The 56,913-nt window shown below is 60.7% G+C and carries 52 protein-coding genes and 2 pseudogenes (1 of these 54 only partly in view); 32 read left to right on the top strand and 22 right to left on the bottom strand.

All coding sequences use genetic code 11. The features are described 5' to 3' along the window. Positions 1-1,099 carry the 5' portion of an NAD(P)/FAD-dependent oxidoreductase gene (locus JQ609_RS18920; RefSeq protein WP_212274516.1) on the bottom strand. 320 nt of this gene lie to the left of the window's left edge, so only the first 1,099 of its 1,419 coding nucleotides appear in the window; its start codon is at positions 1,097-1,099; its stop codon lies off the left edge, out of view. Between the two features lie 185 nt (positions 1,100-1,284). Between JQ609_RS18920 and JQ609_RS18915 the strand changes: the two genes are divergently transcribed. After that, on the top strand, positions 1,285-2,298 hold the full coding sequence (locus JQ609_RS18915; RefSeq protein WP_212274515.1) for a YiiX/YebB-like N1pC/P60 family cysteine hydrolase: 1,014 nt from the start codon (positions 1,285-1,287) through the stop codon (positions 2,296-2,298). A gap of 2 nt (positions 2,299-2,300) precedes the next feature. On the opposite strand, the gene JQ609_RS18910 is transcribed toward JQ609_RS18915, so the two are convergent. Next, entirely contained in the window at positions 2,301-4,445 is a 2,145-nt protein-coding gene (locus JQ609_RS18910) for a TonB-dependent receptor (protein WP_212207619.1), read from the bottom strand. A gap of 187 nt (positions 4,446-4,632) precedes the next feature. Here JQ609_RS18910 and nikR point away from each other — a divergent pair, with 187 nt between their 5' ends. Next, positions 4,633-5,079: a nickel-responsive transcriptional regulator NikR gene (gene nikR / locus JQ609_RS18905; protein ID WP_212274514.1), complete on the top strand. Its 447-nt coding sequence runs from the start codon at positions 4,633-4,635 to the stop codon at positions 5,077-5,079. A 154-nt stretch (positions 5,080-5,233) separates the two neighbouring features. On the opposite strand, the gene JQ609_RS18900 is transcribed toward nikR, so the two are convergent. Further along, on the bottom strand, positions 5,234-6,178 hold the full coding sequence (locus JQ609_RS18900) for a hydroxymethylglutaryl-CoA lyase (RefSeq protein WP_212274513.1): 945 nt from the start codon (positions 6,176-6,178) through the stop codon (positions 5,234-5,236). A 7-nt stretch (positions 6,179-6,185) separates the two neighbouring features. After that, positions 6,186-7,349 (bottom strand): CaiB/BaiF CoA-transferase family protein, encoded by a 1,164-nt coding sequence (locus tag JQ609_RS18895; protein WP_212274512.1) that lies wholly within the window; start codon positions 7,347-7,349, stop codon positions 6,186-6,188. A gap of 230 nt (positions 7,350-7,579) precedes the next feature. Here JQ609_RS18895 and JQ609_RS18890 point away from each other — a divergent pair, with 230 nt between their 5' ends. Next, positions 7,580-8,332: a sulfate transporter family protein gene (locus tag JQ609_RS18890; RefSeq protein ID WP_212274511.1), complete on the top strand. Its 753-nt coding sequence runs from the start codon at positions 7,580-7,582 to the stop codon at positions 8,330-8,332. A gap of 94 nt (positions 8,333-8,426) precedes the next feature. Here JQ609_RS18890 and nth read toward each other — a convergent pair whose 3' ends face one another. Further along, the gene (gene nth, locus JQ609_RS18885) at positions 8,427-9,227 is read right to left on the bottom strand and encodes an endonuclease III (RefSeq protein WP_212274510.1); all 801 of its coding nucleotides are present in this window, start codon (positions 9,225-9,227) and stop codon (positions 8,427-8,429) included. Between the two features lie 22 nt (positions 9,228-9,249). On the opposite strand from nth, the gene JQ609_RS18880 reads away from it, so the two are divergent. From JQ609_RS18880 to gpmI, 4 genes and pseudogenes are all read left to right on the top strand, one after another. Continuing rightward, positions 9,250-9,771: a DUF2244 domain-containing protein gene (locus JQ609_RS18880; protein ID WP_212207551.1), complete on the top strand. Its 522-nt coding sequence runs from the start codon at positions 9,250-9,252 to the stop codon at positions 9,769-9,771. Between the two features lie 55 nt (positions 9,772-9,826). After that, a pseudogene (locus tag JQ609_RS18875) lies at positions 9,827-10,724 on the top strand (methylated-DNA--[protein]-cysteine S-methyltransferase). Between the two features lie 282 nt (positions 10,725-11,006). After that, positions 11,007-11,423, top strand: a complete 417-nt coding sequence (locus tag JQ609_RS18870; RefSeq protein WP_312014689.1) for an anthrone oxygenase family protein — start codon at positions 11,007-11,009, stop codon at positions 11,421-11,423. A gap of 73 nt (positions 11,424-11,496) precedes the next feature. Beyond that, on the top strand, positions 11,497-13,029 hold the full coding sequence (gpmI, locus tag JQ609_RS18865; protein ID WP_212274509.1) for a 2,3-bisphosphoglycerate-independent phosphoglycerate mutase: 1,533 nt from the start codon (positions 11,497-11,499) through the stop codon (positions 13,027-13,029). 238 nt (positions 13,030-13,267) lie between these two features. On the opposite strand, the gene dapB is transcribed toward gpmI, so the two are convergent. From dapB to dnaK, 7 genes are all read right to left on the bottom strand, one after another. Then, positions 13,268-14,083: a 4-hydroxy-tetrahydrodipicolinate reductase gene (dapB, locus tag JQ609_RS18860; protein ID WP_212274508.1), complete on the bottom strand. Its 816-nt coding sequence runs from the start codon at positions 14,081-14,083 to the stop codon at positions 13,268-13,270. 180 nt (positions 14,084-14,263) lie between these two features. After that, positions 14,264-14,566: a DUF1330 domain-containing protein gene (locus JQ609_RS18855; RefSeq protein ID WP_212274507.1), complete on the bottom strand. Its 303-nt coding sequence runs from the start codon at positions 14,564-14,566 to the stop codon at positions 14,264-14,266. 33 nt (positions 14,567-14,599) lie between these two features. Continuing rightward, positions 14,600-15,310: an orotidine-5'-phosphate decarboxylase gene (gene pyrF, locus JQ609_RS18850; RefSeq protein WP_212274506.1), complete on the bottom strand. Its 711-nt coding sequence runs from the start codon at positions 15,308-15,310 to the stop codon at positions 14,600-14,602. 6 nt (positions 15,311-15,316) lie between these two features. Continuing rightward, positions 15,317-15,895 carry an NADPH-dependent FMN reductase gene (locus JQ609_RS18845; protein WP_212274505.1) on the bottom strand — a complete coding sequence of 193 codons (579 nt, stop codon included), beginning with the start codon at positions 15,893-15,895 and terminating at the stop codon, positions 15,317-15,319. 137 nt (positions 15,896-16,032) lie between these two features. Next, complete coding sequence (locus tag JQ609_RS18840) at positions 16,033-16,635, bottom strand: class I SAM-dependent methyltransferase (RefSeq protein ID WP_192736168.1); 603 nt, start codon at positions 16,633-16,635, stop codon at positions 16,033-16,035. A gap of 93 nt (positions 16,636-16,728) precedes the next feature. Then, positions 16,729-17,868 (bottom strand): molecular chaperone DnaJ, encoded by a 1,140-nt coding sequence (gene dnaJ / locus JQ609_RS18835; protein WP_212207558.1) that lies wholly within the window; start codon positions 17,866-17,868, stop codon positions 16,729-16,731. A 142-nt stretch (positions 17,869-18,010) separates the two neighbouring features. Next, positions 18,011-19,912, bottom strand: coding sequence for a molecular chaperone DnaK (gene dnaK / locus JQ609_RS18830; protein ID WP_212207559.1), 1,902 nt, complete (start codon positions 19,910-19,912; stop codon positions 18,011-18,013). A gap of 568 nt (positions 19,913-20,480) precedes the next feature. Between dnaK and JQ609_RS18825 the strand changes: the two genes are divergently transcribed. The 4 genes from JQ609_RS18825 (at position 20,481) to JQ609_RS18810 (ending at position 23,769) form a co-directional block, all read left to right on the top strand. Continuing rightward, positions 20,481-21,416 (top strand): hypothetical protein, encoded by a 936-nt coding sequence (locus JQ609_RS18825; protein WP_212274504.1) that lies wholly within the window; start codon positions 20,481-20,483, stop codon positions 21,414-21,416. 177 nt (positions 21,417-21,593) lie between these two features. After that, entirely contained in the window at positions 21,594-22,319 is a 726-nt protein-coding gene (pncA, locus tag JQ609_RS18820) for a bifunctional nicotinamidase/pyrazinamidase (RefSeq protein ID WP_212274503.1), read from the top strand. Positions 22,320-22,407: 88 nt separating this feature from the next. Continuing rightward, positions 22,408-23,262 (top strand): AraC family transcriptional regulator, encoded by an 855-nt coding sequence (locus tag JQ609_RS18815; RefSeq protein WP_212274502.1) that lies wholly within the window; start codon positions 22,408-22,410, stop codon positions 23,260-23,262. A 72-nt stretch (positions 23,263-23,334) separates the two neighbouring features. Continuing rightward, positions 23,335-23,769 carry a VOC family protein gene (locus tag JQ609_RS18810; protein WP_212274501.1) on the top strand — a complete coding sequence of 145 codons (435 nt, stop codon included), beginning with the start codon at positions 23,335-23,337 and terminating at the stop codon, positions 23,767-23,769. A 27-nt stretch (positions 23,770-23,796) separates the two neighbouring features. Here the strand turns inward: JQ609_RS18810 and grpE are convergent, their stop codons facing one another. The 3 genes from grpE to JQ609_RS18795 form a co-directional block, all read right to left on the bottom strand. Continuing rightward, positions 23,797-24,396, bottom strand: coding sequence for a nucleotide exchange factor GrpE (grpE, locus tag JQ609_RS18805; RefSeq protein WP_212274500.1), 600 nt, complete (start codon positions 24,394-24,396; stop codon positions 23,797-23,799). A gap of 193 nt (positions 24,397-24,589) precedes the next feature. After that, complete coding sequence (hrcA, locus tag JQ609_RS18800; RefSeq protein ID WP_192736160.1) at positions 24,590-25,678, bottom strand: heat-inducible transcriptional repressor HrcA; 1,089 nt, start codon at positions 25,676-25,678, stop codon at positions 24,590-24,592. A 153-nt stretch (positions 25,679-25,831) separates the two neighbouring features. Further along, entirely contained in the window at positions 25,832-28,150 is a 2,319-nt protein-coding gene (locus JQ609_RS18795; protein WP_312014870.1) for an AI-2E family transporter, read from the bottom strand. 317 nt (positions 28,151-28,467) lie between these two features. Between JQ609_RS18795 and rph the strand changes: the two genes are divergently transcribed. From rph to JQ609_RS18770, 5 genes are all read left to right on the top strand, one after another. Further along, positions 28,468-29,181 carry a ribonuclease PH gene (gene rph, locus JQ609_RS18790; RefSeq protein ID WP_212274498.1) on the top strand — a complete coding sequence of 238 codons (714 nt, stop codon included), beginning with the start codon at positions 28,468-28,470 and terminating at the stop codon, positions 29,179-29,181. Between the two features lie 11 nt (positions 29,182-29,192). Continuing rightward, positions 29,193-29,822: an RdgB/HAM1 family non-canonical purine NTP pyrophosphatase gene (rdgB, locus tag JQ609_RS18785; RefSeq protein ID WP_212274497.1), complete on the top strand. Its 630-nt coding sequence runs from the start codon at positions 29,193-29,195 to the stop codon at positions 29,820-29,822. Beyond that, positions 29,815-30,996, top strand: coding sequence for a radical SAM family heme chaperone HemW (gene hemW / locus JQ609_RS18780; RefSeq protein WP_249128170.1), 1,182 nt, complete (start codon positions 29,815-29,817; stop codon positions 30,994-30,996). The genes rdgB and hemW overlap by 8 nt, the downstream gene beginning before the upstream one ends. 91 nt (positions 30,997-31,087) lie before the next feature. Continuing rightward, complete coding sequence (locus tag JQ609_RS18775; RefSeq protein ID WP_212274496.1) at positions 31,088-32,203, top strand: aminotransferase class I/II-fold pyridoxal phosphate-dependent enzyme; 1,116 nt, start codon at positions 31,088-31,090, stop codon at positions 32,201-32,203. After that, entirely contained in the window at positions 32,200-33,042 is an 843-nt protein-coding gene (locus JQ609_RS18770) for a hypothetical protein (protein ID WP_212274495.1), read from the top strand. Before JQ609_RS18775 ends, JQ609_RS18770 begins: the two co-directional genes overlap by 4 nt. 3 nt (positions 33,043-33,045) lie before the next feature. Here the strand turns inward: JQ609_RS18770 and JQ609_RS18765 are convergent, their stop codons facing one another. Beyond that, entirely contained in the window at positions 33,046-34,260 is a 1,215-nt protein-coding gene (locus JQ609_RS18765; RefSeq protein WP_212274494.1) for a penicillin-binding protein activator, read from the bottom strand. Between the two features lie 367 nt (positions 34,261-34,627). Here JQ609_RS18765 and rsmI point away from each other — a divergent pair, with 367 nt between their 5' ends. From rsmI to JQ609_RS18740, 5 genes are all read left to right on the top strand, one after another. Then, positions 34,628-35,587, top strand: coding sequence for a 16S rRNA (cytidine(1402)-2'-O)-methyltransferase (gene rsmI, locus JQ609_RS18760; RefSeq protein ID WP_212274493.1), 960 nt, complete (start codon positions 34,628-34,630; stop codon positions 35,585-35,587). Beyond that, positions 35,574-35,987 (top strand): YraN family protein, encoded by a 414-nt coding sequence (locus tag JQ609_RS18755; protein WP_212274492.1) that lies wholly within the window; start codon positions 35,574-35,576, stop codon positions 35,985-35,987. Before rsmI ends, JQ609_RS18755 begins: the two co-directional genes overlap by 14 nt. Positions 35,988-36,018: 31 nt before the next feature. Beyond that, entirely contained in the window at positions 36,019-36,966 is a 948-nt protein-coding gene (gene gshB / locus JQ609_RS18750; protein WP_212274491.1) for a glutathione synthase, read from the top strand. A gap of 158 nt (positions 36,967-37,124) precedes the next feature. Beyond that, positions 37,125-38,096, top strand: a complete 972-nt coding sequence (locus JQ609_RS18745) for an MBL fold metallo-hydrolase (RefSeq protein ID WP_212274490.1) — start codon at positions 37,125-37,127, stop codon at positions 38,094-38,096. Between the two features lie 131 nt (positions 38,097-38,227). Beyond that, the gene (locus JQ609_RS18740) at positions 38,228-38,539 is read left to right on the top strand and encodes a hypothetical protein (RefSeq protein ID WP_212274489.1); all 312 of its coding nucleotides are present in this window, start codon (positions 38,228-38,230) and stop codon (positions 38,537-38,539) included. Between the two features lie 57 nt (positions 38,540-38,596). Here JQ609_RS18740 and JQ609_RS18735 read toward each other — a convergent pair whose 3' ends face one another. Beyond that, complete coding sequence (locus tag JQ609_RS18735; protein ID WP_212207576.1) at positions 38,597-38,989, bottom strand: type II toxin-antitoxin system HicB family antitoxin; 393 nt, start codon at positions 38,987-38,989, stop codon at positions 38,597-38,599. A 76-nt stretch (positions 38,990-39,065) separates the two neighbouring features. Further along, positions 39,066-39,254: a type II toxin-antitoxin system HicA family toxin gene (locus JQ609_RS18730; RefSeq protein ID WP_212274488.1), complete on the bottom strand. Its 189-nt coding sequence runs from the start codon at positions 39,252-39,254 to the stop codon at positions 39,066-39,068. A 175-nt stretch (positions 39,255-39,429) separates the two neighbouring features. Between JQ609_RS18730 and JQ609_RS35920 the strand changes: the two are divergent. The 3 genes and pseudogenes from JQ609_RS35920 to JQ609_RS35915 form a co-directional block, all read left to right on the top strand. Next, a pseudogene (locus tag JQ609_RS35920) lies at positions 39,430-39,531 on the top strand (ATP-binding protein); the annotation flags it as partial. A gap of 64 nt (positions 39,532-39,595) precedes the next feature. After that, positions 39,596-41,359 (top strand): recombinase family protein, encoded by a 1,764-nt coding sequence (locus tag JQ609_RS18725; protein ID WP_212274487.1) that lies wholly within the window; start codon positions 39,596-39,598, stop codon positions 41,357-41,359. A gap of 185 nt (positions 41,360-41,544) precedes the next feature. Beyond that, positions 41,545-42,216 carry a topoisomerase DNA-binding C4 zinc finger domain-containing protein gene (locus tag JQ609_RS35915; protein WP_409411188.1) on the top strand — a complete coding sequence of 224 codons (672 nt, stop codon included), beginning with the start codon at positions 41,545-41,547 and terminating at the stop codon, positions 42,214-42,216. 87 nt (positions 42,217-42,303) lie between these two features. Here the strand turns inward: JQ609_RS35915 and JQ609_RS35795 are convergent, their stop codons facing one another. After that, positions 42,304-42,954, bottom strand: a complete 651-nt coding sequence (locus tag JQ609_RS35795; RefSeq protein WP_212274485.1) for a recombinase family protein — start codon at positions 42,952-42,954, stop codon at positions 42,304-42,306. A gap of 166 nt (positions 42,955-43,120) precedes the next feature. Between JQ609_RS35795 and JQ609_RS18710 the strand changes: the two genes are divergently transcribed. The 3 genes from JQ609_RS18710 to JQ609_RS18700 are packed head-to-tail and all read left to right on the top strand — an operon-like array spanning position 43,121 to position 48,265. Then, a complete protein-coding gene (locus tag JQ609_RS18710; protein ID WP_212274484.1) occupies positions 43,121-46,567 on the top strand; it encodes a hypothetical protein in 3,447 nt (1,148 codons plus the stop codon). Further along, positions 46,564-47,034 (top strand): hypothetical protein, encoded by a 471-nt coding sequence (locus JQ609_RS18705; protein ID WP_212274483.1) that lies wholly within the window; start codon positions 46,564-46,566, stop codon positions 47,032-47,034. Before JQ609_RS18710 ends, JQ609_RS18705 begins: the two co-directional genes overlap by 4 nt. Beyond that, on the top strand, positions 47,027-48,265 hold the full coding sequence (locus tag JQ609_RS18700; RefSeq protein ID WP_212274482.1) for a hypothetical protein: 1,239 nt from the start codon (positions 47,027-47,029) through the stop codon (positions 48,263-48,265). The genes JQ609_RS18705 and JQ609_RS18700 overlap by 8 nt, the downstream gene beginning before the upstream one ends. A 224-nt stretch (positions 48,266-48,489) precedes the next feature. Here JQ609_RS18700 and nhaD read toward each other — a convergent pair whose 3' ends face one another. Beyond that, positions 48,490-49,920 carry a sodium:proton antiporter NhaD gene (gene nhaD / locus JQ609_RS18695; RefSeq protein ID WP_249128167.1) on the bottom strand — a complete coding sequence of 477 codons (1,431 nt, stop codon included), beginning with the start codon at positions 49,918-49,920 and terminating at the stop codon, positions 48,490-48,492. Positions 49,921-50,142: 222 nt separating this feature from the next. Between nhaD and JQ609_RS18690 the strand changes: the two genes are divergently transcribed. Continuing rightward, positions 50,143-51,822 carry an ATP-binding protein gene (locus tag JQ609_RS18690; protein WP_212274481.1) on the top strand — a complete coding sequence of 560 codons (1,680 nt, stop codon included), beginning with the start codon at positions 50,143-50,145 and terminating at the stop codon, positions 51,820-51,822. Then, positions 51,812-52,441 carry a response regulator transcription factor gene (locus tag JQ609_RS18685; RefSeq protein ID WP_212274480.1) on the top strand — a complete coding sequence of 210 codons (630 nt, stop codon included), beginning with the start codon at positions 51,812-51,814 and terminating at the stop codon, positions 52,439-52,441. Before JQ609_RS18690 ends, JQ609_RS18685 begins: the two co-directional genes overlap by 11 nt. 57 nt (positions 52,442-52,498) lie before the next feature. Here the strand turns inward: JQ609_RS18685 and JQ609_RS18680 are convergent, their stop codons facing one another. After that, positions 52,499-53,371: a universal stress protein gene (locus JQ609_RS18680; protein ID WP_212274479.1), complete on the bottom strand. Its 873-nt coding sequence runs from the start codon at positions 53,369-53,371 to the stop codon at positions 52,499-52,501. 271 nt (positions 53,372-53,642) lie between these two features. Between JQ609_RS18680 and cutA the strand changes: the two genes are divergently transcribed. From cutA to JQ609_RS18665, 3 genes are all read left to right on the top strand, one after another. Further along, positions 53,643-53,951 (top strand): divalent-cation tolerance protein CutA, encoded by a 309-nt coding sequence (cutA, locus tag JQ609_RS18675; RefSeq protein ID WP_212274478.1) that lies wholly within the window; start codon positions 53,643-53,645, stop codon positions 53,949-53,951. Between the two features lie 336 nt (positions 53,952-54,287). Then, the gene (locus tag JQ609_RS18670; protein ID WP_212274537.1) at positions 54,288-54,629 is read left to right on the top strand and encodes a DUF6949 family protein; all 342 of its coding nucleotides are present in this window, start codon (positions 54,288-54,290) and stop codon (positions 54,627-54,629) included. A 924-nt stretch (positions 54,630-55,553) separates the two neighbouring features. Then, positions 55,554-55,787: a helix-turn-helix domain-containing protein gene (locus JQ609_RS18665; RefSeq protein ID WP_212274477.1), complete on the top strand. Its 234-nt coding sequence runs from the start codon at positions 55,554-55,556 to the stop codon at positions 55,785-55,787. A gap of 41 nt (positions 55,788-55,828) precedes the next feature. Here JQ609_RS18665 and JQ609_RS18660 read toward each other — a convergent pair whose 3' ends face one another. After that, positions 55,829-56,758: a DnaJ family molecular chaperone gene (locus JQ609_RS18660; RefSeq protein WP_212274476.1), complete on the bottom strand. Its 930-nt coding sequence runs from the start codon at positions 56,756-56,758 to the stop codon at positions 55,829-55,831. Positions 56,759-56,913 lie beyond the last annotated feature (155 nt).

Below are 56,913 nucleotides of genomic sequence, written 5' to 3'. Positions count from 1 at the left end.
CCGCCGCGACCTCGCTGCCGTACAGTTTGGTCAACCACTCCACCGCAAATGCGATCATGGCTTTTTCGCCCTGCGCGGAGAGATCGCGGCCGAACGAGCCGGCGACGTCGATCGAACATAGCGATGACGACCCCATATTGGCGTACAGCAAGGCGGTGCGCGTCGAGTTGCTCTGCTCGATGATGATGTCGTCGCGGGCTAATCCCAGCGGATTACCCGGCATTTGCAGCGCGATGCGGTCAAAGCTGCCGAGGCTCAGTTTGGCGGCGGCATCCAGCGTGCGCTTGGGAATGTCGGGCGTGAATTTGATGTTGCCCGCGGTCAGCACGTTGCTCGAGACCGTCACGACGGCGGCGCGCGCGACAATCTTGCCGGACGGCGTTTCCACCGCAACGTCGCGGCTGCCCCAGGAAATCCGGTTCGCAGGCGTCGACAGCGCCAACGGCACCTGCTCGCCGAGTTTCGTGATCAGCGTCCCCAGCCCCTGACGGCAGGCGATCGCGGTGTTGCGATCCTGCGCGCGGATCTTGTCGACGACAGAGAGATCCTTGAGATCCTTGCCGGCGAAATTGGCGCCGAGCACGAATTCGGTGGTGCCCGCCCAGTCGCCGAGGTCTTTGGGCAGCACCGAGGCGCAGGAGACGTCGAACCGGCGCGAAGCCTCGTCGATGGCGCGGTTGGCGCGCACCAAAGCTGCAAGAAACTCCTCGGTCTCGCCGGCGCGGGCGTTGCGGCGGCCGATGCGGATTTTCTGGCCTGACGGCGCGGTGATAATCTCGAGCCCGGCCGATCGCGCAAGCTTGATCATCGGGTTGGTTTCGGGATTGTGCATCCAGCGCGCGCCGCGATCGAACGGCACTTCGAAGGTGGTGGTATCGGTCTGGCAGCGGCCGCCGATCTGGCTTGCCGCTTCCACTACGATCACCTTGCGGTTCGCCGCCATGACCCGCCGCGCCGCAGCAATGCCGGCGGCGCCGGCGCCGATCACGACAATGTCAGCCTCACGCGGCAATGGCGCGGCCCCCGCCCGCCCGCCGAAAACCGGCATCACCGCCAGGCCTGCGGACGCCGAGAGGAAATCGCGGCGGGTCATTGTCATGTCATGGTTTCCGGGGCCTTGAAACAAAGAGAACAGCTAGCGAACTCTGCCGCATCTCACCGTGCGCAGCAACACTCATGGTAAATCAATCCTGATTGACCCGCCTCACGCATGAACTAAATTGAAACGGCTTACGACCATGCTAATGGAGAATAAAAGCGGTCAAAGAACCGCGGGGGGATTTCATGGGCGTAATGCTCGATACGATCGGCCAGTTGATTGCGGGCTACCTGCAGAAGGAAGTCCCGGGCTATGAACCGTTCACGCCCAGCGATCCCGAGCATCTGCGCGGCGTCATCGAGCCCGGCGATGTGCTGCTGGTCGAGGGCAACAACCGCATTTCCGGCATCATCAAATACCTCACGCAATCCACCTGGTCGCATGCCGCGCTCTATGTCGGCCCGATCGATGGCGCGACGGAACCGGACGGCGAACCGCATGTCCTGATCGAAGCCAACATCGGCGAAGGCGTGACGTCGGCGCCGCTGTCGAAATATTTTCCCTATCACACCCGCCTCTGCCGTCCGGTCGGACTGTCCTATGAGGACCGCATCACGGTGTGCCGCTACGCCATCAACCGGATCGGCTTCGGCTACGACACCAAGAACATCGTCGACCTGGCGCGATACCTGTTCCCGATGCCGGTGCCGCAGCGCTGGCGGCGGCGCATGATCGCGTTCGGTTCCGGCGATCCCACCAAGATCATCTGCTCGGCGCTGATCGCGCAGGCGTTCGACGCCGTGCGTTATCCGATCCTGCCCAAGATCACGCGCGCCGCCTCGCGAAAGGCCCGCCGCGAGATTCTCCACATTCGCGATTCGTCGCTCTACATGCCGCGCGATTTCGATATCTCGCCCTATTTCGAGGTCGTCAAACCCACCATCGTGCACGGCTTCGACTATCTGGCCTTGCATTGGGCCGACAAGCAGAAGCCGCTCCAGGAGGTAGCGGGCGAATTCCGTGTGTTTCCAGAAGTCGAGTCGCCGTCGCTTGTTCCTGAGGAGGCTAACGAAGAGGCGCCGGTTCCGGTTTCGGCTGAAGAAGTGACCGAGGTCGCGGTAGCGACCGAGGTCGCCGTGCAAACGACCCTGGTCGAACGCGTGACCGTGTCGGAGCATTTTCTCGCCGTCGAATATGTCCCGGTCCGCCTGCCGCAACGCCGCGCCCGTCGGCGCAACAAGGTTATTGAGGCGGCGTAAGGCTAAAACCTTCCCGCCAGCGTTACTCGCACCGCGAGCGGCTCTGCCGGATGCACGTGGCGATCCGCAACACCGTCAACCGGCTCACCGGGCAATCGCGACAGATAATAATATTCAATCTGATTGGTCTTCGCGTTGAAGAGATTAAGCACGTCGAGCTGCAGGCGTATGCCGCTGTCGAATCTGTAGCCGGCCCGCGCATTGAAGATCAGCGATGACAGGGAACGCACGCTGTCGTCCTCGATCAGCGGACGCGGACCGAAATAGCGTCCCTTCAGCGCGCCGAACCAACCTGTCTCATGGCCGAAGGTGATGGCACCACTCGCAATCCAGGCCGGCGCACCGGGGATGCGATCGCCCGCGGCGTCGAAATCGGTGAAGCGGGCGCGGGTATAAGCAACATCCAGATCGAACGTCAGCCACGGCACCGGCTTGTACTTGTTGGTCCATTCCACACCGACGCGGCGGCTCGGCCGGCTGGCCTCGGTGGTGCCGGCGTCGCCGACGAACAGCAATTCGGAATCGAAGTCGAGCATGAAGACCGCGACCGAACTTGTTAGGCCATCGATTGCCCTGGTGCGGACGCCGAGTTCGGCGCCCTTCGAGCGCACCAGCAGCGGCACCCGATTCTGCGGCGTTACCTTGTCGATCGGATCGACCGTGATCGTCGCGCCGCGGATGTCGTTGGAGTGCAGGCCATAGCCGGCATTTCCGAAAAACTCCGTCTTGTACCAGGGTCCAAGCACGATGCCGGCCTTCGGGCTCGCCATCGACGCCTGCGCATTGCCGGAGTTTTCCGGCGTGTCGCTCAGCACGCTTCCGGCAAAGACGTCCTCGCGAATGCCGACAGTGGTACGCAGCCAGTCCGTCCAGCGTGTCGTGCTATCCATCCAGACGCCGACATTGCCTTCCCTGACGCGGTCCTCACGCACGGTCGAAAGCCAGCCGCGCTGCTGGGTCTTGAACAGGCCGACATGGATATCGTCATAACGGCTTTGCAGGCCGATTCGTGTTTGCGTCTCAAGTCCGTCGAGGCGCCAATCGAAGGCGTGCCGAGCATCGAAGCCGCCGAGGGTACGGCTGTCGCGCTGGTTGAACTGGTCGCCATTGACGGGATCGTCGAGGAAATAGGTGAAATTGTTGTAGAGCTGCAAGTTGGATCGGACGACATAGGCGTTGATCTTGCTCTGCCCGTATTCGCTCGAATGCGCGAAATTGCCGGACAGGCTGAAGCGGCTGGCGACGCCGCCGTCGGTCGGATCGAGCGTACCGAAGCGGCCGATCACGCCCTGGTCGACCGCGCGCTGCGCCACCTGGTCGGTCGAGTTCCAGGCGTTGGAATAGGCCATGGCGGTCAGCGTCATTCCGTCGGTCGCAGTACCCTGGCTGTAGCGCATGACGCCGTTGATCTTGCGCACATCGTCCGGCACGTCCCATGGACCGTTGTACTTCACGCCTTCGATGGCGGAGAGCAGCGTACCCGCACCGACCGCAACTGAACCGGCGGCCACCCCGCGCCGATACCCGAAACTGCCAACCGTGAGCTCAGCCAGGTTTTTCGGCAGTTTCGTCAGGTAGTCGATTTCGACCGAGCCCGCGGAGCTGAAGTCGCCCACATCGGCAAAATACGGACCCTTGCGGACATTCAGCGACTGGATCAGCTCAGGGATCAGAAAGTTGATATCGGAATAGCCCTGCCCGTGGCCATGCGTCGGCATGTTGACGGGCATGCCGTCTACCTTGATGGAAAGATCAGTCCCGTGATCAAGGTTGAAGCCGCGCAAAAAATACTGGTTGGCTTTGCCCTCGCCGGAATGCTGGGTGACAATCAGCCCGGGAACGACCTCCAGCGCCTCACCGGGCCGCAGAAACGGAACGGCATTCACTTCCGCGCCGCTGATCCGCACGGCGCTGGCGGCGGTGGGCTGCAGGGCAGCCGCGCCGTCGGATGATGTACCAGGCGCCACGCCGCTGGCGCCCGCGGTTACCGGCTGGTTCGAGTTGATCGCCGTTCTATTCCGCGCGCCACGATTTTGCGACTGACTTGACCGGGCGGCCCGCTTGGGCGTTGGGTCGGAAGCGGTGATGGTGACCGGCGGAAGCTGGCCAGGCTGAGACGCCCGCTCCTGCGCCTCGGCGGGGAGCATCAGGACGGCAGAAGAAGCCGTAGCGGAGAATATCCGCAACAAGACTGTACGCACCGCCCTGCCCCCGCATGATAACTGCTACAGTCCGAGAGCGGCTGCGCTACACCTAACCCGGCCCCTCACGCTACCAAGCCCGGTATGATGATACAATAAAAATATCATACTGCCGAAAAGCACGGAATCCCAGATGCAACGGATCACCATCACGATCGAAGACGATTTGCTCGCCGAGATCGATGCCGCAGCGCAGACGCGCGGCTACCAGAATCGCTCCGAGATCATCCGCGACCTCGCCCGATCAGGCCTGCAGCAAAGCGCCGAGGACGCCGCACCGTCAGGGCAATGCGTCGCCGCGCTGGTCTATGTCTACGATCACGCCGCGCGCGACCTCTCAAAACGGCTGGTGCAGAATTTCCACGGCCATCACGATCTGTCGCTGGCGACGCTGCACGTCCATCTCGACGACGACAGCTGCATGGAAGTGACGGCGCTGAAGGGCGCCTCCGGCGAGGTCCGGCATTTCGCCGACCACATCATCGCCGAGCGCGGCGTGCGCTACGGCCGCGTGGTGATGATCCCGACCGCGGCGGACAAGAAGCCGAAGGCGCGCAAGCACGCGCATAAGCACGACTAGGGGTTGGGTCGCCTCGCCCCAAACAACACCGTCATGCTTCACTCAAGTAAGAAAGACGTGGATGGCCGGGCATAGGCGAGCGTGAGCGACGCCGTCCTTCAGACGGCTATGCCCGGCCATGACGAAATGTAGAGCCAGGCGAGGGAGAACTAAATCACGCCGCCTTCGCCGTCCCGCACGGCAATCCGGCGCGTGCCATCCCGCCATAGAGTTGCTCGTCCGGCATTTCCGATTTCAGGATTGATCGCACCGCGACCAGTTTGTTGATATCGATGCTGGTCGCAAAACCCTTGCTCTCGCACAGGAACACGAGGTCCTCGAACACGACGTTGCCGGTCGCGCCCGGCGCGAACGGACAGCCGCCGAGGCCGCCCAGCGATCCGTCCAGCACGCGTGCGCCGGCATCGAGCGCCGCCGAGGCGTTGGCGATACCCATGCCGCGGGTGTCGTGCAGATGAATGCAGACCGGCTTTGGTCCCGCGATCTTCACCACGGCCGCCGTCAATTCCCCGACCTGCTTCGGTCCGGCATAGCCGACGGTATCGGCGACCGCGACCATGTCGACGCCGGCCTCGAACAGCTTTTCTGCAATCCTGATCACTTCGTTCGGATCGACGGCACCGACGATCGAACAGCCCAGCGCCATCGAGATCGCAGCGTTCACGACAGGTTTGTGCACAGTGGCGTCGCGCAATTCGCAGAGCCGCTTGACGTTGGCGATCGCGGATTCGCGGCTGCGGTTGGCGTTGGCCTGGCTGTGCTCTTCGGTCGCCGAGACCACGGTGGCCACTTCAGCCACGCCTGATGCCAACGCCTCGTTGACGCCGCGCTCGTTCAGTGTCAGCGCGATGCCATAGGCGCCCGGCAGTGACGCGATAGTGGCGATGACCTCGCGCACGTCGGTGAATTGCGGGAAGGTGTTGGCCGGCAGGAACGAGCCGACCTCGAAATGCCGCACGCCGGCGGCATATTCATCGCGGATCCAGTGTTGCTTGGCGGCGGTGGACGGAAATTTCTTCACCAGCTGCAATCCGTCGCGCAAGCCGACCTCGCGCAGAATGATCTTGTTGTCGGGATAGACGTCCTGAAGACGGGTCATGGCAGCCTCACGCAGCGTTGTCGGTTGACGTTTGTTTGTTCAGTTCGGCTCTGACTGCCTCGGTATCGGCGCCGAGAACGGGCACATTGAGGCCTTCGCCGATATTGCCGCCGTTCCATTCCACCGGCAATGCGGGAACGCGGAACGGCGCGCCGTCGGCGTTGCAGTTGTTGACGAGCCCGCCGGGGCGCAGCACATGCGGGTCTTGCAGCAAATCCTCAGGCCGATTGATCGGCGAGAAGCAGATGTTCAGCGTGTCGAGCTTGGCCGACAGCTCGGTGACGTTCCACCCTTTGACCACCTCCGCGACGCGCGGAATAATCCGGTCCCGCGCCATGATCCGTTCGGTGGTGTTGGTCAAAGTCGGATCGTCCAAAAATTCCTGCAGCCCAAACTCGCGGCAGAAACTCTGCCAATGGCCCTCGGTAACGACGCCGATGAAGATGCGGCCGCCACCGGCGGTGTCGAAAATATCGTAGATCGGCCAGGCATGTTCGCGCTCCGGCATCGAGCGCGGCTTGCGGCCTGTCATTTCATATTCGACCATGTGCTGCGCGACGAGAAACAGGCAATTCTCGAACAGCCCGATCCTGATATCGGCGCCATCCTTGTTGCCGCCGCGCTTCTGGTAGAGCGCGGCCAGGATCGCGATCACACCGAACATGCCGCCCATGATATCGTTGGCGGAAGAACCAACGCGCTGCGGCTTGTCTCGCGTGCCGGTCATCGCGGCGAGGCCCGACATCATCTGCACGACCTCGTCGAGCGCTGGACGATGCTCGTAGGGTCCGGACAGAAATCCCTTGTGGCCGGCCACGATCAGATGCGGATGCTTGCGGCGCAACTCCTCGGTACCCAAGCCCTGCTTTTCGAGCGCACCGTCGCGAAAATTCTCCACGAACACGTCGGCGCTGGCAAGCAGCCGGTCCATGGTCTCGCGATCCTCCGCCTTGGAGAGATCGAGCACGACGCTGCGCTTGCCGCGGTTGAACAGCGGGAAGAACGAGACCCCCATGCCCCCTAAGCTGCGGGTCTTGTCGCCGACGGGTGGTTCGACCTTGATCACCTCGGCGCCGAGCTGCGCCAGGATCATGCCGCAGGTCGGGCCCATCACCATATGGGTCATCTCGACGACCCTCACGCCCTCGAGCGGCAGTTCCGTCCCGGTCATGGCTTCTCCCTTGCGCCGTAGCTTGGGGATCAGACTAAGCCTTCAGGACTTGCCGGGAAAACATAATCTGCCGAACCGTGCCGTCACGGCTGCATAACGCAAATGCACGGGCGGGATCGCTGCCGGCGTTCCTAACCCGGGTCTGCCCAGGTCTTCTGCCCAGGTCTTGCCGAAGCCCGATTGCATCTCTACCTCTCGCGAGGGTTTTTTACCGAGAAACAGAGGCCATCATGCTGGACGCCGCCGTCAAGGCGCTTTCCCAAATCCTGTCACCGCCGATGCGCACCATTCTGTGGCGCTCGATCGGGCTGGCGCTGGTGCTGATCACGGTGCTGGCGCTCGGCCTGCAGCGGCTGCTCAGCTGGTTCGCCGAATATGGCGAGGTCTGGGCGGAAGGGCTGCTGGGACCTGGCTTTCACACGCCGCTGAACATTTTGGCCTGGATCGTCTCGATCGCGGCCGGGCTCGGCGTCGTGCTCGGCGGTATCTTCCTGATGCCGGCGATCACCTCGCTGGTCGCCAGCGTGTTCGTCGACGACGTCGCCGACCATGTCGAGCGCGAGCATTATCCGGCAGAAAAGCCCGGCTCCGCGCTGCCGCTTGGCGTGGCGATCCCCGAGGGCATCAAGACGGCGCTGCTGACCATCCTGGTCTATCTGATCGCGCTGCCCTTCGTGCTGTTCGCCGGCGCCGGCTTCCTGATTTTCTTCTTTGCCACCGCCTGGCTGCTCGGCCGGGAATATTTCGAGCTCGCGGCGATGCGTTTCCGCTCGCCCGCGGAAGCCAAGGCGATGCGCAAGGACAATGCGTCGACCGTGTTCACAGCGGGGCTGATCATCGCCGCCTTCGTGTCGATCCCGATCGTCAATCTCGCGACGCCGCTGTTCGGCATGGCCTTCATGGTCCATATGCACAAGCGACTGAGCGGCCCGCGGCCCGAGCTGATCGAGCCGTCGCGGCGCACGGGAATGCCGATGGTCTGATTGCGCTCCATCCACGTCATTGCGAGCGAAGCGAAGCCGCACGGGGATAGATGGATTGCTTCGTCGCTGCGCTCCTCGCAATGACGGTAAGCCCTCACACCGTCTTCTCCGGCCACCTACAGAGATCGTTGATCAAACACACCTCGCAGCGCGGCTTGCGCGCGAGGCATGTGTAGCGGCCGTGCAGGATCAGCCAGTGGTGGGCGTGCAGCATGAATTCGGACGGGATTATCTTTTCCAGTCCGAGCTCGACCTCGAGCACGTTATTGCCGGGCGCCAATCCGGTGCGGTTGCCGACGCGGAACACGTGGGTATCGACCGCCATGGTGTGCTCGCCAAAGGCCATGTTGAGCACGACATTGGCGGTCTTGCGGCCGGCGCCGGGCAGCGTTTCGATCTCGGCGCGGGTGCGCGGCACCTCGCCGCCGAATTCCGCAATCAGCTTCTGCGAGAGCGCGATGACGTTCTTCGCCTTGTTGCGATAAAGCCCGATGGTCTTGATGTAGTCGCGCACGGTGTCCTCGCCGAGATCAAGCATCTTCTCGGGCGTATCCGCCACCGCGAACAACGCGCGCGTCGCGCGGTTGACGCCGGCGTCGGTGGCCTGGGCCGACAGCACCACGGCGACCAGCAGCGTGTAGGGGTTGAGATGTTCGAGCTCGCCCTTCGGCTCCGGATTGGCCTTGCGAAAGCGGCTGAAGACCTCGTGGACCTCGGCTGAGCTCCAGGGTTTTGGCTTTGGCGATCGCTTCGCCACGGGCTTGGTGGACGCTTTGGCGGGCTTCCTGGCCGTGGCCTTTTGGGCGGTTTTCCTTGCGGTTTTACTTGCGGTTTTGCTGGGCACGGACGGAACGCTTGATTTTTTGGCAGCTTTAGCGCGGATGATTTTGGCCATGATCCGGGTATACTGACCAGCGATGACCGCAAGCAACGACTTTGATCGGGATGTTGACCAGCCGAAGCTGTTTTCGGCGCGGCTGACGCCGCATCGCTCGCTCAACCGCACCGGCTTCCTGGTGCTGATGGCATTCCTTTGTGCTGTGAGCTTTGTCGCGGGCGTCGCGTTTCTGTTGATGGGCGCCTGGCCGGTGTTCGGATTCTTCGGGCTCGATGTGCTCGTGATCTACTGGGCGTTCCGGGTCAATTTCCGCAGCGCCAACGCGTCGGAGGAAATCACGGTGACGCCGTCGGAGCTGCGGGTGCGCCGCGTCAGCCATCGCGGCCATGTGGTGGAATGGGTGCTCAATCCGCTCTGGGTACGGCTGGACCAGACAGGCGATCCCGAATTCGGCATCGAGCGGCTTTATCTGGTCTCGCGCGGCCGCCGCGTCTCGGTCGGGCATTTTTTGGGGCCGGACGAAAAAGCAAGCTTTGCCAAGGCTTTACTGGCTGCGCTGCAGTCCGCCAAACGCGGTATTACCTACAATCCCATAACGTGAATCCGTATCGGAAATCGGGTGGTTGGAACGTCAGATGAGCCCTAAATCTGATCCCATGATGACACTCGCCATACATGACCAACGCCTGGCCAAGCCGGGCCCCCAAGAACGCCGCGCTGCGCGACTATGATTCCGTGCGCCGTGCGATCGCCTTCATCTCGGAACACTGGCGCGCGCAGCCGACCATCGAAGCGATGGCGGACGCCGCCTCGGTGACCCCTGATGAATTGCACCTGCTGTTCCGCCGCTGGGCCGGGCTGACGCCCAAGGACTTCATGCAGGCGCTGACGCTCGATCACGCCAAGGGATTGTTGCGCGACTCGGCGAGCGTCCTCGACGCCGCGCTCGACTCGGGGCTGTCGGGTCCGGGCCGGTTGCACGATCTGTTCGTGACGCATGAAGCGATGTCGCCGGGCGAATGGAAGAACGGCGGCGCCGGCATGACGCTGCGCTACGGTTTCCATCCCTCGCCGTTCGGCACTGCCATCGTGATCGCCAGCGGCCGCGGCCTTGCCGGGCTCGCCTTCGCCGATCCCGGCGAGGAGCCGGCATCTTTCGCCGACATGAAGCGGCGCTGGCCGAACGCGACCTATGTCGAGGATCGCGACGGCACGGCCGGTCTCGCGCAACGCATCTTCGACACCAAATTGTGGCGGCCGGACCAGCCGCTGCGCGTGGTCCTGATCGGTACTGACTTCGAGGTCCGCGTCTGGGAAACCTTGCTGAAGATCCCGATGGGCCGCGCGGTCTGCTATTCCGACATCGCCAACAAGATCAAGAATCCAAAAGCCTCTCGCGCCGTTGGTGCTGCGGTCGGCCGCAACCCGGTCTCGTTCGTGGTGCCCTGCCATCGCGCACTCGGCAAGGGCGGCGCGCTCACCGGCTATCACTGGGGCATCACCCGCAAGCGGGCGATGTTGGGCTGGGAAGCCGGCCAGGTCGGATTGCATTAGATCCGTCGATTCGTAGGATGGGTGGAGCCAACGGGTCGCGCGAATGCGCGCCCGATGACAGGCTCCGCGATACCCATCAAGAGCTTGTGACGAAGCTGATGGGTTTCGCTGCGCTCTACCCATCCTACGGATTCATAGGCTCAAATAATGCAATTCGTGCGGCTCTCCTGTCTTGCACTTTCTGTTCTGGCGGCTGCATTGGTCGCCGGATTCTTCTACGCCTATCATTGCTCTGTCATGCCGGGTCTGGCGACGACCGATGCCGTATCGGCGATCAAGGCGATGCAGGGCATCAACGCGGTCGTTCGTAACGCCGTTTTCGCGTTCAGCTTTTTCGGCACGTTGGCGTTTGGAGGGCTCGCTGCCGTCCTCTTGATCGGAGCGGGCGGATGGCCGCTGGCGCTGGCCGTTCTCGGCACGGCCATTTATGGCCTCGGCGCATTCTTCGTGACGCTGCGTTTCAGCGTTCCGTTGAACGAAGGTCTCGCAACGGTCGTACCGACGGCGGACAACGCTGCCGCCATCTGGCGGGCCTATCTCGAGCCCTGGATGTTCTGGAATGCGCTGCGCATGGTGATGTCCGTGCTGGCGCTGGCGGCATTCACGGCAAGCCTCGTCATGTTGATTGCTCGCGCGCCGGGCCTCCGATTTCCCATGGCTGATATGTCGACCAAGCAGAGCACCCGGCCGGAACACTGACGGCGCGCCTCGATTGACGATCGCATATCGATCGCTCACAACCACGCTGGGGTAAACAGCGAAAGGCCCGCCGATGCAGGAACGTCGTCCCGTAATGCTAGCGATATTGGATGGTTGGGGCTGGCGAGAGGATCCGGCCGACAATGCTGTGCGTCAGGCCAAAACACCGAATTTCGACCGCCTGTGGAACGCGGGTCCGCGCGCCTTCCTGAGGACGTCAGGACGGGATGTCGGGCTGCCCGATGGTCAGATGGGCAATTCCGAAGTGGGACACCTGAACATCGGCGCGGGCCGCGTGGTGATGCAGGACCTGCCGCGGATCAACGACGCCATTGTAACAGGCGAAATCAAATCCGCGACGGCGCTCACCGCCCTGGTGCAGGCGCTGAAGCAGAGCGGCGGCACCTGTCATCTGATCGGTCTGGTATCGCCAGGCGGCGTCCATTCGCATCAGGACCACGTCGCGGCACTGGCCAGGATCCTCGCCGAGCATGGCGTGCCGGCGGTCGTACACGCGCTCACGGACGGACGCGATACGCCGCCGAGATCGGGGGCCGATGATTTGAAGCGGCTAAGCGCGGCGCTGCCGCCACAGGTTCCGATCGCAACCGTTGTCGGGCGATATTATGCGATGGACCGCGACAAGCGCTGGGAACGCGTTGGCAAAGCCTATGACGCCATCGTCGAGGCCGAAGGCCCGCATTTTGCCGACGCGCAATCGGCCATATCAGATGCCTATGCGCATGATGTCACCGACGAGTTCGTCGTGCCGTCGGTGATCGGCAATTACGCCGGCATCAAAGATGGCGACGGCGTGCTGAGCTTCAACTTTCGCGCTGATCGCGTCCGCGAGATTCTTGGTGCGATGCTCGATCCGTCATTCGACGGCTTCAAACGCAGACGCAGCGTCCGATACGCCGCCGCCGTTGGAATGACGCAGTACAGCGCTGATCTGGACAGGCTGATGCAGACGATATTTCCGCCGCAGGCGTTTCCAAACATCCTGGGCGAAGTCACATCAGCGGCAAACCGGACGCAAGTGCGGATGGCCGAAACGGAGAAATATCCCCACGTCACCTATTTTCTCAACGGTGGACGGGAAGAACCTTTTCCCGGCGAAGACCGCATCATGGTGCCATCGCCCAAGGTCGCGACCTATGACCTACAACCGGAGATGTCGGCTGTCGAGCTGACGGCGAAGGCCGTGGAGGCAATCGACTCGGGCAAGTACGATTTGATCGTCCTGAACTACGCCAATCCGGACATGGTCGGCCACGCGGGAAACCTGGCGGCTGCAATCAAAGCGGTCGAAACCGTCGATACCGCACTCGGGAAAATCTCGGAGGCGATCGAGCGATCCGGCGGCGCGCTGCTGGTCACGGCCGATCACGGCAACTGCGAAATGATGCGCGACCCCGCAACTGGCGGTCCGCATACGGCGCACACGACGAACCCGGTGCCCCTGCTGCTGCAGGGCGGCGGCGACGTGACGTTAGCGGAAGGCCGGCTGGCGGATATTGCGCCGACACTGCTCGACCTGATGCAATTGCCGAAACCGGCTGACATGACCGGCATCTCGTTGCTGCGCCCGAACAAGCAAGGGTAAAGCGTGATTTAGGTTGCGCGGACCACTCGCTTCCTATCGCGTCATCCCCGGGATGAACGCAATTGCGTTCACCCGTAGGTGCGCTCGGCGGCGCAATTGCGCCGCTGGCTTGCGCGCCCTCGAAGGATGGAAGCGACTGCGGCCATCCTTCGAGGCTCGCCCAGCGGTGCAAGTGCACCGCAAGGCTCGCGCCTCAGGATGACGTCTGTGGGCTTCGCATTCGGCGCGTCCTCGAACTTCAGAAGTCGCCGAGGCCCAGCACATCGGCCATCGAATACAGGCCGGGCGTCTTGCCCTGCGCCCACAACGCCGCCTTGATCGCGCCCTGCGCAAACATGGTGCGGTCCTCGGCGCGGTGGGTCAGCTCGATGCGCTCCATCGCGCCGGCGAAGATCACGCTGTGTTCGCCGGTGACGGTGCCGCCGCGCAGCGCCGCAAAACCGATATCGCCGGCCTTGCGCGCGCCGGTAATGCCGTCGCGTCCGCGCGCCGAATGCAGATGCAGGTCGATGCCGCGGCCCGCGGCGGCGGCCTCACCCAGCATGAGCGCGGTGCCCGACGGCGCATCGACCTTGGCCTTGTGATGCATCTCGAGGATCTCGATGTCGAAATCGGTATCTAGCGATTGCGCGACGCGCTTCACGAGGGCCGCCAGCAGATTGACGCCGAGGCTCATATTGCCTGATTGCACGACGATGGCACGGGACGTCACGCTCTTGATCACGGCCATGTCGGAGCTCGACAACCCCGTGGTTCCGACCACGTGCACCAGCTTCCGTTCGGCGGCGATCGCCACATTGGCGATGGTGGCGGCGGGAACCGTGAAATCGAGAATGCCGTCGGCGTTCGCCGTGAGCGCCCAGAGATCGGCAGAGAGTTTGACGCCGTTTTCGGGCAGGCCGGCGAGGATGCCGGAATCCTTGCCCAGCAGTTCCGAACCCGGCGCCTCCAGCGCGCCGGCAAGCACCGCACCTGACGTCTCCGAAATGACGCGCACCAGCGCCCGGCCCATCCGGCCGCCGGCTCCAGCTACGATCAAACGCATGTCGGCCATGGCTTCACCTCTTCAAGCCCTATAGCGGGATGGGGACATTCCGGCAACCGATCAGGCCCGGGTCCGTCGTCATGGCCGGGCTTGGCCCGGCCATCCACGTCTTTGTTGCGCGACCAAAGGTAAGACGTGGATGCCCGGGACAAGCCCGGGCATGACGCAAAAGTCGAACGTCTTCCCGCTCTAGGGCTGCGGGCCGTCATAGCCTTCGATCACGATCAGCTCGGCAATCGAGTGCGGTTGTCGAACCTTGATGTTGGCCTGGTATTCCGGCGAGTTATAGCAGGCCATCGCCGCGTCGTAGCTGTCGAACTCGATCACCACGTTGCGCGAGCGGCTTTGACCCTCGACGCCGGTGAACGTGCCGCCGCGCACGACATAGCGCCCGCCGAACTTCTTGAAGATCGCGAGATTGGCGGCCGCATAGGGCTTGTAGCCCTCGTCATCGTGAACGTCGACGCGACCGATCCAGTATCCCTTGGCCATCTTGTTCTCCCGTTTCTTAGTCTCGCTGATTGATTACGCCAGCGCCTGCGCGATTTCTTCTTGAATGGCATCCGCGGCGGCTTTGGGGTCGGCGGCCTCGGTGACCGGCCGCCCCACCACCAGATAATCCGCGCCGGCGGCAATGGCGCGCGAAGGCGTCATGATGCGCTTCTGGTCGCCGGTCGCAGAGCCCGCCGGCCGGATGCCCGGCGTCACCAGGTTCATCTGGTGGCCGACGATCTTGCGCAAACTCGCCGCCTCTTCCGGCGAACTCACCAGCCCGTCGACGCCAAGCACCTGCGCCTGCTGGGCCCGCGCCTCGACCAGATCGGAGACGTTGAGGCGATAGCCGGCGGCATGCAGATCGCCGTCGTCATAGGAGGTCAGCACCGTGACGGCGAGGATCTTGAGACTCGAGCCCTCGCGCGCTTCCACCGCCGCCTTCATGGTCTGCGGATAGGCGTGCACGGTGAGAAATGTCGCGCCGAGTTTGGCGACGCTCTCGACACCGCGTGCAACGGTGTTGCCGATATCGTGCAGCTTGAGATCGACGAACACTTTCTTGCCCGCACCGGATAATTGACGGGCCAGCGGCAAGCCGCCGGCATAGGCCAGCTGATAGCCGATCTTGTAGAATGTCACGCTGTCGCCGAGCCGCGCCACCATCGCTTCGGCCTCGGCGACGCCGGGCAGATCGAGCGCCACAATCAACCGGTCTTTCGGAGCGATACTGGCAGGCTGCATGTCACCTCACATCATGCGTTGGGAATGGTCGATCAGCTGCCGCACCAGCGCTTGCAGCGCCTCGAAATCGGCAGGATGTTTCAGACGGTCCATCTCGTCATAGGCCTGCTCCGCGAACGACAATGCGAGCTGGTTCGGAACCACGCTGGCGTGGCAGGCCGACAGAATGAGGCGCAGCGCCGCCAGCGCGCGCGTGCCGCCGAGCCGCCCGCCCGAGGCCGATGCGATCGCAAACACGGCGCCGCGAAACACCTGGCCGCGGGTTTCGTGCGGTTCCTGCACCCGGCTGATCCAGTCGATGGTGTTTTTCACCAGCGCGGGCACCGACGAATTATATTCCGGCGTCACGATCAGGACGCCATGATGGGCTGATATCATGCGCTTCAGATTGACCGCGTGCTTCGGCACGCCGGACTTCGCCTGCAGGTCCCCGTCATAGATCGGCAACGGAAAATCCGACAGCGAAATACGCGTCACTTCGGCGCCGGATAGCGCCAGCTCACGGCTGGCCGCGGCCGCCAGCCTCGCATTGTGCGAGCCTGTGCGAAGCGATCCCGGGATCACGAGGATTTTCAGCGCGGACATATTTTATAAATCGCGGTTCGGGCCAAACCCGCCGCGCAGACGCGGGCGAGCATTTTCGTCGAAAATGCTCTTAACTAATATTTGGCGCGTATTCTATGCGCAAAACCGGCTTCCACTTTTGCGGAATACGCGCGGTATCAGCCCTTGCGATACACCCAGACCCGGGCGGGAGGAAGGTTCATCCAGATCCGCTCGGAAGCTTCTGTGGACACACCAGGCAGCGATTTCGGGATCGGCGGCGCAACCGAATAGGTGAATTGCACGAAGGGCGCCCCGGGTGCGAGCGCCGTAAAGGCGTCGCGGATCAGTTTGAGGCGCGTCAGCATCGGCTTTGTGACCAGCGGCAGGCCGGAGACCACGGCCGAGGCCGGCACGTCGAGAACCTTCAACAGCGAGTCGCGAAGTTTGTAGGCGTCGCCCTGCACCACCTTCGCGTGCGGGTAACGGTCGCGCAGCAGCGCGCAGAAGCCCGGATTGTATTCAACCAGCACGAGACGCTTCTGATCGACGCCATGTTCGATCAGCGCGTTGGTGATCGCGCCGGTGCCGGGGCCAAGTTCGACGACCGGTCCTTTCGAATCGACGTCGACATACTGCGCCATGGTGCGTGCGAGCAGCTTGCTGGACGGCATCACCGCGCCCATGTGCAGCGGCTTTTCGATCCATGAACGGAGAAAGCGCACCTCGTCGTCAAGACGGAGAGGCTTCTTCAACGCACGCACGGACGATTGCAGAGGCATGTCGCTACCAGGCGGGGACCGCGAACGGGCGGTTATGTCAGAAAACGGTCATAAAGAGGTATAGGTCGCAGCTCTTATGGTCAAGCAAAAGGCTTACTGCGGGGCAGCGCGGCTACCGAAGAAGTCCTTGACCTTAGTGAAGAAACCCGCCGCTTCCGGCTGGGTCGCACCCGACGACAGCTTTTCGAACTCGGCCAGCAATTCCTGCTGCTTCTTGGTCAGATTCTGCGGCGTTTCGACCATCACCTGGACATACATGTCGCCGGTCTGGCGCGAACGGAGCACCGGCATGCCTTTTGATGCGATGCGGAATCGTCGGCCGGACTGTGTTCCCGACGGCACCTTCACCTTGGTCTTGCCCTTGTCGATGGTCGGCACCTCGAATTCGCCGCCAAGGGCGGCCGCCACCATCGAGATCGGGACCCGGCAATGCAGGTCGGCGCCGTCGCGCTGGAAGAATTCGTGGGTTGCCAGCGACAGGAAAATATAGAGATCGCCGGGCGGTCCGCCGCGGACGCCGGCCTCGCCCTCGCCGGCGAGGCGAATGCGGGTGCCGTCTTCGACGCCTTGCGGAATGTTGACCGACAGGGTCCGGTCGCGCGTCACCCGGCCCGAGCCCGCGCAGGAGGGACAGGGGTCTTCAATCATCTGGCCGCGGCCCTGACAGCCCGGACAGGTTCGTTCCAGCGTGAAGAAGCCCTGGGCTTGCCGCACCCTTCCCTGCCCGCCGCATAGCGAACAGGTCTTCGGCTTGGTGCCGGCCTTGGCGCCGGTGCCGGAGCAGGACTCGCAAGTGACCGAAACCGGAATCTCGATTTGGGCGGTCTTGCCGAGGAAGGCTTCCTCCAGCGTGATTTCCATATTGTAGCGCAGGTCGGCGCCGCGCTCGCGGCCGCCGCCACCGCGCCCGCGTTGTCCGGCCATGCCGAACAGATCCTCGAAAATATCCGAGAATGACGAGGCGAAGCCGGCGCCGAATCCGGGCCCGCCGCCACCCATGCCCTGCTCGAACGCCGCGTGGCCGTAGCGGTCATAGGCGGCGCGCTTGTCGCCGTCCTTGAGCACCTCATAGGCTTCGTTGATTTCCTTGAACTTCACTTCGCTGGAAGCATCGCCCGGATTCTTGTCCGGATGCCATTTCATCGCGAGCTTGCGGAAGGCGGCCTTGAGCTTGGAATCGTCCGCGCTCCGTTCGACTTCAAGGGTTTCATAATAGCAGCGCTTGGTGGACATCCGTCAGATCCGTCCGAATTTCGTCTTCATGCCGCAAGGGTGCATTTTTGAGGATGCCGCCTTGCGCTTAACGAAAAATGACCCTCACCCATCGAGACGCAGCCGGCGCTCTTTGGTGTGAGGGTCATGATCGAAAGCCCGCTTATGCCGACTTCTTGTTGTTCTTGTCGTCGTCGACCTCGGTGAACTCCGCGTCGACGACGTCATCCTTGGCCGCATCCTTCTTGGCGTCGGCTTCGGCCTGCTGCTTGTACATGGCCTCGCCGAGCTTCATCGAAGCCTGCGCCAGCGTGTTGGTCTTGGCCTTGATCGCCTCGGCGTCGTCGCCCTTCAGCGCTTCCTTGAGGTCGCTGACGGCGTCCTCGATGGAACGGCGCTCGCTCTCCTCGACCTTCGAACCGTGTTCGGCCAGCGCCTTCTCGGTGGAATGCACCAGGCTGTCGGCATGGTTCTTGGCGTCGACCGCCTCGCGGCGCTTCTTGTCCTCGGCCGCATTGGCCTCGGCGTCCTTGACCATCTTCTGGATGTCGGCATCCGACAGGCCGCCGGAGGCCTGAATCCGGATCTGCTGTTCCTTGCCGGTGGCCTTGTCCTTGGCCGAAACGTTGACGATGCCGTTGGCGTCGATGTCGAACGTCACCTCGATCTGCGGCATGCCGCGCGGCGACGGCGGAATGCCCATCAGGTCGAACTGGCCGAGCACCTTGTTGTCGGCCGCCATTTCACGCTCGCCCTGGAAGACGCGGATGGTGACGGCGCTCTGGTTGTCCTCGGCGGTCGAGAACACCTGGCTCTTCTTGGTCGGGATCGTGGTGTTGCGGTCGATGATGCGGGTGAACACGCCGCCCAGCGTCTCGATGCCCAGCGACAGCGGGGTCACGTCGAGCAGCAGCACGTCCTTGACGTCGCCCTGCAGCACGCCGGCCTGGATCGCCGCGCCGATGGCGACGACTTCGTCCGGGTTGACGCCCTTGTGCGGCTCCTTGCCGAACAGCTGCTTCACCACTTCCTGAACCTTCGGCATGCGCGTCATGCCGCCGACCAGCACCACTTCGCCGATCTCGGCGGCGGTGAGGCCCGCATCCTTCAGCGCCTTGCGGCACGGCTCGATGGTCTTCTGGACGAGGTCGTCGACCAGCGCCTCGAACTTCGAGCGGGTCAGCTTCATCGTCAGATGCTTCGGACCGGTCTGATCGGCCGTGATGAACGGCAGGTTGATTTCGGTCTGCGTGGTCGAGGACAATTCGATCTTGGCCTTTTCGGCGGCCTCTTTCAGGCGCTGCAAGGCAAGCTTGTCGTTGCGCAGGTTGATGCCCTGCTCCTTCTGGAACTCATCGGCCAGATAGCTGACGAGCCGCATGTCGAAGTCTTCACCGCCGAGGAACGTGTCGCCGTTGGTGGACTTCACCTCGAACACGCCGTCGCCGATCTCGAGAATCGAGACGTCGAAGGTGCCGCCGCCGAGGTCGTACACCGCAATGGTGCCGGCCTTGGTCTTGTCGAGGCCGTAGGCGAGCGCGGCCGCGGTCGGCTCGTTGATGATGCGCAGCACTTCAAGGCCGGCGATCTTGCCGGCGTCCTTGGTGGCCTGACGTTGCGCGTCGTTGAAATAGGCGGGAACCGTGATGACGGCCTGCTCGACCTTCTGGCCGAGATGGGCTTCCGCGGTCTCTTTCATCTTCTGCAGGATGAAGGCGGAGACCTGCGAGGGTGAGTAGGTCTTGCTGTCGGCTTCGACCCAGGCGTCGCCGTTCGATGCCTTGACGATTTTATAGGGGACGAGCTTCTTGTCCTTCTCGACCATCGGGTCGTCATAGCGGCGGCCGACGAGGCGCTTGACCGCGAAGAAGGTGCGCTCGGGATTGGTCACCGCCTGACGCTTGGCAGGCTGGCCGACGAGGCGCTCGCCATCATCGCTGAAAGCGACGATCGACGGCGTCGTGCGCATACCCTCTGCGTTCTCGATGACTTTAGCTGTCTTGCCATCCATTACGGCGACGCACGAATTGGTGGTGCCGAGATCGATCCCAATGACCTTTCCCATGGTCCTCATATCCTTCTTTTTGCGGCAGGTTGGCTGGGCCCTGGACGGCGCACCTAACCGAACCCCCAACGATCAATTACTCGCGATATTGCGACGGTGAGCCTCATATAGGAGGGGGGGTCCTGCCCGCAAGGACCGAACGCAACCTTAGGGCCTGAAAATGCTGACGTTTGAAAGATTGTGTCAGCTCAGGGCAGGTCAAGGTTCAGTCCTGGTTCAGGCCGCCAGCCGTGTTAACAAATCGGCAAGGAGGTGAGCGCGCACTCATCACCACGTCCGAAAATCAGCCCAGTTCGTGATCGCGGCCAGCGCGGTATTTGGCCGCTGCGCGGACCTGACCGGCGGTCCGGCACGCCGCCGAAACCGCCCGAAAACGTTTGGCTAGCCGCCATATCGCGCGAAAATTCCGGCGTTTCGGGACGTGACGAGGGAACGGACGCCCGCCCTGCCCTGTTGCAGGGACATCAAAACCGCTAAAAGCGGGCTGACTGAACCCACGCCCTCGAACCCTTGAGGGCTGCGCTGGCCGACCATTGAGCCGCCTCAAAGTAAACCCGGTAGACCCTTCATGAAGCCTGTTCGATACATCGCTGCGTTTGCCCTTACCATCGCCGCGACCTGCGCTGCGTTCGCCGCCGACCCGGTCTTTCCGCCGGGTGCGCGGGTCGGCATGACCCCGCTGGTCGGCCTGGTCAAAGCCAGATCATTTGTCGGCTTCGAGACCGAGGATCAGGGCGTCAAGGTGCTGGTGGCGGACCTGCCCGCCGAGGCCTATGGCGAGGTCGCCAATGCTTTCAAGGCAAATCCCGGCGGCACCGGCGGCATCAAGCCGGAGAGCATCGAGACGGCGGCAGGGCTCGCCTATTACACCGCTGAAAACGCCAAGGACGGCGCCACCAATGTCCGGCGCTACTCGATGATCCTGCCGGGTCCGACCTTCTCCGGCTACGTCGCCGTGCAGGTGCCGGAGAATGCCTCCCGGATCTATACCGATGACGCCATACGGCAGATGTTCGCTTCCGCGGTGATCCGAAACGAAGTTCCGGTCGATGAGCAGCTCGGGCTGATGCCGTTCAGGATGTCCGAGCTCAGCAATTTCAAGACGGTCCGCACGCTGGCGCCGGGCGCAGCCCTGATCATTGCCGACGGCGACGAAAAAAGCGGTTTTGAAACCGCGCCCTTCATGATCGTCGGCCTGGTCGGATCCGCGCCGGCGCAGCCCGACGACCGCGGACGTTTCGCCCAGCAAATGGCGACGACGATTCCCGGCGTACGCGACGGGCGGATCACGATGTCGGAGGCGGTCCGCATCGACGGCCAGCCCGGATACGAAACCCGCATCGAAGCCACCAGCGGCAAGGACAATACGCCGGTGACGATCGTGCAATGGTTGCGATTCGGCGGCCAGAATTCGCTGCGCATCATCGGCAGTTCGCCGCGCGAGGGTTGGACCACCGCGTTCACGCGTTTCCGCGCCGTGCGTGACGGAATTCGCCCGCGCTAAACATGCCCCGTCCGGTGCCGAAGATTCAGCCGCAGGCCGCCGTCTAAAGCCGCTTTACGCTCTGCCTGCGACCTGATTTGCTGGAGCTCTTTTCTGGACGCGTTTTCTTCACGCGAACCGGTCCCCACTTCGCTCGAAAACGCTATAGTGTTGACCTCTTTGACAGGGAGATGCACCATGTTCGAGCGCAGGCAAATTCTCACGGGCTTCGGCACGATTCTCGGCACGGCGGCAATGGCGACCATTCTTCCAAAGGCAGCTTTGGCCGCGTCGATCAAACCCGACAATGCGTCGGCATTGCTGGTGATCGACGTTCAGAACTGCTTCCTGCCGGGCGGCAGCCTTGCGGTGAAAGATGGCGACCAGGTCGTTCCCGTCATCAACCGCATCGCCAAGAGCTTTGCCAACGTCGTGCTGACGCAGGACTGGCACACCGCTAGCCATGTCTCGTTCGCCACCACGCATTCCGGCAAGAAGCCGTTCGAGACGATCGACCTGCCCTACGGCAAGCAGGTGCTGTGGCCCGATCACTGCGTGCAGGGCACCGAGGGCGCCGCGCTGTCCAAGGACCTCTCGATCGCCCACGCCGGCCTCGTCATCCGCAAGGGCTCCAACAAGGACGTCGACAGCTATTCGGCCTTCACCGAAGCCGATGGCAAGACCACGACGGGACTTGCCGCCTATTTGAAGGCGCGCAAGGTGGAACGCGTGTTCCTCGCCGGTCTCGCCACCGACTTCTGCGTGGCATGGAGCGCGCTCGACGCCCGCAAGGCCGACTTTGAAACTTATGTCGTCGAAGACGCCTGCCGCGGCATCGACACCCAGGGCTCGCTCGCGAAAGCATGGGCCGATATGGGCGCAGCCGGCGTCAAGCGCATCCAGTCCAGCGATATCGCAGTCTAAAGCGTTTTCGAGCGAAGTGGATACCGGTTCGCGTGAAGAAAACGCGTCAAAAGAGAATCTACAGCATTCTCGCGCGCGGAGAGCGGCGATGCCGGATCTAGGCGCCCCCCTCGCGTTCGAGATGATCCGCCGTGCACCCTCGCAGCGAACGGCCGGCCTGATCACGGGAATGACGGGCTACCGCGAGACCGCGCTTGGCCGATTTTCGCAGCGTGAAGCCGCGCACCTGATCGTGCCGCTGATCATCAGCCTCGGCAGCCCGTTCCTGATCGCGCTCGGCCGAAAGCCCGATGCGGCCGACCGGCAGCCGAGCTTCGCCGCGGGCCTCTATGCCGGGCCTGTTCATATCGAGTCCGATGGCGGCGCCGAATGCGTGCAGGTGGATTTTACCCCGCTCGGCGCCTATCGCTTCTTCGGCGGGGGCGTGGTCGACCTCGTCGCGAGAATGGTCGATATGTCGGACGTGCTCGGCCGCGAGGGCCGGCAATTGCGCGAGCGGCTGGGCGCGACGGCTTGCTGGCAACGCCGCTTCGACCTGCTCGAGGACTTCATCGCCGGCCGCGCCAATCATCTGCCGTCGCCGGAGATCGCGTTCGCCTGGCGCCGGCTGGCGCGTACCGCGGGCAGCGCGCGGATCACGGCGCTGGCCGGCGAGATCGGCTGGAGCCGCAAGCATCTGGTCGAACGTTTTCGATCCGAGCTCGGCCTCGCGCCCAAATCAATCGCGCGCATGATGCGCTTTGATCGGGCTTGCCGGCTGGCGCGCAGCGGGACGGCGCCCGGCTGGGCCGGGATTGCCGCCGAGAGCGGCTTTGCCGACCAGGCCCATCTGGTCCGCGAATTCGGCGAACTGGCGGGCGAGACGCCGACGGCCTGGGCGCAGCGGCTGGCGCTGATCGACAGCCGACTGACACGCCCGAACGAAGCGTTTTCGGACTGGTAACAAATCTTCAAGCCTACGCCACGCCGTATCAGCATACTGACACGGTGAAGCCAAAAGGTACGGAGTTTGTCCATGACCAATGCCAACGACGCGCAGCGCATCTATCCGACGATGCGCTGCAGGGATGCCGATGCGATGATCCGCTGGCTCAAGGATGTGCTGGGTTTCACCGAGCATGTCGTCTACCGCAGCGACGGCGTGGTGCAGCACGCGCAACTTGCCTGCGGCGCTTCGCTGCTGATGCTCGGTCAGGCCCGCGACGATGAGTACGGCAAGTTGGTCGGCGACATCTCTGGCCGGCGCACCGACGCGCTTTATGTCGCCGTCGAGGACCCCGACGCGCTGTGCGCCAGGGTGAAGGCATCAGGCGCCAAAATCGAAATGGAGCTGCACAACACCGACTACGGCAGCCGCGATTTCGCCTGCCGGGATCCGGAAGGCAATCTCTGGAGCTTTGGCACCTACTGGCCGAAGGCGCACGAGAAGCCGACGGATGCGCCGGCCTGATCGCAGCCTTGTTAGATTGCGTCCGCCTCAGGTCGTGATGTCGGCGGCGGGCGCCGCCTTGGCGCCGCCCTTGGACACGCCGACCAGCGCCGGACGCAGCACGCGCTCGCCGATCATGAAGCCGGCCTGCACCACCTGCACCACGGTGCCCGCCGGCACCGACGTGTCAGGAACTTCGTACATCGCCTGCTGGAAGTTCGGATTGAACTTCTCGCCGGACGGATCGAATTTCTTGACGCCGTTTTTCTCCAGCGTGTTGAGCAGCGACCGTTCGGTCAGCTCGACGCCTTCGATGAACGCCTTCAGCGCCGGGTCGGCCGATTCCTTCATTTCAGCGGGAACCGCATCCAGCGCGCGTTGCAGATTGTCGGCGATGTCGAGAATGTCGCGCGCGAAGCCGGTGATTCCGTAAGCCCGCGCATCGGCAACTTCCTTGGCGGTGCGTTTGCGCAGATTTTCCATCTCCGCCAGCGTGCGCAGCATCTTGTCGCGCGCTTCAGCCGCTTCCTTCGTCAACGCCTCGACCGATCCTTCTTCGGGATCGTCGGGCATGATGTAGGGCTTTGAGACCACGGGCTCGCCGCTCTGGGCCGCCGCGTCATCATTCGGCCGGTTGGGATCGGTCATAAGTCTGCCTTCTCAAAAGAACCGTTCGGGTAAATGGGGATTTGCTGCCCGGGATATCGTGCTTTAGCGGGCGAAAATCAAGCGTTCCATGGCGTTTTCGAGCGATACCTGCACCGGTCCTGATCCGGGGCGGGCCCCGGTTCGCGCCAGGAAAGGCGTCAAAACAACAAAGCGGAGCTTTTTTCGGGCCGGATCAACCACCCAGCATCCGGCTGACGATGCGCGCGGCATAGTCCACCGTCGGAATCACCCTTGCATAGTTGAGCCGCGTCGGACCGATCACGCCGAGCACCCCGACGATGCGGCCCGCGGCGTCGCTATAGGGCGCGATGATGGTGGAGGAACCGGACAGTGAGAACAGCTTGTTCTCCGACCCGATGAAGATCCGCACGCCCTCGGCGCGTTCGGCGCGACCGAGCAGATCGATGACGCCGCGCTTGGTCTCGAGATCGTCGAACAGCGATTTCACGCGCTCGAGATCCTCCAGCGCATGCAGATCCTCGAGCAGATTGGCGTGACCGCGCACGATCAATTGGCGGTCTTCGCTTTCGCCGCCGGACCAGCTCGCGATGCCGGCCGCGATGATCTTCTGCGTCAGCTGATCGAGTTCGGCGCGGCTTTGCGTCAGCGCGGTTTCGAGTTCGAGGCGCGATTCGGCAAGGGTGCGGCCGCGAATGCGGGAATTGAGGAAATTGCTGGCTTCCGTCAGCGCCGACGAGGGAACGCCGGGCGGCAGCGTCAGCACGCGGTTTTCGACCTGGCCGTCCTCGCTGACCAGCACCACCAGCGCGCGTTCCGGCTCCAGCCGCACGAATTCGATGTGCTTCAGCCGCGAATTGGATTTCGCTGTCAGCACCACCGCGGCGGCACGCGTCAGGCCCGACAGCCGCGTCAGGGCTTCGCCGAGCGCCGCCTCGACCGATTGCGCGCGGCCGACGGAGGCAAGCTGGGTCTGGATCGACTGCCGCTCGTCTTCGGTGAGGTCGCCGACCTGCATCAGGGCGTCGACAAAGAAACGCAGGCCGAGTTCCGTGGGCAGGCGGCCGGCCGAGGTATGCGGCGCGTAGATCAGGCCGAGCTGTTCGAGGTCCGACATCACGTTGCGCACCGAGGCCGGCGACAGCGGCATCGCGATCAGGCGCGAAATGTTACGCGAGCCGACCGGCTCGCCGGTTGCGAGATAACTCTCGACGATTTGACGAAAAATGTCGCGCGAACGCTCATTGAGCTGGGCCAGCCCGGCATTCGGCGCAATCAGGCCAATCGGATCGTGGTGGGCCACCAATTACTCCCTCGCTAAGCCTCTAATCTGTCTATCCGGAGGCCCGGTGACAAGCACGCATTTGGGAGGCGGTCTTGGGTGTTATGGACCGTTTGGTTCTGGAGGCTTTTGGGGATTGGAACAGCGTGTTCCGCTCGATTGGCGCTGCTCAGGCTACTGGGGCACCTCCTGCCCGACCGTCGCCGATGAGGCAGCGGGTGCCGGTTTCACCGACGCTTCCTCGTCGGCGTCACTCGTTGTAATGGTGGCTACGACATCGCCGGCCATCGTTTCAAGCAATGCGACCTCGTTTTCTTCCAGGGTGCGGGGTGCGGAGTCGAGAATGCATAGCGCTCCGATTACCAGACCGTCCGCTGCGCGTAGCGGCGCCCCGGCGTAGAAGCGCATGTCCCATTGCTTGATCGTCTCGTTATCGGCAAAGCGCGGATCGCGCTCGATATCCGAAATCACCAACGTCCCGTCGTTGGCTACAACGTAGTTGCAGATCGCGTGTTCGCGGTCCATCGGCAGCAGCGTGCCTGCATCGTCGGTGATCGCAGCTGGCAATTTTCCACTTTGTCCGACGAAGTATTCGCGCTCCTTGTCGATGGTGGTGATCACGGCAACGCTGGTGTTGAACACGTCGGCCGCTCGCTTGGCGAGTGCATCCAGGGCTTCGCGCTTGTCCCCTTCCAACACCCCGGTCGCTTTCAGCGCGTCGACACGCTCTGCGTCATTGTCAGGCACGGCGGCCTGTTGGGCTGCCTTGGCCTCTTCAGGATCGACGATGCGGTGAATACGGCGAACCGCCTCCTCAACCGAAGTCACGGCGGCATCGGCTTTGAGCGTTTCAAGAGATTCGTCGGTCAACAGTTCCGGCGGCGCGTTCCATAGCGCTAGAACGATGCGCACATCCGGCCATCGTCTTCGCAGCCGCCGGCAGGCGTGGCGAGCGGGGATCGCTGGATCCGGCGCAAAATAACTGAGGCATACAATGTCCGCGCCCTTCAGATCGAGCTTGGCCAGATAGTCGGCATTGACGCTTGCAGCGGGTTGGGAAGCTGCGGCAATCCCTTCGAAAGCGAGCGCATGGGCCAGCATCTCGCCGCCGAGGGCATCGATTTCCCATTTCCCTCCGATGCACAGGACCCTGGGCTTTGCCTCCGCACTCAGGGAGGAGGGGTATTCGTCTCTCAGATCGTCGAGCAGCGTGTCCATTCCGCTTGCCAGGCGCAGGCGGTGCTCGGCGCTTGCGTTCTGGAGATACTCCTCGCTTGCCAGACGAAGGACCTCAATGCCGATTGCGTCGTAGAATGATATGACCGAAGATTTTTCGATCTCGGCGCTTGCGATCTCGACAGCTTCGTCGGCATCATTTGCAATCAGCCGCTGATAGATGCGGGCCGGAACATCCAGTGCAGGCGTCGAGCCGAGCATGGTGTTGAGGAAGCGGAACTGCGGCAGATTGCGCCCGAGGACCAGCAGACAAACCGTGAGAGGGGTAGAGAGGATCAGCCCCACGGGCCCCCAAAGCGCTGTCCACAATATCGCCGAGGCGATGAGCGATATCGCCGACAAGCCGGTGCTGGATCCATATAGCAGCGGCTCGACGATGTTGTTGCTGATCAACTCGAGGATGACGATCAGCGCAACGGTCCAGAGCAGCATGCTCCAGCCGCTGTCGACGGCAAAGGCGAGCGCGATCGGAAAGATCGCAGCAATCAGCGGGCCAACATAGGGGACGAAGCGCATGACCGCGCCCACGGCGCCCCACAGCAGGGCGCCTGGTACACCGATGAACCAGAGGCCGGCCGCTAGCGGCACGCCGTAGCTGATATTTACGAGTAACTGCATCAGGAGATATCTGCTGATACGCGCGCCAGCCTCCTGAATCGCATCGGTCGAACGATGGAAGTTCCCACCCAACAGGCGCAGAAACCGGTCGCGAAGGTCGCCAATATCAAGCAGCGCCAGAAAGACGAAGATCAGGATGATGCCGGCGGTGGCCAGAGGCTCCGCTGACCGCACAAGCCAGGCAAATGCCTGCTCGAACGGCGTTTGCGGCGTGGGGACGATTTCGACACGCTGCGGGACGGGCCCGTCCGCGGGTTTATCGTCCTTTGACTGGACCTCCTTCTGCAAGCGTTCGACGGTTGTCAGCACACCGTCGAACATTCCCGGTGCTTTGAGATTCTGGCGCAGGTCCGACAGCTTCGTCAGTATCGTCGATTGATAGGCCGGCAATTCGACCGCGATCGAACGGACCTGGGCGCCGAGAACGACGCCCAGTCCTACCAGAGCGCACACGACGGTCACCATGACCAGACTCGTCGCGAGCAGTCTCGGCAAGCCTAGTCGGACAAACCAGGTGACCGGCGGATTCAGTGCGAACGTGATCAGGAAGGCGATCGCGAGCGGTATGAGGATTTCGCGGCCGTAATACAGGCCGGCAAGCAGGACTGCGGCCGACACCAGGGCGGCGGCAACTTTCACAATATTCAGTTCGCGAGACGTAACGGAATCCCCCCGGGCCTTGCCGGGTGGTGGAAGGGCCGGGGCTGTAGACGCATTAGACATTTTGGTCAGCCTCACACGCAAACGCGAACGGACCCGGCAAGTTCCCATGATGCCATCTCGTGAGCAGCTCCTGCGGGCGGGGATTCCGACCACGGGAGGTCTCTGAGCGCACAGATGGGCGAAGCCGATCGAGTATTCAGACGGTTTTGGCGTGGCAAAGGCCTTGCCGCTGCCCGCTCCCCCTCCTACAAGCACCGCGAACCGCTTTTACTTGATTTTCCGGAGGATTCCCCATGCGGCCAAGCCGCCGTGCGCCCGATGAGCTGCGTCCCGTGTCGCTGGAACGCGGCGTCGTCAAATACGCCGAAGGTTCCTGCATGGTGAAATTCGGCGATACCCATGTGCTGGTCACGGCTACGCTGGAAGAACGCCTGCCGCCCTGGCTGAAGGGTCAGGGCCGCGGCTGGGTCACCGCCGAATACGGCATGCTGCCCCGCGCCACGCTGGAACGCACCCGCCGCGAGGCCGCGGCCGGCAAACAGGGCGGCCGCACCGTCGAAATCCAGCGCCTGATCGGGCGCTCCTTGCGGGCGGCTGTCGACCTCGAAGCGCTCGGCGAGCGTCAGATCACGGTCGATTGCGACGTGATCCAGGCCGATGGCGGCACCCGCACTGCCGCGATCACCGGCGCCTGGGTGGCGCTGGCCGACTGCATCTCGTGGATGAAGAGCCGCAACATGTTGAAAGCCAATGTGCTCCGCGACAATGTCGCGGCGATCTCCTGCGGCATCTATCAGGGTACGCCGGTGCTCGACCTCGATTATGCCGAGGATTCCGAGGCCGATACCGACGCCAATTTCGTCATGACGGGCGACGGCCGCATCATCGAGGTGCAGGGCACCGCCGAAAAGACGCCGTTCTCGCAGGACGAGTTCCTGGCGCTGATGGCGCTGGCGCGCAAGGGCGTCGCGCGTCTGGTGGACTTGCAAAAGATGGCCGTCGCGTAGTCTGATTGATCATGCACCGTCGAATCACAGGCCGCCTGGTGATCGCGACCCACAATCTTGGCAAGCTTGCCGAGATGCGCGAATTGCTGGCGCCGCATGGCGTCGAGGCGATCTCGGCCGGCGAGCTCGGCCTCGATGAGCCCGAGGAAACCGGCGAGACGTTTCGGGCCAACGCGGCGATCAAGGCCATCGCGGCCGCGAAAGCCGCGCAGCTTCCGGCCTTCGCCGACGATTCCGGCCTCGTGGTCGACGCGCTGGACGGCGCGCCCGGCATCTATTCGGCGCGCTGGGCCGGCAAACCTGCGGATTTTCTGGCGGCGATGACGCGGGTCGAACGCCTGTTGCAGGAGCGCGGCGCCAAAACGCCAGACAAACGCAAGGCGCATTTCGTGTCCGCGCTGTGCGTCGCCTGGCCTGACGGCCACCTCGAAGAGGTCGAGGCGCGGGTCGATGGAACCTTGGTGTGGCCGCCGCGCGGCACCGAGGGTTTCGGTTACGATCCGTCGTTCCTGCCCGATGGGCACGGCCGCACCTTCGGCGAGATGGCCAGCATCGAGAAGCACGGCCTGCCGCCGCTAGGGCTCGGCCTGTCGCACCGCGCCCGCGCCTTCGTCAAACTGGCGGAGATCTGCCTTGGCTAGCTTCGAGCGCCCCGAGATCCTCAAGACCGGCAAAGCGGCTTTCGGCGTTTATGTGCACTGGCCATTCTGCCTGTCGAAATGCCCGTATTGCGATTTCAACAGCCATGTCCGGCACGCCCCGATCGACGAGGCGCGGTTCGTCAGCGCCTTTGCGCGCGAGATCGAAACATCAGCCGAGCGCGCGCCGGGCCGCGAGGTCACCTCGATCTTCCTCGGTGGCGGCACGCCGTCGCTGATGCAACCGCAGACCGTAGGCGCGATCCTGGATGCGATCGGCAAGCATTGGCGCGTCGCTGGTGACGTCGAAGTGACGCTGGAAGCCAACCCGACCAGCGTCGAGGCGACGCGGTTTCGCGGCTATCGCGCGGCCGGCGTCAACCGCGTGTCGCTCGGCGTGCAGGCGCTGGATGACGCATCATTGAAGGCATTGGGCCGCCTGCACAGTGCGCGCGAGGCGCTGGATGCGGTGGCGATCGCGCGGCAATCCTTCGACCGTTACTCGTTCGACCTGATCTACGCCCGCCCCGACCAGACGCCGCAAATGTGGGCCGACGAATTGAAGCTGGCGATTTCGGAAGCCGCCGAACATCTGTCGCTCTATCAGCTCACGATCGAGGAGGGCACGCCGTTTTTCGGACTGCATGCCGCAGGCAAATTGAAGACGCCGGATGAGGCCGTCGCCCGCGCGCTCTATGACGTGACGCAGGATGTTTGCGCCGCGCAGGGTCTTCCTTCCTATGAGATTTCCAACCACGCGCGGCCGGGCGCGGAGTGCAAACACAATCTCGTCTATTGGCGCGGTGAGGAATATGCCGGCATCGGTCCCGGCGCACATGGCCGCCTCGACATCGACGGCGAAAGGCACGCGATCGCGACCGAGAAACGTCCCGAAGCCTGGCTGATGCGGGTCGAGACCAACGGCCACGGCTTCATCACCGACGACGTCCTCAACTCGGAAGAACGCGCCGACGAATTTTTGCTGATGGGGTTGCGGCTTGCGGAAGGTATCGATCCCAAGCGCTACGCCGCGCTATCGGGCCGCACGCTCGATCCCGGCCGGATCGCCGTGCTGCGCGAAGAAGGCGCGATCACCGTCGACGCCGACGGAAGGCTGCGCGTGACGCAGGCAGGTTTCCCGGTGCTCGATGCGGTGGTGGCGGATCTGGCTGCGTAAGGGTCTGATAACGTAACGCGCAGGGTTTTCGAGCGTTGAGCGCCCGGCCGTGATAGATTCGACCAGAGAAATTGCCGCAACCGCCATTTGCATGACGATCGTGAACGACCGGACCATCACCCCGCCGATCCATGATCCTGAACTCGACCGCCGCATCAAAGCCGCCGGGGCGAGCAAGACGGTTTATGCGCTGGTCACATCAGAGACCGAAGCCGCGAAAAATTTCATTCTCGGCAATGCCGTCGCCGGCCCCGACGCTGCGCGGCGCCATCATCTCGAACAATTCCGCGACGCCTGGACCGGCAAGCAGTTTGCCTCGCATGAAGCCTTCATCAAGCGCTGGATGGCGTGGGCGACCCCCGTGGTCGCGATCGATGCGGCCGGGTTTCCCTGGCGTTATCCGACCGCCGGCGGCAGTGAAGCGCTGTTTCACGTCATCACCGCCTACGGCAACCGCGCCCGCGTCGAAAAATTCGATCCCGAGGTGCACGTCTTCGCCGGCGAGTATGAAGGCTATAAGGCCTATGCCGAAGCCTGCGGCATTGCCGTGATCGAACATCCGCGCAGCCATTGGCAGGCCGTCGCGCGCACGCTGCCCACAGACGCACTGTTCTGCCTGAGCCAGCCATCGGCGATCGACGGCAATGTCTGGCCGCACGCCAATGATTTTCTGGCGCTGCTCGCCGCCGCCGAAAAGCCCCGCGTGCTGCTCGACGTCACCTATGTCGGCTCGATTGCCGAACCGCCCGCCGCAAAAATTGCCGCCGACAGTCCGGCGGTGCAGGCGCTGGCCTTCAGCCTGTCAAAACCGTTCGGAGTCTATTACGACCGCATCGGCGGCATGCTGTGCCGGAACGCGATGCCGAGCCTGTTCGGCAATCAATGGTTCAAGAATCTCACCTCGCTGCAGCTCGGCATGGCGCTGCTCGAGCGTCACGACGTATTCGAGCTGCCGCGCCGCTACAGAAACGTTCAGCGCGAGGCGGCAATTCAGATCGGCCGACGCCTCGGGCTGACGCTGTCGCCCTGCGACGTCACCGTGCTGGCCCAAGCAGAAGCCAACGCCACCACCGACCGCGCGCTTGCGGATTTCCTGCGCCGCCCGGCCGGCGATCCCAATGCTCGTTTGCGGCTGTGCCTGACGCCAACGATGGCCGAGATGATCGGAACCGCCGGGCCGATCGCCGCTCCTGGAGGCGCACCGTGAAAAACCTGGTCGTCCTGACGGATGCAAAGGAGATTCACCGCCACGTGCACGGTCTGTGGCGCAGCGCGCCGATCCGAGCCTCGCACGCCGAAGGCGGATTCATTCACGACATCGTCGAGCAGTTCGCCAGCCTGCCGCGACTGTTCTGCGACTCCACCGACGACCGATTGGAGCGCGCGCATTTCTGCTCCTGGTGGGGCGTCACCATGAACCGCGCTTACGACAATCCCGCGATCGAGGACCTCTACCGCCTGCACGAGATGTTCCACGCGGCGTTCATGCCCTACTTTCCCGGCATCGGTTTCGACGCCTTCCACCGCAAGATGGAAGACAATGAACTAAAAGCCAGCGTCTGTTCGGAGATCCGGATCTATTTCGAACTGCCGCATCTGCGCGAACAGGCCTTTGCGCATCCGATCTATGCCGACCGCTATTTGTCCGATCCCGCGATGCAGACGCTGTGGGCCAGGAACAAGCCCGTTGCGATCGAAACGCTGCAGGAAGCGCGGCGCGACGTGATGTTTTCAAAACCCGAACATGAGATGGATTTGACGGAGCGCTGGATCCGCCGCTTCGCGCTGCAGAACCGTCAATGGTCAACCTGCTGGTACGATCGCTATCTGGAGATCGAAAGCCGCATGTTCGATTTCCAGATCAGGGCGTTGCGCGGCGATCGGGCGGGCGCGATCGCGGAGCACGCGGCCTGGATCGAGGCGCAGGCCGGTCAGGACGCCGAAGATCACATCCCCTACCGCCAGGAAGCCGCGCTGTTCGCCAATATCTATTGGAGCAACCGCCGCCGCTACGAGGCGGAATTCGCGAACGCGAAACCGAGCTAGTAATTACGCGCCAAAACTCTTCGGCGAGCCCGCAACCGGCGTGCTGCCGCCCTGGCCCACCTTCATGACCGCAAGCCCGCGCTCGTTGGTGCCGTCGGAGCGGAAGCGGAACAGCCCGTCGATGCCGGCAAAGCCCGACGGGTTGGTGAGCGTTTCCGCGGCAAAGCGCTGCGCGCCCTGCGTACGCGACAATGCGGCGACCAGCGCGACCGCGTCATAGGCCAGCGTCGCGGTGCGCACCGGCTCGCCGCCATATTTGGTGCGGTAGCGGCCGGCGAAACTTCGAAAACCCGACGGATCCGGCGCCGCGTAGAGACCGCCCTGCAGCGCCGGGCTACCGAACACCCGCGGATTGTCCCACAGGCCGGTGCCGAGCAACTGGATGTTGCGCAAATTCACGCCTGCCGCGGTGAGCGCGTCGGCCGTCGCCACCACCGAATCGCCGTCATCGGCCATGAACAGCGCGTCGGCCTGGCCGAGCGACTGCGAGACGGTGCGCACGGCGGCCGAGCGGTCCGCGCCATATTTTTCGAATGCGACGATGCGGCCCTTGCGCGCCGCCGCCTGCTTGAAGGCGGCCTCCACCACATTGCCATAGGCGTTGTCAGGCAACAGCGCCGCAAAGGATTTCTTGCCGATGCCGGCCGAGTAATCGACGATGCGGTTGACGTCGGACTCCGGCAGGAAGCTGAGCAGATAGACGCCGCGTCCGGCCACGCTCGAATCGGTCGAGAACGCAATCACGGACACGCCCTTCGCGCGCGTCTGCTGCGCGACCGCGGGAACCGACTGCGCAAACAGCGGGCCGAGGATGATCTCCGCGCCTTCACCGAGCGCCTGCTGGGTTGCCTGGCTGGCGCCCTGCGGGCTGCCGCCGTCGTCCTTGATCAGAAGCTGGATGTTGGGATTCTGGAACTCGGCCAGCGCCATCTCGGCGGCATTCTTCATCGACTGCGCGGCGACGCCGGCATTGCCGGCGGCCGAGAGCGGCAGGATCACGCCGACCTTGACCTGCCCGGTGCCGACCGCGAGCGGCTGCTGCTGCGGGCCGGCGGGCCCGGCCTCGGGTTGCGGCGAGGAGAACGGGTTGGAAAACTGGCCAAAACTCTGCTGCACGCTGGAGCAGGCGCCCAGCAGCGGCGCGCCGAGAATAAGGCCGACCGCCGTCCGCCGGGTTGCCCCTGACGGCTGAGGTTTGCGATTGAGCGGGCCCACCATCTTATCTCTTCTCTTGACCGACCTTGATCGGCCAGGACTTGAACCGCAAGGACTTGAACCTCAAAGGACCTGAACCTTAAGGCTCCAACCTCCGGAATAAAGGCGGGCGGATTCAGGCATATTGTCGGCGAATAGTTAACCAAAACAAAAGGATTATGGTCCCGCGGCCCCGCCGCCGGTTGCGGATACCTGCCCCCTTCCCGTGATGCGTAGCACCAACGTTGCCACCGCGCTGTGGCGCTGGCGCTACTCCCACTGTGTTCCGGTTCTGATCTTATCAGAACCGGAACACCCGGTCTTTGTATCGACGCGTTTTCTTGACGCGAACCGGTATCCACTTCGCTTGAAAACGCTCTAGATTGGCATTATGCGCGCAAAAACCAGCTCCAACTACGGGCCTGAAGCCGAACCAGGTTCTAGGGACCGCACTTTTTCGATCGGCGGCCATGTCCTGACCGCCCCAAAGCCGGTTCCCGGGCTCTATCTGGTGGCCACCCCGATCGGCCACCTCGGCGACATCACGTTGCGTGCACTTGAAACCCTGGCCGGCGTCGACATCATCGCCTGCGAGGACACCCGCATCACCCGCCGCCTGACCGAGCGCTACGCGATCTCAGGCTTGCTCAAGCAGTATCACGAGCACAATGCCGCGCTGGCGCGCCCAAAAATCCTGGAAAAGCTGGCGCAGGGCGCCTCGATCGCGCTGGTCTCGGACGCCGGCACACCCCTGATCTCCGATCCCGGCTTCAAGCTGGTGCGCGAGGTCTGCGCCGCAGGCCATGCCGTGATCGCGGTACCGGGCGCCTCCTCGGTGCTGACGGCACTATCGGTCGCAGCATTGCCCACCGACCGGTTTTTCTTCGAGGGATTTTTGCCCGCCAAGCAGCAGGCGCGCCGCACGCGCTTGTCAGAACTTGCCCGGATCGATGCCACGCTTGTGATGTTCGAATCCGGCAACCGCATCGCCGATACGCTGGGCGATCTCGCCGGGATCATGGCCGAGCGCGATGCCGCGATCTGCCGCGAACTGACAAAACTGCATGAAGAGATCGCGCGCGCCCCCATCGCGGAGTTGGCAAAGGCCGCCGACACGCTGGAGACCCGCGGCGAATTCGTGCTGGTGATCGGCCCGCCCCGGGCGGATGCGCTGGTCATGACCGAGGCTGATCTCGACGACCTGCTGCGGTCATCACTCGCTCAGGACAGCGTCAAGGATGCAGTCGCGCATGCCGTCGAACTATCCGGCCGCCCGCGCCGCGAGGTCTATGCCCGCGCGCTCGAGCTTGCCAAAGAAATTCGAGATGGAGACGGCGATGGCGAAGACTGACGGCGCTATGCCGCCCGACCCGTCCACAAAACTCGTCGCGCCCGAGCGGGTCGCCGCGTTCCAGACCGGGCTTTCGGCCGAGACCCGCGCCGCCGCGTTCCTGATGGCCAAGGGCTACCGCATTCTCGCCAAGCGTTTCAAAACCCCCTATGGCGAGATCGATCTCGTCGCCAAAAAGCGCAATCTGATCGCCTTCATCGAGGTCAAGGCGCGCGCCCGGCTCGACGACGCCGCCTATGCGGTGACGCCGCGCCAGCAGGCCCGCATCATCGATGCCGCGCAGGCCTGGCTGATGGCGCATCCCGAACATGCCGAATTCGAGCTGCGATTCGACGCCATCCTGATTGCGCCGCGGCGCTTGCCACGCCATCTGTTAGCGGCATTCGACGCCAGCGTGTAAATAGACCCCTCCAGAGACCCGGACCTGCCCCATGAAATTGAATGTCGCCGTCCAGATGGACCCCATCGCGCGTATCAACATCCGCGGCGATTCGACCTTTGCTCTATTGCTGGAAGCGCAGAAGCGCGGCCACGCGATTTCCTATTACACGCCGGACCAGCTCTCGCTTCGCGGCGAGGAACTGGTGGCGCCGGTGCAGGTGCTGACCGTGCGCGACGAGCCCGGCAATCACTTTACCCTCGGCGAACCCCACCGCACGGCGCTCAACGCTTTCGACGTCATCCTGCTGCGGCAGGATCCGCCGTTCGATCTCGCCTACATCACCTCGACGCATCTTTTGGAGCGCATCCACCCGAAGACGCTGGTCGTCAACGATCCCGCCAGCGTGCGCAACGCGCCGGAAAAACTGTTCGTGCTGAACTTTCCGCAGCTGATGCCGCCGACGCTGATCTCGCGCGACATCAATGAGATCAATTCGTTCCGCGACGAGCACGGCGCCGTCGTCATGAAACCGTTGCACGGCCATGGCGGCGCGGCGGTGTTTCGCGTGATGCCGCAGGACATGAATTTCGGTTCGCTGTTCGACATGTTCTCGGTCACCTTCAGGGAGCCCTGGGTGATCCAGCGTTTTCTCCCCGAGGTCAAACACGGCGACAAGCGCATCATCCTGGTCGACGGCGAATTCGCCGGCGCCGTCAACCGCGTGCCGGCCGCCGACGATCTGCGCTCCAACATGGTGCGCGGCGGCGCCGCCCAGGCCACCGACCTTTCGCCGCGCGAGCGCGAGATCTGCGACACGTTAGGTCCGCATCTCCGCGAACGCGGCCTGCTGCTGGTCGGCATCGACGTGATCGACGGCAACCTCACCGAGATCAACGTCACCTCGCCCACCGGAATCCGCGCCATCGCCCGGCTCGACGGACCGGATGTCGCTGCAAAGGTTTGGGACACCATTGAGGCGAAGCGGGCCGGGAAATAATTTTCTTCGCGCGGTTTTGCGCCGGCACATCTCACCTGCACGCCTGTTAGGCGTCTAATCCTACTTGCCAATTTCAGGGCGCGGGAGCAGCTTGTCGCCGCGGATGAATCTGTCCGGGCGACAAATCCAAATTCTATAAAAACAATGGAGGAAGACCCATGACGATGGACGTATCGCGACGGTCCCTGCTTGCCCTCGGCGCAGGGTTTGGTGCCTCAACCATGCTCGGCGGCAGCGCGCTGGCGAAAGCGCCGAAGCTCGGCACGCAGACGCCCTACTGGCATCGCTTCGTTCTCGGTGACGCCGAGGTAACCGTGGTCTCCGACGGCCCGCTGCCGCTCGGCCCGCCAAAGGGCACCTTCGTCGGCGTCTCCGACGACGAAGTGAAGAAGATGCTGACCGACAACTTCCTCGACCCCGAAAATGTCGTGCTCGAGCAGAACTCGCCGATCGTGAACACCGGCGACAAGCTGATCCTGTTCGACACCGGCATGGGCACTTCGAAAGCGTTCGGGCCGACCACCGGCCGCCAGCAGAAGAGCATGGCGGAAGCCGGCATCAAGCCCGGCGATATCGACGCCGTAGTGTGCTCGCACGCGCATATCGACCACATCGGCGGTTTGGTCGGTGCCGACGACAAGCCGCTATTCCCCAACGCGCAGGTCTACATCACCCAGAGCGATTTCGATTTCTGGACCGATGAAGGCAAACTCGGCAGTCCGCTGAAGGATTTCGTGATTCACGCCCGCAAAAATTTGATGCCGGTACGCGACCGCATCGTCTTCATCAAGGACAACCAGGAATTCCTGCCCGGCGTGACCGCGATCGCGGCGCCCGGCCACACCGTGGGCCACACCATCTTCATGGTGAGCTCGAAAGGCAAATCCTTTGCCTTCCTCGGCGACCTCACCCACCACCCGATACTGCTGCTGGAGAAGCCGCGGATGCAGTTCTCCTACGACTCGGATCCGAAGCAGGCGGCGGACACGCGCGTGAAACTGCTCGACATGATCGCTGCCAACAAGACCCCGGTCATGTCCTATCACTTCGCCTGGCCCGGCTTTGGCCACATCGGCAAGACCAGCGAAGGCTTCCATTACTATCCGTCGGCGATGGTGATGAACCTTTGAGCTGCAATTGTTCGGGGCCGGCCGTGCTGGCCCCGAATACCGCCGGGCTGACCCGGCACTAGGGATCGACCCCAGACTGGCGTAAGCAAGGTTCAGCGAATCCTGACCCTGACGCTATCTAGGAGAGCCCCTTGACCGACCAACCGAACCCCAAGCCGGGCGACCTCGTCTATGAAGACACCGGCGCCGCCGCCCCGCTGATCTATTTCGACATCGTCGGCGCCTACGGCACCATGAACGGCTCGGTCGAGATCGAACTCGCCACCCGAATTCTCATTCCGAAAACTGATGGTTCGACCGAGATAAAATTCATCTCCTCAGGCCGCCTGCGCTGCAGCCAGAACGCCGCCGTCAATCTGCGCAATGGCCTCGATGCCGCGCTGAAGATGCTGGAGCAGCCGGCGGCGAATGTGGCCGTGGTTGCGGCGAGTAAGCTGAATTGAGGGGCGGCTTTCCTTCAGAGCCACGGGGGCCTGTCACGCGTGCCGCCTCCCTGGCAATTATGCAGCCATCACTTTCTTTGCGGCCTGGGCTAGAAATCCCGACCGTGTGAATCCTTCTCGTTCCGCGTACTGGTCAATTTGCTCAAGCACGTCCGCTGGCAGTGTAATGTTGATGCGCACGCTTTTCACGTTCGCGGCTGGCGCTTGGATTAGAACAGCTACGCCGTCCTTATTTTCCCGGTTGGCCATTATCTCTTCCAGCGAAGAGGGCTCAGGTACAGCTTCGCCATCCTCTGCCAGGCCCTCAAGATGAAAGGCGAGCGCTTCAGCCGCCATCGTTCGCGCTTCGTCTAGCGTGCTCCCAGCGCTGATGACGCCTGGAAGGTCGGGGAACGATACGCCGTAATCGCTATCAGCATCCTTATGGATGAGGGCAATGAACTGCCGCATTGGTCTGCTCCTGCAGGGTGAGCACTGGCTCTCAAGGTAGAGCCGCTCGGCTCTAGTCACATTCGAACTCAGGTATTCAAGTAAGCTTTAGGTTGGCCTGCTTCTCGATGCTCCTAAGTGTCCCAATAGGGATGTCTTTCTTTGGGTGCGGGACTGTCACGCGGCCCGGCTTTGTCGGATGCTTGAACTGGGCGTGGCTGCCCTTCTTGGCGACCTGCGTCCAACCATCCGACATCAGGGCTTTTATGATGTCTTGCGACTTCATGGTGTATTTATACACACCCGAACGTCAAAGAATCCAGCAAAGAATGCATATATATACACATCACCAAAACGAGAGTTTGCCGCAAAACGGCGAGCTCCACGATCCCTGTTGTTCCCGTAATGTTCTTGCACATCTCACCTGGTTCCGCTACCCTCGGTAGAAGCATGGGGTCGGCATGGTCCAACGCGTTTCTACCGTCGCTTTTGAGGGGATCGAGGCCCGCGCGGTCGACGTGCAGGTGCAGGTCGCGCCCGGGCTGCCGGCGTTTGCGAAGGTGTTGACTATTCACCCACCTTCTAATATCGGCCGTTACCGCCAATTTGTTAAAGGTCGACAACCCATTGAAACCCCAAGCGTATTCCTACCTAAGAATTTCCACTGATCTACAGCAGAAGGGCCATGGCAGGAATCGCCAGTTAGAGGCCTCTCGAGCCTATGCGGAGGCTAATGGTCTGGAGCTGGCCGAAGGTTCGGAACTTGAGGACATCGGGGTCTCTGCCTTCAAGGGAGCGAACGTTCGCGATGGTGCTCTAGGCCGGTTTTTGGAGGCCATACGGGCGGGTTTGATCGAGCCGGGCTCGTACTTGATCGTGGAGTCTCTGGACCGTCTCAGCCGCCAGCAGCTTCTCACTGCGCAATCCCTCTTTCTCAGCATCATCCAAGCCGGGATCAACCTCGTCACGTTGACTGATGGACGGGTCTACCGGGCGGGAACCAATGACCTGGGCGACCTGATTGTCTCCCTCGTCATTATGAGTCGAGCCCATGAGGAATCGCAGACGAAAAGCCTGCGCCTATCTGCCGCATGGAAGAACAAGCGAGATTCCGCTGGCTCACTCAAGCCGATGACGAGGTGGTGTCCGGCCTGGCTAGAACTCGCCGACGATCGAAGTGGCTATAAAAAAATCCCCGACCGTATTGCGGTGGTCCAGCAAATCTTCAAGGACAGCGCGGACGGCATTGGCATCTATAAGATCGCTCATCGCTTGAACGAGTCTAATACGCCGACCTTCAATCAATCAGATGGCTGGCACCAATCATACATCGCAAAAATTCTCGCGAACCGAGCCGTCATAGGCGAGTTCCAACCCGGAATGCGTCGAAACGGTAAGCGGATTCTCGAGGGTGAGCCCGTCAAAGGCTACTTCCCCGTAATCATCGATGAGCAGCTGTTCTATCGTGCTCATCAGGCGAAAACCCAAAGACAGTTAAATGGTGCCGGTCGAAAGGGTGCCGCCTTCAGCAACTTGTTCTCTGGCTTGGCGACCTGCGCATACTGTGGCGCTGCTATGACTTACGACAACAAGGGGAGAGGACCTAAAGGCGGTCGATATCTCGTGTGCACCAAGGCCAAAAGGCGGCTTGGATGTCGAGGCAAACGCTGGCGATACACGGATTTCGAGGCATCCTTCCTGGCGTTTGTCAGCGAAGTTGATATCGCGAGCATTCTGGATGCTGGAGATAGCGTCGATGAGCGTAGCCAAGCAGCATCTGAGTTCTCCGCTCTTGAGGGTGAGCTCGGAAATGTCACGTCGCTGATGGACAAGACGTACGCGCTGTTGGAGGCTGGCGGCCCGCCGGAATTTATCGCTTCAAAGCTGCGCGAACTTGAACAACGTCGACGGGGACTTATTCAGGTCATTGCTGAGAAACGACAAAGGTTGGAGCAACTGCATTCCCTACATGTCAGGATCAACGAGAGCAAGGATCAAATCCATACCCTCGTGAAACGGCTCCAAAGCTCTGACGCCTCCGATCTATTCGAGCTTCGAGCCAAAGTATCCGCACATCTGAAGTCGGTGATCGAAACCCTTGTTGTCGCTCCCGAGGGAGAGCAGCCAAAGATCGCTAAAATAGTCGAGGACACCCGTCGCTTATTCGGCGAAGACGCAAAAGACGTCGTCGAATACATTGAACAGCGCGGTAAGCGACCAGATCAAGAGCGCCGCTATTTCGCTGTGGGATTTCGAGATAGCCGCGTTCGCATCGTGTTTCCGGACGACAATGACCCACTAATGTATCAGCAGCAGATTACAGCCAAGGGCGGCTTCATTGAGCGACACGATCCAAGGCAGACAATTGATAAAAACGCCGTCTCCGAATGACCCTGTTGGGCTGCGCTGGCGGATGTCCTTGAAAAGCGGCGACTGCGGCCTTTCATGAGCGCACCTACGCTCAGGGAGCTTGGATGGTTGCACGAGCGTGGATAGCGTAGCGCCGAACTCCTGCATGCCTGCGATCAAAGGTGGCTCTGAATCTCTGCTAGATTAGCAGTTAGTGGAGGCGGGAAATGGATTGCCCCTTATGCAGTTCCTCAATGGTATTACGCACCGCGCGACGAGGGCGTAATTCCGGAAGTCCATTTTGGGGATGTTCGCGATATCCCGCTTGCCGTGGGACTCGCGCGGCTAGCGGCGAAACCGCTAAACGACCTGTATACTATTCGCTTTCGCCACGATTTCTCAGGCTGACACGCCGCAGCTTTTTCAGAAGCCAAGCCCTCAAGATCACAAGCCTATTCTTAATTGCTCTGCTTGGAGCGATTCTCTACTTCGCCGCATCGATAGTGAGGAATACCTCATCGCTACGACCCATCTCTGTGTCTATAGCTGTCATCGATGGTGACACCATCCGCAGCGGTGGAAAGGTTTATCGCCTTGTTGGTTTCAACACGCCTGAAGCCGGTCTTGGCGCAAGTTGCGAACAAGAGAGAACGCTAGCTACCAAAGCCACGCAACGGCTTAGTCAGCTTATTGCCGCTGGAGGCTTGGAGCTTGAGCCCGTGCGGTGCGCTTGTCAGCCGGGAACAGAAGGCACAGACCGGTGTAATTTTGGCAGGTCATGCGCGATACTGAAAGCGCGGGGCCAAGACGTAGGGTCGGCCTTGATTGCTGAAGGGCTAGCGGAACAATACGCGTGCGGCCCGACATCTTGTCCACGGCGAAAAAATTGGTGCAATTAGGTCAGTTGATTGACCTGCCACTCGATGAAGAAACGCTGGGCGGGCTCTGAGAGAAATAAAGAGTCCCGAACGGGTCACTCAGAGATCTTAAATTCCCCCATCGGGAAACCCGCGCTGCCGGGTCAGGTAATTCTTGACCGTTTGCGGGTGGAATTTCCGCCCAGTCACTGTCGCAATTCCTGCATCATTCAATTGCCGCGCAATCTCGCTATAAGATCGCCCCATTAAGTCCGCATCCAATTTTGCCCTGAGTGATGCTGCAAATTCGTCAGCCGCCCTGCGATTCTTCGCGGCCAAATACCGTCCATTTGTGCCAAGGAGTTTGCCTCGACGTTTCGCTTCAGCCAATGCAGCTTTCGTTCGCTCGGAGATCAGCCGGCGCTCTTCCTGGGCAAGAGCAGCGAATATATGCAGCTGAAAATCGGTCGCATTGGGCATTTCAGCGCATACCAAGCCGATTCCTTGCTCAAGGATGTTGGCGATGAAGCTGACACGCCGGGAGAAGCGATCAAGACGCGCGATGACGATCTTGGCACTCTCGCTCTTCGCTAGCTGTATTGCTCGCTGCAGCTCAACGCGCGAATCGTCTTTGCCAGATTGAACGTCGCAGAACTCAGCGATCAACGTCCCGGACCCCGCTACGAAGTCAGATATCTTGCGATGTTGAGCGGCCAAGCCAAGGCCTGACTTGCCTTGGCGTTCGGTCGATACTCTAAAATAAGCGATGAATTTCCCCACGACCGCCCCTTACTTGCACATAAAGGGTAGGATCATCTATTTGAGGAGGTCCGACAACGGCTCGCTCGCCCAAAAGGCGAGGTTTCCTGACTAAACGCCTCAGTGTAGAGTGCTCCGGAAACGAGATTCGCCTGAGTAGTTTTTACACCAAGCCGATTGAGCCGCGATGAATTCGAAGAGTAACGGCAAGCAGGATGAGAACGAAGAGACAATCTTCAACTACGAAACATTCAGGCGCGCTCTCCACAGTAGGGGAAAGCTTCTTTCAGGGTTACAAACGGCTCGTAAAAAGCTAGCCCCGGCGTCAATAGCCGGAATAGTTGGCGAAACGGCGTCGAGATCAATCTATCGTAACGTTGTCGTTAGAAATCCTTTTCCAAAAACGATCCAACAACTCAAACAGAAGCGGCCTCTGCCCACGGCCAGCGATCGCGTCGAAGCAAGTTGGACCGCTAGTATTTTAGCGCTTTTCGTACCTGAGATAAATGAGTTCATTGTTCTTCGCGATCAATACTATTCGACCCTTGCTTCCTCAAGATACGTCGACGCGCTCGCCGTCCTGGATCAAATTCAAAATAGGCACGGCTTCTCCCTGTGGCTTATCTCGTCAAAACTCGCGGCTTTACAAACTTACGAAGGAACGTCGGCGCAAAAGCGATTCTTGCAGGAGCTTATTAGTGTCAAGGGTATCAGTGGGCCTACGGCATACCTCGCATATCTCTTTGGTTTCACCGCTGATGAGAACGTCTCACTCGCCGAAGTGAAGAGGGAGTGGAGCCGCCAGGAGACATTCAATCTTCCCCAAGACGCGATTGAATACTATCGCTACCAGATCAGTGCCTTCGACTATTCGTCGGTCGACCATCCGTGGCAATGTGTTTCTCTCGAAGAAAACTCGTCTATAATCGATCGATTCGAAACATTCGTTGAGATGAGCTCGCTTGCATATATAAGGGCGTCCTCGCCGGAGGATGTCGAATACATCCACACAGCACTGAAGCAACTGTCTGCAGTGTCTGATCGTCGTGTTCAGAATCTTCTCACGGTCTTCGACGGCAGCTTCGTGAGGGAGACTGGGCTGGATCTGATACGGCCTGGCATCGATGCGATGATTTCCAGCGATTTGCCAGGAGCCAGCAAGGCTTTACTTGCCGCCATCACAGAGCATCCGACTGAGTTTTCTCTACATGAAGCCGCGGCGAAGATCGGAGTTATCTCGAACAATCCGATAAGGCTGGCTCAGGACTTTGGCTTCCAAAACCAACTATTGAAACAGCTCGAAGATGTGCTCAGCCTCAACGAAAGCTATCATGAAAGTCGTTTCGCGCTTCAAAAACTTGCGCTGATCTATCGAAGGTCTCCGATCAGCCGTTCGATTGTCTCATTCCTCGACAAGGAAGGCGATCGGATTATCTCATCCTCATCGACCGAGAATGAAGCGCTATGGGCTCTCGCAAGTCCACTATCAGATCCTGAACAGTTGCCAATTTTCAAGCAGCTTAATGATAAGACAATGGAAGCAGTGGCGACGAAGATTAGCAATCAATCAATCTTCTTTGGAATTACGAAATCGGTTGTCTATCCCTCGATTGAATCAGCATCGCATTTAGAGAATGCCGACCTTTGTGAGACCAGCCGCGCAGCGTTTCGGGGTCACCTAGCATTTAATAGGGGCAAGTTCGCAGACGCCATATCGTTTTATGAATCCTATCGAGAGGGAGCAAAAGGGTACGAAAAATTACGCGCGGTTAGGCTGATCTATGCCGCGGCTAGGGCGAATGATGATTTAAGCTTGGCGCTGCAGGTGCTGACAAGTGCGTATCTCACGGACTATCGTTCCTATCTTGTTTTCCCGCTCGAAGAAGTCGCCGTCTGGGCCAAGGAAAATACCGGATTAGATGAGAGTTGTCTAAATCGTTCAATAGCGTTGCATATCTATCTGCAGCACGTCTCTCCTAAGTATGATGGTGACCTGTCGGACGCGTTCGAAGACGTGTTGGAATACTATGGAGTACTGGCACCATCGGAACTTCTAGATAACGTCGTCGCACCCGAGATGAACAGGCAACGGTGGATCTATTTCCTGAGAGAAGTAGCGACCATTCGTCGTCTAGAAGACGGCACCCAGTTGAACAATTATGAGGAGATCGAGGCCGAGCGGCTAAAAGTCCTCACAGGGTTGATTGAGCGATGCCCAGAGTTAAGCGGTATGCTGTCAGACGAAATTGTCTCGCTTACGCAAGAGCGTGAGGTAGCGCAACTAACGGATCAATTCGACCGCAGCCGAATCTACGTAAATGAATTAGGCGTTAAGCAATCCATCGAGGTAGAACTGAGCGATATTGTCGCGCGCTACCGACGACTCATCGATTCGCCCGATCTTCAGGCAGAAATGGTGCATATCGAAAGCATCTTGCGCAAGATATTGAAAAGTTCTGGCCAAGAATTTAGCACGGTGATCCTGCCGGCCACCGAAGAGGAGGATTTGCTCTACGCGCTATATGGTCTCGTCGGTGACGCGTTCATTTTCAATCCAGATCACGGACTAAAGACGTACCTTACAACAAGGATTTTGCACGGCTCTTTGGAGGGGGAGCTGCGTTCGAGCTTCACGCGACAAAATCTATTGTTTCCGTCACCGTCCGACGCCGATTTTGATGCTGTGTGGCGCTCTCGTCTCCGGCTCTCTCACTCGGATTACGTCGCCGTACGAGCCGCCGTGAATCGTTTCTCTCGACGCGTAGGTGACGCAATCAAGGAGCTCAAAGACAAACGAATAAGAATCGTTAGTAAAGATACACCCAATGGAATTTTTGACTTCACACCCAACGTTCGCGATGTCGTTGAGTTGAGAGCTCAGGTGCAGTCGGTGACTGAATCCGAGGAATTTGCAGATAAAATAATTCACCATCTATGGCGTAAAGTTGATGACGCCTTGGTCAAAGTTAAGAGAGAAATAGAGGGCGGCTTCAGACGTAGAATACTGTTGGCAGCGGAGAATCTAAGAGCGAACTTAGCAACCGTCGCCAAAGGTGCTGACACGAGTCGTATCGAAGATGCGATCACGATGTCCTTAACTGATTTTCAGAACTCGTTAGAAAGGGTACTCGCTTGGTTTAGGCGAGCTGGAACAGCCGCTGTCAAACCATTTGCTGTTGAAACCGCTGTCCAAGTGGCGGCTCGGCTCACCAATAGTCGTTTTCCTAGCGACCCGATTGCGCCTGAAATCTTATCTGACGGTCCTCTTTCTATTCGAGGGACGGCCTTCAGTGGATTGCTGGACATTCTACGAAATTGCTTCCGGAATGCGGTGGAGCACGGAGCGGAGAAGGGACGAGCTCCCAGGACCCAGGTTTACTGCCAAGCGGTGCAGGGCGGATTTAAATTTTGTGTCGCTAATGCCTTGCCGTCGGACCATGATCCCGTTCGAATTATGAAAGCAGTTAGTGACGCGCTCTCGGAGAAGAGGTCGTCGAGCTTGACCCGCAGCGGTAGAGGAACAGGATTTCGTGAGATCGAGAGGGTACTTTCACACGAGGGTCTGCCAGGGACAAAACTCGAGATTGATATGCGTAATAACCAGTTCGTCGTTGCTTTCGCGATTCGAGCATGACTATGGAAATCTTAGTTATTGAAGACGATAGACTCAAGAGTGATCGATTGCTGGGATTCTTGAAAGCTGCATATCCGAAGGCAATTCCGAAATTAGAAAAGTCTTATCACAATGGGCTCTATCGGATCGAAACGGAACATTTTGACGTAGTTTTGTTGGATATGACGCTACCAACTTACAGCTCCGCAACCGCTACGAGATTGGGACGCCCTAGGCCACTGGGCGGGTACGATATCCTACGCAAGATGCGCCGGAAGAAGATTGTTTCTAAGGTCATTGTCGTGAGCGCTCTTGGGGGGTTTGGTACGGGAGATACAAAGTTCACCTTTGACGAACTTCAAACGAAATGCGCCGAGGAATTCCCTGACATCTTTCTCGGAGCAGTATTTTTCAGTCAAACTAGCACGAAGTGGGAGAGACAGCTCAGTGCTCTTCTGAAGAGAGCGTTGGAGCTCAGCAATGATTAATATTCTGCTAGTTGAAGATGATGCCCACAAGCGAACTAGTATAGCGGATGTAATACTTCAGATTCCTTCATTGAATGAACAAGAACTAGACACGTCAACAGATGCGGCTGACGCAAAACGGAAGTTGGCCGCGAAGGGCTATGACCTTCTTATTCTAGATATTCATCTGCCCAAGCGCGCCGACAAGCAACCTGAACCTGGCGGCGGTCTAGAGGTACTTCGTTGGCTGAAAGGGCGTGGAAAAGAGCATCGTCCCCCGTATATTATCGGCACGACGGTCCATGGCGATTCGTTAGAGCTAGCTCAAGCAGAATTCGACAATCTTATGTGGACGGTTATTCCGTTCAGCTTTTCAGATAACGCTTGGCGTCCGAAACTTTCTGCAACGATTGGGTTGATCCTAGACCAAATTGTACCGCCATATATGAATGACGGTGTGACATACCGATCAGATGTCGTGATCCTGGCAGCTTTGCAGAAGCCCGAACTGAGTTCGGTTTTATCGTTGCCCCTGGATTGGTCGGAAACGAAAGTTCGATTCGACGACCTACGGTATATGGAGGCCCTGTTTAAGACCGAAGGCGGAGAGCTGCGAGTTGTGTGCGTTTCATCTCCGGATAAAGGGCTTGCAAGCGCGGCAGTGACTGCCACAAAAGCAATTAATGCCTTTCGGCCCAAGTACGTGGTTATGGTTGGCATTTGTGCGGGAGTTCGCGATAGAGTTGGGCTTGGTGATGTTGTCGTGGCCGACCCATCATGGGATTGGGGTAGTGGAAAGACTAAGCTTGGCACTGACGGAGTGGAATTCTTTCATCCTGCTCAGTATCAAATGAGACTGGACGAAAGTCTTCGGGCAATCGCCTCTGATCTGCGAACGCGTCCTTTTTTGCAAGAAGCCGCCAAGACGTTCGTTGGAAATAAGCCAGAAAGCTTACCGGCAATTCACATAGGGGCCTTCGCGTCCGGTGCAGCGGTTCTTCAAAGCCGCGCCGCAGTAGAGAAGATCGTCGACCATCACAAGGATCTCAAAGCTGTAGATATGGAGGTGTATTCCGTTTTGTATGCCTGCCACGTCGCCAGCCGCCCACGCCCCGTGGGAATGGCAGCCAAAGCTATTTCAGATTTTGGCGACGATAAGAAGAGCGATGACTATCAAGAATACGCAGCTTGCCTGTCGGCATCCTTCCTTTGGGAGTTTTTGAACCAGCTAGCCAAGGCAGATCGCGCATAGGTGTAAAACATAAACCAGCGTTTATGTTTGACGAGCCGGTATGATTCCGCATGCCGGTGCATATAGCTGGTACCGCTGCTTCTACGAGTGGACGACCTCTCCGGGACTAGCCTCGCCCAAATGAACAAGTGTCGGGCGTAAACGGTCGAGAAAACGGTCATACAGGGTGTGACGATCCATGGCGTTCAATAAACGTTCTGCTATGAGCGAAACCTTGATCTAGGTCACATGAGCGCGGCGTTGATCCACAGATGGGTCAGGATACTTGCAACGTAGCCGAGCGCGATGGCCCAGCTCCATCGAAGATGGTTGATAAACGTGTAGTGATTGCGCAGCAGCCCCATCAGCGCGACGCCCGCCGCCGTGCCGATGGACACGAGGCTTCCCCCGACACCGGTGCTTAGCGTGACGAGCATCCACTGGCCGCTCGACATATCCGGGTTCATGGTGAGCACCGCGAACATCAGCGGGATGTTGTCGAACGCCGCGCCCAGCACGCCGATCGCGATGTTGGCGGCAGTCGGCCCGAGGTCGCCATAGAGATAATTCGACAACTGCGCGAGGTAGCCTGCGACGCCTAGTCCGGCGACGGCGAAGATGACGCCGAAGAAGAACAGCAGCGTATCCCACTCCAGGCGCCTGATCTCCCGCAAGGAGTCGAACGCCATGTCCTGGTCGTCACGGCGACGACCGACCTGCTGGAGGATGTAGCTGTACATTTGCAGGTATCCGAGACCCAGCATCATCCCCAGCGCGGGCGGCAAACTGAAAAAGGTCTTGAACGAAACGGCGGTCGCGATGGTGGCCGCGAACAGCCCGACCACAACGCCCGCGCCGTGCTTGAGTCTCCTCGTTTCGCTTACCGGCTCCGGCATTCCTTTCGGCACGCTGAAATGCATGAACGCCGCCGGCACGAGGAAGTTCACCAGCGCCGGGAGGAAGAGGTGGAAGAACTCCAGGAATTCCAGCTTGCCTTTCTGCCAGACCATCAGCGAGGTGATGTCGCCGAACGGCGAGATGACGCCGCCGGCATTGGCGGCCACCACGATGATGATGCAGCCCATAACGATGAACTGGTAGCTGCCGACCCCGACCGCCACCACCACGGCGCCCATGACGAGCGCCGTGGTCAGGTTGTCGATGATGGGGCCGAAGACAAAGGCAAGCCCTCCGATCAGCCAGAAGAGCTGCCGGTACGAGAGCTTTCTGCTGGCGAGCTTGGCCCTCACCGCGGCGAATACGCGCCGCTCCTGCATCGTGTTCACATATGTGATCGCCACCACGAGGAAGAGCATCAGCTCGCCATAGTCGAGGATCACATGCTTGGCGGCGGCTTCGAGCGCGGCGCTCTGGCCATGCGCGGCGTAGACGACGCCGAGAAGCGCCCAGATGAGGCCCGCCGCCAGCATGACGGGTTTCGACTTGCGCAGTTGAATGACTTCCTCGACGGCCACGAAGCCGTAAGCAACGAAGAATATCAGAAGCGCCAGATAACCGACGGGATGCCGCGTCAGGTCGATGCGCGCTGCCGCCTCCATGGCATGGAGCGGCGCGGGAGCGGACAGGAGCAAGACAAATACCGCAGCGGCCAGCATCCGCAGCCGTTCGGAAAAACGCACCGTCATCAGTTCCTGTCGACAAAAGTCGAGCGCCATCACTGTGCAGCTTTCTATCGTTTGGTTTGAGATGACAGGCACTGTTCCCGTCGCGAGGATCGTGCCTGCTGGAGACAAGGCCTAGCACGCTACGGCGCGACATGCGCCCGCTGCTGTGTAGGGAATAGTGCCCACGGGGGGATGGTGAGTACTACCTACGTGCTTGCGCACGAAGTTGAGGCGGCGCATTCTCGCGCGAGAAAATACGCCGGAGGAATTGCATTGGGCGACGTCGTCCGCAGATCACGTGGTGCGATTGCGGGCTTGCGCTGGAGTGGCGGCTGGCCGCGCGAACTGGCGCCGGCGCAGTACGCCCTGATCGGTGGCATCTTCACTGCCGCCTATCTCGGGCTCGAATGGCTCACGCGCGTACATGAACTCGAAGCCCTCGGCATCACGCTGTGGAATCCGGCGAAGGCGCTGAGTCTTGGCCTGTTGCTGCTCAAGGGTGTCGCCTATGCACCGGCGCTGTTTCTGGCGTCGCTGCTGGTCGATCTCTTCATCTACGGGGCAGCCAAGAGCGTCGCTTCCATTGTCGCCACGAGCGCAGTCGTGGCGATCGGTTATGCCGCGCTCGCTGCCGGTCTCACGCGAGGCCTCGGCTTTGCGGTTAGACGGCCTGATTTGCGCAATGTGATTGCGCTGCTGGTGACGGTGCCGGCAGGGACATTCGTCATAGCCTGTCTCTATTGCGGCTTTCTCGTAGGGTTCGGCGACCTACCGGCGAGGCAGTACTGGGAAGCGGTGCGGCATCTCTGGGTCGGAGACACCGTCGGTGTCATCATCCTCCTCCCACTTGCCATGGCCGCGTCCGGGTCAGTTCAACGCCTGGGCGAGACAAGACCCGTCGTGCTGCTGATCGACTTCGGAACCTTTCTGACCGGAGTGCTGATCGCATTGTGGCTGATCTTCTCCTTCGAGGGAGCCAACGAATACCATTTGTTCTATCTGTTGTTCCTCCCGGTGAGCTGGATCGCGATGCGCGCCGGGTTCGTGGGAGCGGCAGCCGGCGTATGTGTCGTCCATCTGCTCCTGCTGGCCTTCATCAGCTGGGGCGGCTATCCCGCAAGCACTTTCATGGGATACCAGCTCCTGGTGCTGGCGCTCGCCTTTAACGGGTTGCTGCTCGGCGCCGTCGTCGACGAGCGCCGCAGATCGGATGAACTGTTGCGCGAGCAGCATGCTGAGGTGGTACGTATGACAAGGCATGCGACAGCCGGTGCGATGGGCGTTTCATTGGCGCACCAAATCAGTCAACCTCTGTCGAACGTCGCCATGTACCTTCACGTCGGCCGGCAGCTTCTGGCTGACAAGCCTGACGAGCCGGCGCCGATTGCGGCTTCCCTCGAAAAAGCAACGAGCCAGCTGCGGCAGGCGAAAGACATCCTCGAGCGTCTGCGGGATTTTGTCTCGCGTGGCACGCTGAGGCCGGCTCCCACCGACCTCGGCGCCCTGACGCGGAAGGTGGTGGCGCTGGCCGAGGATGATGCAAGGGCGCACGGCGTATCGGTGCGACTTGAGGCTGCGTCGGTCCCGCCGGTCACCGTTGACGCGCTTCAACTCGAGCAAAGCCTGATCAACGTTATCAACAACGCCATCGACGCCGCAGCGGAAGCGGACCGTTTCCCAGGCTGCGTCACCGTTCGCGTGGCAGCTCTGGACAAAGGGGTACGGATCGAGGTCGTGGACAACGGACCAGGCGTGTCCGATGTCGTGGCCAAACAGCTGTTCGAGCCGTTCGTTACGACAAAGCCAAGCGGTATGGGGCTCGGCCTGGCGCTGTCGCGCGAGCTGATCAGCGCGCATGGAGGGACAATCGACTGGGAGCGCGGCCGGCCCGACGGCGGCGCGCGGTTCACGATAGAACTTCCCTTGAGCCCGGAGGCGGGCCATGGGCGATAAGCGCATCGTGCACGTCATCGACGATGAATCCGATGTCTGCGAAGCCCTCAAAGTGCTGTTGCATACGGCGGGGATGGAAGCGCGCACCTATGCCTCGGCCGAAGAGTTCCTCTCGGAAGTCAAGCTGAGCAGGCCGTTGTGCTTACTGGTTGATCTGCGCTTGCCGGGTATGAGCGGGCTGGATCTCGTGCGTCAATTGCAACAAGGGCCGATGTGCCCTGTGGTGGTGATGATCACTGGCCATGGCGATGTGCCGCTTGCCGTCAAGGCCATGCGAGCGGGCGCATTGCACTTTCTTGAGAAGCCGTTCGAGCCGGCGGAACTCCTTCAAACCCTGGAAGAAGCACACCAGCGCGTCAGCGAAATCGCTGCCGAGGAAGAAGCATATGCGGCGATCGAAGCCAGGTATCGATCGCTCACGGCCCGCGAACAGGAAGTGATGGTACTTCTGGCTGAAGGGATGCCGACGAAAGTGCTCGCTACAAAACTCGGGATCAGCACGCGGACGGCCGAGCATCATCGCGCAGCTGTGCTGCAGAAGATGGGCGCGCGGACGCTATCGCATCTGGCGCGCATGAGCATAAGCCTGCAGGGGCGGAGTTCGCTTCCAAAACCGTAGATAATCATCGCCATTTCAGGGGCGATGAATGCAGTTCCGTGCAGACAGCATGATCTGTTAGGTCTCGACCGATTCGCGCGGTTCTCGGATGACGAGAGCATCGCAGGGCACGTCATCCATAATCACCTTTGCCGTGCTCCCAAGAAATAGCTCGAGGAGGGGACTCCGCCCGTGCGTACCAAGCACTATCAGGTCGACATCCTTGTCTCGCACATAGTCACGCAGCAATAAATTTGGTGCGCCATCCTCGATCAGCACATCAGGCTGTTGCCAACCGGGCGCTGTTTTGTCCACTCCTGCCAAAAACGCCCGCACCTCCTGCTCGACTTCCATGCGATATTGCCGATGCGATACTGGTTCAGTTATCAATTCAGACGCTGGGGTGTACGCGTGAAAGACTGTCAGCCTTTGTCCAGAGAAAAGGCGTCCGGCTTTTTCCAGGGCATAACGGGAGGAAGCGGAGAGGTCGGTAGCGAAAACAATATTCTTGTAAGGCCTGCGAGGACGCTCCTTGACAACAAGGAGCGGCACCCGAGACCTACGAAGCAGTCGATCCGCGGTCCTGCCCAGTATGAAATGGCCGAACGACTCGTCTCTTCCGATGCCGATCGCAATCAGATCGCAATTCTCAACGTCGGCATTGCACAGAATGATTTCTACCGGATTTCCTTCGGCGATCCGCACGGTTGGCAGGTCCGGAAGTGCGTCGACATCGGCCAGGAGGTTTTTTCTGGCCGTATCAAACGGATCGGGCGGGCATCTCCACGACGGCAATCCTGCTGCATTCGGGGTGCTCGACTTACGATCCTCAACTACATGCAAGACGATCAGAGACGATTGCCACTGCGTTGCAAGCATAGCCGCTCGGCCTAGCGCGCGGTCACAGCGCGCACTGAGATCCGTCGCCAACAGAATCTTTTTGCTGCTCATTCGACTTGGCGCATTCACGCCGCTCTACTCCTGTCGTTCGGGACGCACCAATTCGTTGGGCTTTCAGCGGTGCATCTTTGATGATCCGCCTTGCCTGCTGGGGATAATAGGTAGCACGCGGCGGCGCGAAATGCGTCCAGTTCAGCGTAGGTATTAATGCTTGCGCGCTTATGGTGAGAACTACCTACGCGCCTGCGTACGAAGTCAGGCTTGACGAGCAATGCCCTTTGCGGCGTAAAATACCCGCTCCTGCCACTGTAGAGCTACGCAATTGCCTGTCCTTATTCTCACATCAACGAAGCAGGATTTTCTTGCGCGTAAGATCGCGAAGCAGCTTGTCGATTCGCGCCTCGCCGCCGCCGTGCAGATAAGAGAAGTCGACAGTTTCTATCGTTGGCAGGCAACAGTTCACAACCACAATGAATACACGCTCACAATTAAGACCGTCGCGGCCCACTTTTCCAAGATCGAACAACTGATCAAGCGCGAGCACACCTACGATATTCCGCAAATCATCATGCTCGACATCAAGAGCGGCTCGGACGACTATCTTCGTTGGATAGAAGAACAGGTTTCCTGATCCGCGATGACTGCTGCGGAGTCGAGAGCATGATCGTCAGCCGCGTCGGTCAAGGGGATCCCGAACGCAATCCGCCCCACAGGCCAACAAGGAAGTAGGCCAAGAGAACCAAGAAAGCCCATCGCAGCCCCCAGATATCGCGCATCATGCGCAGGGCGCGTTCGGCGAGCAGTTGGGCTCGCGGCGGTTTTTCAGATGGCAGATGATCCATTGGGCGCACGCTTTCCGCGTGGCGGCCCGACCATCGCTATGACCTGTCACCGCCCTGTGCAGCGAACACCCGAAGACGTTCTACACAGCCACGGCTGGAAGGTCTCTCAATCCGTAGGCAAAAGGGTGCGTCAGTTCGCCGTCTCTTCCGATGCGTTGAATCCCCTGTTTTCCATTTGCATCGGTTTTGCGCTCGCAGGCGCGTTGGCCAGCGGCTACCAGGCCATGGCGGCGCGATCCGCCGGTTTCGAACTGCTCTTGGATGGCGTGGCACCCAGGACGTTTGCCGCGGTTCCGTTGCTGGTTTTTGCCGCACCCTTCATCATCATGCGCAATACGCTGCGCGGCACCAAGATCGAGCGGCGCCCCTTCGCGATCGTGCTGGAGACCGTGCTCGCGGGCTTCTGGAGCCTGATGTCCGGCACGTTCTTCCTGATGACGCTGCGGGCCGCAGGTCTGGTCGCGTGAAGCGCGGTTGCAGGAGACCGATGCGTGCCTCGAATTGTGCCATCGAAGAGTTGCCCGAAATGTGGAGGTCCGCTGGTGCGTGAGCCGGCCTTGCTGGGTGCGCGCTACATTTGCGAGAAATGCGATCGGGGCGATCCGATGGATAGTGCCGATCCCTGGATCAATGGCGAGCTGAGACCACCGGCGCCGATCAAGCAAACAGATCCGCGCCGGCGGGCGTGAACTTAACATAGGTGCCGGATTCGTGTTTCCAGAGCCAGCGGGGCGGCAAGGAGTGCCTATGGCTGCGCCAGCGACAACGAACAGGGCGCTGACCGATCTTCCGACAAGTGGTTACGCACTTGTCGCGGACGGCCATGCCAAGAACTACCAATTGATTTTGTAATCAGCTTCCCCGTGATCTGTGACCACAGTTACTCGAACGATGTCTCCGCACGGCCCGAATATACCATTGGTAGCTACGACAGTCTTTTCACCAGTCGCCAGCTTCTTCCGTTGGGTGCTCACACAATCAGGGTTGGTCCGACCATTGATACGCACTTCGCTCAATTCGACTGGTTCCTTCCCCACGTTTGTAATTAACACGAAGCCAAATCGGTGACTTTCTGTCGGCGATATCTCAATTGCGAGATCTAATTTAGAGCCGAATGGGTTTGGAATGCCCAAAAAGGTGACATAAAGCAGCGCGGCTACAAAGCAGAGGCCCACGACAGTCCTCAAGGCCCCTGACTTTCCGCTTGCGGCATCGAGTGCGCTGCCGCAAGTCGAGCAGAAGTCGCCCGACCCGCTAGTGCCGCATTTTCCACATGCCCTCGTAACAGTTGCATGGTCAGCCTGAGTCATAGGTTCTTTCCTCCTCCACGTGGCGCATTTTGTCGATTTAAAGCGGTGGGTCAATAAGCGACAGCTTGGTCAATTTGGCCCATGGATTGGCGCCAAGTTGTTGCAGCGAATTTGCGGAGGATTCGGCGGGAGCGCGGCTTCTCGCAGGAGACGCTTGCATATGAAGCCGACATAAATCGCGGCTACATCAGCAAGCTTGAGAAGGGTGCAACCTGGGCCGGTCTGGAAATACTGGTGAAGCTTTCGGCCGTTCTTCACGTCGAACCGGCCGACTTCCTCCAGCGACCAATTCGGAAAGCGGCCCGGAAGAGCTAATACGCCGCCTTGTGACCAGCCGGAAGATCGGGCTTGCAACCCTATTTGAATCCTCGCTCATTGCGGATAATCTCGTAAGCACTATTGATCTGCTGAGCCTCGGCTTCTGCGGCATCTCTGATGATCTTGCTTCGGTCGGCGACCGTATCAGGATGACAGCGCTTTATTGCATCGCGGTAGGCGTTCTTTAGCTCCTCTATTGAAGCCTCCCGCGAGACATTCAGGATTTCATACGGATCAGGAATGGCCTGCGTTCCTGAATCCGATGCCGCTCCGCTTCCTTCCTCCGCTTCCTCATAATCATTGACCGACGAATACGCTTCTTGCAGATACTGATCATTCGAGTTTCCAGCAGCGATGCGCTGATAGTATCGAAGGAGAAACGAGAGCGTTAGAGAGCCAGACAGCCACCCAAGCTGAGCGCCAAAAACGACTCCAGATCTGATCAGGACTGGAGCCGGATTCCACACCAAAGCTTGCACAGGTTCGTACTTGTTTACGTAGGAGTACACTTCCCAAACGATACCTACGCCAACACACGTTAGCAGCGCGACAATGAGTGCCAACCGAAACGAGCGTCCACGGTACCAAGTACCCAAAGCATTTGCCCAGGTAAGCAAACGAAGACCTTCAGGCGCCCGAGCGACGCCGATCTGCTCTTGAACGTCTGATAGCAAGCTTCTGGCCCACTCAAGCTCCCGATTCAGCTCCTGCCCACGCCGTGACCTCATCTCAAAACGATCTTCGCGATGCAGGTAACGAATACCGTCCCGCTCACCGCGATCCTTTACGGCGCTAATTTCCTGAAGAAATCTATCTCTGTTGGTTTCAAATGCCTCCCATGTGGCATTCATCTGGTCGGCTGTCATCGCCAGCAGGGTCGGTCGTGGCTGCCAAGATGCGTTTGCCAACAGATAGACCAAAAATGCAGGGAACAGGTAAAACGCTGTCGTCCAGAGATAGGGGACCAACAGTGCAACGCCGCAGAGGGCCAGGAATACAAGCGAAGCAAGAAATTCGATCGGGCTAGGGGCCGTCTTGCGTCGAGGCACGGGTCACCGAGCTATGAAGGCAAGAAAGAGCAAAAGGAGAAGAGGAAAGGCAAAAAGATAGAAGACGGCACTCA

Origin of the sequence: Bradyrhizobium sp. AUGA SZCCT0169, from assembly GCF_018130085.1 — a bacterium.
Classification (GTDB): Bacteria; Pseudomonadota; Alphaproteobacteria; order Rhizobiales; family Xanthobacteraceae; genus Bradyrhizobium.
The sequence above is the reverse complement of the archived record's forward strand: the minus strand, read 5'-3'. Positions and strand labels throughout refer to the sequence as shown.

Coding starts and splice junctions, on each gene's coding strand:
- JQ609_RS18915 (WP_212274515.1), top strand. CDS start 1,285: ATGGGCGTAATGCTCGATACGATCGGCCAGTTGATTGCGGGCTACCTG.
- JQ609_RS18910 (WP_212207619.1), bottom strand. CDS start 4,445: ATGCTCCCCGCCGAGGCGCAGGAGCGGGCGTCTCAGCCTGGCCAGCTT.
- nikR (WP_212274514.1), top strand. CDS start 4,633: ATGCAACGGATCACCATCACGATCGAAGACGATTTGCTCGCCGAGATC.
- JQ609_RS18900 (WP_212274513.1), bottom strand. CDS start 6,178: ATGACCCGTCTTCAGGACGTCTATCCCGACAACAAGATCATTCTGCGC.
- JQ609_RS18895 (WP_212274512.1), bottom strand. CDS start 7,349: ATGACCGGGACGGAACTGCCGCTCGAGGGCGTGAGGGTCGTCGAGATG.
- JQ609_RS18890 (WP_212274511.1), top strand. CDS start 7,580: ATGCTGGACGCCGCCGTCAAGGCGCTTTCCCAAATCCTGTCACCGCCG.
- nth (WP_212274510.1), bottom strand. CDS start 9,227: ATGGCCAAAATCATCCGCGCTAAAGCTGCCAAAAAATCAAGCGTTCCG.
- JQ609_RS18880 (WP_212207551.1), top strand. CDS start 9,250: ATGACCGCAAGCAACGACTTTGATCGGGATGTTGACCAGCCGAAGCTG.
- JQ609_RS18870 (WP_312014689.1), top strand. CDS start 11,007: ATGCAGGGCATCAACGCGGTCGTTCGTAACGCCGTTTTCGCGTTCAGC.
- gpmI (WP_212274509.1), top strand. CDS start 11,497: ATGCAGGAACGTCGTCCCGTAATGCTAGCGATATTGGATGGTTGGGGC.
- dapB (WP_212274508.1), bottom strand. CDS start 14,083: ATGGCCGACATGCGTTTGATCGTAGCTGGAGCCGGCGGCCGGATGGGC.
- JQ609_RS18855 (WP_212274507.1), bottom strand. CDS start 14,566: ATGGCCAAGGGATACTGGATCGGTCGCGTCGACGTTCACGATGACGAG.
- pyrF (WP_212274506.1), bottom strand. CDS start 15,310: ATGCAGCCTGCCAGTATCGCTCCGAAAGACCGGTTGATTGTGGCGCTC.
- JQ609_RS18845 (WP_212274505.1), bottom strand. CDS start 15,895: ATGTCCGCGCTGAAAATCCTCGTGATCCCGGGATCGCTTCGCACAGGC.
- JQ609_RS18840 (WP_192736168.1), bottom strand. CDS start 16,635: ATGCCTCTGCAATCGTCCGTGCGTGCGTTGAAGAAGCCTCTCCGTCTT.
- dnaJ (WP_212207558.1), bottom strand. CDS start 17,868: ATGTCCACCAAGCGCTGCTATTATGAAACCCTTGAAGTCGAACGGAGC.
- dnaK (WP_212207559.1), bottom strand. CDS start 19,912: ATGGGAAAGGTCATTGGGATCGATCTCGGCACCACCAATTCGTGCGTC.
- JQ609_RS18825 (WP_212274504.1), top strand. CDS start 20,481: ATGAAGCCTGTTCGATACATCGCTGCGTTTGCCCTTACCATCGCCGCG.
- pncA (WP_212274503.1), top strand. CDS start 21,594: ATGTTCGAGCGCAGGCAAATTCTCACGGGCTTCGGCACGATTCTCGGC.
- JQ609_RS18815 (WP_212274502.1), top strand. CDS start 22,408: ATGCCGGATCTAGGCGCCCCCCTCGCGTTCGAGATGATCCGCCGTGCA.
- JQ609_RS18810 (WP_212274501.1), top strand. CDS start 23,335: ATGACCAATGCCAACGACGCGCAGCGCATCTATCCGACGATGCGCTGC.
- grpE (WP_212274500.1), bottom strand. CDS start 24,396: ATGACCGATCCCAACCGGCCGAATGATGACGCGGCGGCCCAGAGCGGC.
- rph (WP_212274498.1), top strand. CDS start 28,468: ATGCGGCCAAGCCGCCGTGCGCCCGATGAGCTGCGTCCCGTGTCGCTG.
- rdgB (WP_212274497.1), top strand. CDS start 29,193: ATGCACCGTCGAATCACAGGCCGCCTGGTGATCGCGACCCACAATCTT.
- JQ609_RS18775 (WP_212274496.1), top strand. CDS start 31,088: ATGACGATCGTGAACGACCGGACCATCACCCCGCCGATCCATGATCCT.
- JQ609_RS18765 (WP_212274494.1), bottom strand. CDS start 34,260: ATGGTGGGCCCGCTCAATCGCAAACCTCAGCCGTCAGGGGCAACCCGG.
- rsmI (WP_212274493.1), top strand. CDS start 34,628: ATGCGCGCAAAAACCAGCTCCAACTACGGGCCTGAAGCCGAACCAGGT.
- JQ609_RS18755 (WP_212274492.1), top strand. CDS start 35,574: ATGGCGAAGACTGACGGCGCTATGCCGCCCGACCCGTCCACAAAACTC.
- gshB (WP_212274491.1), top strand. CDS start 36,019: ATGAAATTGAATGTCGCCGTCCAGATGGACCCCATCGCGCGTATCAAC.
- JQ609_RS18745 (WP_212274490.1), top strand. CDS start 37,125: ATGACGATGGACGTATCGCGACGGTCCCTGCTTGCCCTCGGCGCAGGG.
- JQ609_RS18735 (WP_212207576.1), bottom strand. CDS start 38,989: ATGCGGCAGTTCATTGCCCTCATCCATAAGGATGCTGATAGCGATTAC.
- JQ609_RS18730 (WP_212274488.1), bottom strand. CDS start 39,254: ATGAAGTCGCAAGACATCATAAAAGCCCTGATGTCGGATGGTTGGACG.
- JQ609_RS35915 (WP_409411188.1), top strand. CDS start 41,545: ATGGATTGCCCCTTATGCAGTTCCTCAATGGTATTACGCACCGCGCGA.
- JQ609_RS18710 (WP_212274484.1), top strand. CDS start 43,121: ATGAATTCGAAGAGTAACGGCAAGCAGGATGAGAACGAAGAGACAATC.
- JQ609_RS18705 (WP_212274483.1), top strand. CDS start 46,564: ATGACTATGGAAATCTTAGTTATTGAAGACGATAGACTCAAGAGTGAT.
- JQ609_RS18700 (WP_212274482.1), top strand. CDS start 47,027: ATGATTAATATTCTGCTAGTTGAAGATGATGCCCACAAGCGAACTAGT.
- nhaD (WP_249128167.1), bottom strand. CDS start 49,920: ATGGCGCTCGACTTTTGTCGACAGGAACTGATGACGGTGCGTTTTTCC.
- JQ609_RS18685 (WP_212274480.1), top strand. CDS start 51,812: ATGGGCGATAAGCGCATCGTGCACGTCATCGACGATGAATCCGATGTC.
- JQ609_RS18680 (WP_212274479.1), bottom strand. CDS start 53,371: ATGAGCAGCAAAAAGATTCTGTTGGCGACGGATCTCAGTGCGCGCTGT.
- JQ609_RS18665 (WP_212274477.1), top strand. CDS start 55,554: ATGGATTGGCGCCAAGTTGTTGCAGCGAATTTGCGGAGGATTCGGCGG.